We start from the raw sequence: 56,694 nt of genomic DNA on the forward strand, positions 1-56,694 counted from the left end.
GAGGAACTCCTTCAATACAAAAAAGGGGGTGCGTGGGCGTGCGGGATGCTGAAGGGCCTGGTGTCGACTCACAGAACTACGGGAATCTCCGTAGCCGGCGGCGTGTTGCGGCTGCGGCCGCAGCGCACCAGGCCGTCGATCATCACCATGCCGATGCCGGGGATGTCGCCCAGCTGCACGCTTTCGAGCAGCGTGGCGCCGGCCGTGTGCTGGGCGCGGTCCATGAACACGAAGTCCGCCGCGCGGCCGGGCTCGATCAGGCCGCAGTTGAGGTTGCGGATGCGCGCCGTGTTGCCCGTGGCAAAGCAGAACACCAGCTCGGCCGGGATGTTGGCGAAGCTTGCGATCAGCGCGATCATGCGCAGCATGCCCAGCGGCTGCACGCCCGAGCCGGCGGGCCCGTCTGTGCCCAGGATCACGCGGTGCGGGCACTTGAGTTCCATGGCCGCGCGTGCGGCCTCGATGGCGATCTTTTCGTTGCCGTTGTGCACCAACTCAATGGCGCGTGATGACTTCTCGCACAGCTCGCACACATGTTTCCAGGGCAGCGAGGTGTGGCCGCCGTTGATGTGGCCGATCACGTCGGCATCGGCCTCCAGCACCACGTCCTTGTCGATCAGGCCCGAGCCCGGGATCGAAGGGCCGCCCGTATGGATGGTGCTCTGGATGCCGTACTTGCGTGCCCAGGCCACCATCTGCTGGGCCTCGTAACCGGCCTTGACGGTGCCCAGGCCCACTTCGCCGAGCAGGGTCACGCCGGCATCGGCCATGTCCTTGAAGTCCTGCTCGACCATGCCCTTCTCGATGATGGGCGCGCCCGCGATCACCTTCACGCCGCCAGGGCGGAAGTTGTCGAACGCGCGCTGCGCGGTGATGGCCAGTGCCTTCAAGCCCACGATGTCCTTGGGCCGGCCGGGCAGGTGCACCTCGCCGGCCGAGACCATGGTGGTCACACCGCCGTTCATGGTCGAATCGATCCAACCGATCTGGTTCTGACGCGGGGTCCAGTCACCGAAGACCGGGTGCACGTGGCTGTCGATCAGGCCGGGGGCTACGCAGGTCTGGCGCGCGTCGATGGTGGTGCGCGCGTGCTCGGTGTCGCAGTCCTTCTCGCGGCCCACGGCCACGATGAGGCCGTCGTTCACGACGATGGTGTCGGCGTCGAGGATGGGGCGTTCCAGGTCGCCCGAGAGCAGCAGGCCGATGTTCTTGATGACGACTTTGCCGGAGGCCGCATTGGTGGAGATGTCTGCCATGGGAAGGTACCAGTCGGTTGGTGGAAGGGGAGGGGCAAACTGCGGCGATCGTGGGGCTGCAATTCGTGTAGTGAATACTACATAAGAGGCCAGCATCGTGCAAGATGGCAAGCACTGCAAAGTGTCTCGGGGCAGATCAGGCGCGGCTGTGAAGCGGGCAGGCTGCGCCCCTGCCGATCGCCAGGATCGGCAGGAGGCTCTTGCAAGATACAGGCCTTGGGCCCGGGGAGGGCGCTTTGCGCCTCAGGACGCCCGCACGGTCCGCAGCACGGTATCGATCATGAACTCGTCCCAGTGGACCACGGCCTCGGGCTGGTCGATGTCCTCGCCCAGGAAGGCCGAGAGCGTGTAACGGTTGGACTGGTAGAAGTAGCCCATGGAGGCGATCAGCAGGTACAGGTCGCGCGCGCGCAGGTCGGCACGAAACTCCTGGCTGGCCACGCCCGCGGCCAGCACCTGCTCGATCACCGAGACGGCGGGCGAGGAATACTCGCGTGCGCGCATCGACTTGGAGATGTGCTTGCCCTTGTGCAGGTTTTCGGTGTTGAGCAGGGTGACGAACTCGGGGTGCTTGCGGTAGTACTGGCTCACGAAGCGCACCACCGACTTGAGCGCTTCGACCGGGGTTTCGAGGCGGATGTCCAGCGCCGACTCGGCGTCGTTCATGCGCCGGTAGATCTCTTCGAGCACCTCGATGAACAGGCCTTCCTTGCTGCCGAAGTAGTAGTAGATCATCCGGTCGAAGGACTTGGCCGCCTTGGAGATCTTCTCCACGCTGCCGCCTTCGTAGCCGTAGCGTGCGAACACCTTGATCGCCGCCTTGAGGATGTTGTCGCGCGTGGTCTGGGCCGCCTGCTCGCGCACGCCGGTGCGGCGTGTCGAGGGGGCGCGGGTGGAAGCAGTCCGGGTCTTGGTGGGTGTGGCCGACATGGATGATCCGTTGGGTGGCAGGGCAGCCCCTGCCATGCAGGGACCGGGCCTGCCGGGGATATTACTGCTCCGCGAAGGCGCGTTCGATCACGAAGTCGCCGGGCTTCGTGGTGTTGCCTTCCTTGAAGCCGCGCACTTCCATCATGTGCTTGAGGTCGCGCAGCATCTCGGGGCTGCCGCAGATCATCACCCGGTCTTCCACCGGGTTCAGGGCCGGCAGGCCCAGGTCGCGGGCGAGCTGGCCGTTTTCGATCACGGTGGTCACGCGGCCCTGGTGCTTGAACTCCTCGCGCGTCACGGTGGGGTAGTACTTGAGCTGCTTGCTCACCATCTCGCCCAGGAACTCGTGCTTGGGCAACTCTTCGGTGATGTAGTCGTGGTAGGCCAGCTCCTTGACTTCGCGTACACCGTGCACCAGCACCACTTCCTCGAACTTCTCGTAGGTCTCGGGGTCGCGGATCAGGCTCAGGAAGGGTGCCAAGCCGGTACCCGTGGAGAGCATGTACAGGCGCTTGGCGGGCAGCAGGTAGTCGATCAGCAGGGTGCCGGTGGGCTTCTTGCCGACGACGATGGAGTCACCCACCTGGATGTTCTGCAGGCGCGAGGTCAGCGGGCCGTCGGGCACCTTGATCGACAGGAATTCGAGGTGCTCTTCGTAGTTGGCGCTGGCGATGCTGTAGGCACGCAGCAAGGGCTTGCCGTTCACGCGCAGGCCGATCATCGTGAAATGGCCGTTGGAGAACCGCAGCGCGGTATCGCGCGTGGTGGTGAAGGAAAAAAGGCGGTCCGTCAGGTGGTTGACGGTCAATACGCGTTCTTCAAGAAAGGCGCTCATGGTGATTTCGTCGGCTAAAAGTTGAGAAATGGGGCGAAAAAGCTGGCTGAAAGGCTGGGGCCGGCCGCGTCAGAGCGCGATATCCAGGCCGGAAAGCTTGTGGCTCACAACCCTCCATTGTTCCGCATCTGGCAAAGGCGGTTTTCTTTTGGTGATTGTGGGCAGGCCGGGGGCCAGCTTTTTGTTGAACCGGATGAAGATTTCCATACCTGCCGGCAGGTCGTCCTCGGCATAGATGGCATTGGCCGGGCATTCGGGGATGCAGACCGCGCAGTCGATGCATTCGTCGGGGTCGATCACCAGGTATTCCGGTCCCTCCTTGAAGCAATCGACCGGGCATACATCCACGCAATCGGTGTACTTGCACCGAATGCATGCGTCTGTGACTACGTGCGTCATTTTGGGGCTCCTTGTGCACCATTTCAGGGGGCGCGCAAACACTATTGCGGACTGCGAACGATTGCGCTACATTCGCCTCAAATGTAGTGATCACAACATTTAAGTTAAGTGAATGCTACACAAAACGCCATGAACGTACAAGCACAGAAAACGGTGCGAGGAATGGGTTGCCACGATGACTGAACACACCAAGACCGACGGCCTTCCAGGCATGGACGCACCCGAGCTGCCGCAGGTGCTCGAGCGCGCCCGGCCGCGCAATGAACGCATGAACACGGCCAAGGTGGAGTGCAACGCCTGCCCCGTGCTGTGCCAGATCTCCGAGGGCCGCAGCGGCGCCTGCGACCGCTACGCCAACCAGGCCGGCGTGCTGGTGCGGGTCGATCCCGTGGTGCTGCTGCGCAAGACCATGGCGGACGGCGAGGCGGTGCTGGTGCCCTTTGCAGGCCGCGCTGCCGATGCGGGTGCCGGAGGCCAGGACGCACCGGCTGAGCAGCCCGCCTGGAGCGGCGACCTGCTGCTGACCGAGGAGGTCTTCGTCACCGGTGTGGGCTCTTCCACCACCTATCCTGACTACAAGCCAGCGCCCTTCATCGTCGGCTCCAAGGTCGATGGGGTGGACATGGTCACCGTGGTCACCGAGGGCATCTTCAGCTACTGCAGCTTCAAGGTGAAGATCGACACCGACCGCTTTCTCGGCCCCGAGCAGGCCAACGTGCGCTGCAAGGGCGAGGTGGTCGGCCATGTCACCACGGCCGAGTACGGCTCGCAGATGCTGTCGCTGGGCGGCGTGCACCACCTCACGGGCGGCAGCAAGAAGGAAGGGCGCATCGCCAACGAGATGATGCAGATGCTGGGCAACAAGCAGGCGGTGGAGCTGACCATCGACGGCGGCTCGCAGCTCGTGATCCAGGCCGGGCACGCGCCCATCGTCAACGGCGTGGCCGAGCAGCGCATGCGCGTGGGCTGCGGCTCGGCTGCCATCGGCATTTTCGCGCGCCAGTTCTTCGGCCAGGCCGACGAGGTGGTGGTGGTGGACGACCACATCACCGGCGTGCTCACCGAGCACCAGGCCGGCCGCTGCCTGGACATGAAGTCCTCGGGCATCAAGATGCGCGGGCGCAAGTCCACGCCGGGCCGCTACTTCCAGGTGGCCAACCCCGGCACGGGCTGGGGCGGCACCGACATCGCCGACCCGCTGTCCATCATCGAGACCTGGGACGAAGCGGTGGCCTGGCCCGGTCTGCGCCTGTTGATGACCTCGACCACCGGCGAGCACGCCAGCTGGTATGTGCTCGACGAATCGCTGAATCCGGTCGAGGCCGAGATGCCCGCCGAGGTGCGCCGCATCGTGGACCGCATCGGCGAGAACTGCGAACCCTCGATGACTTCGGTGCTGTTCCTGGGCGGTGCGGGCGGCAGCCTGCGTGCGGGCGTCACCGAGAACCCGGTGCTGCTCACCCGCTCCATCAAGAATGCGCTGGTCAACGTGACCTGCGGCGGTGCGCCGGCCTATGTCTGGCCCGGTGGCGGCATCACGGTGATGGCCGACGTGCTGCGCATGCCCGACAACAGCTTTGGCACCGTGCCCACACCGGCCATCGTGGCACCCATTGAATTCAGCATGCGCCGCAGCGACTACGAGTTGCTCGGTGGCCATATGGACCAGGTGCGCAGCCTGCGCGAGGTGCTCGACCGCGGTGCCTGGCACAACGATGGTGCGCCGCAATCGGCCTCGTGGCTGACCCTCCCATCGGCCAACCCCTGGCCCCTGGGCCAGCCGCCGCTGCTGGGCTGAGATCGCACCACCATGCAAGCCACCCGACAACTGCTGTCCGCCGGCCGCTGGCACCTGCAGCACGGCCCCATGGACGTGATCGTGCAGGCCGAGGGCGATGCGCTCGCCGTGGCCGCGGCGCACGCGCGCGCCTGGGTGCGCTTTCAGGGCCTGCTGCAGGAGCTGGTGCGCGAGCTGCCCGCGCTGCGTGCGCCGGTGGGCGCTGGCGACTGCCCGCTGCAGGGCCCCGTGGCGCGCCGCATGTGGAGCGCCTGCCAGCCGTTTCGCCAGGACTTCATCACGCCCATGGCCGCAGTTGCCGGTTCGGTGGCGCAGGAGCTGCTGGCCTGCTACACAGTGGATGGCGTGCAGCGCGCCTGGGTGAACAATGGCGGCGACATCGCGCTGCACCTGGCGCCGGGCGAATCGGCCAGCGTCGGGGTGTATGCCGACATTGCCGGGCTAGACGCGGCGCAGCTGCAGGGCGGGTTGCTGCTCGATGGCGCCTTTCGCCTTGCGAGCACCATGCCGGTGCGCGGCGTGGCAACCAGTGGCTGGCGCGGGCGCAGCCATTCGCTGGGCATTGCCGACAGCGTCACCATCCTGGCGGCCACGGCAGCCCAGGCCGATGCCGCGGCCACGGTGGTGGCCAATGCCGTGAACCTGAAGGATGCACGCATTGCCCGCAGGCCCGCCTGCGAGGTCAAGGACGACAGCGACCTGGGCGCCATCCCCGTCACGGTGGACGTGCCAGCGCTGCCGACCGCCCTGGTGCGCCAGGCCCTGCAGGCTGGTCTTGAAAAAGCGCAAGAATTGCAGGTTGCCGGCCATCTGTGGTGCGCACTGCTTTCGTGCCAGGGGCAATGGATGGCCACGCCGTCTGCGCGCCAGGCGCTGGAAGGCGCCACCGAGGAGAAATCCGCTGCCGTGTTTGAAGTTGGTTCAGTATTTGCTTAATGAATTGCACAGGCCATCCCATGATCCAGATCCGACGCGTTTTCACCCACCTTGAGGAAATCCGGCACGAATTCGGGCCCGAAACCGGTGCACCGCTGTTGCGCGGTGCCATCGGCGCCGTGCTCACCAACCCCTATGCCGGCCGCTACGAGGCAGACATCCTGCCCATGATGGATGCGCTGCAGGAGGTGGGCCTCGATATGGCGCAGCGCCTGCTCAAGGCCATGAACGTGCCGGCCGAGCGCATAGCGACCTATGGCAAGGGCGCCATCATCGGTGCCGCCGGCGAGCTGGAGCACGGTGCCTTGTGGCATGTGCCGGGCGGCTACGCCATGCGCGAGCTGCTGGGCTGGAAGGGCGACCGCAACGCCTACGCCAAGGGCCAGGCCGAGGAGAAGACCGGTCAGCCCGGCAACGCGCTGTCCATCGTGCCCTCGACCAAGAAGGTGGGCGGCCCAGGTGCCGCGCTCGACGTGCCGCTCACGCACATCAATGCCAGCTATGTGCGCAGCCATTTCGATGCCATCGAGGTGCGCGTGCCCGGCGCGCCGCTGGCCGACGAGATCGTCTTCATCCTGGCGATGACCACCGGCGCGCGCATCCATGCGCGGGTGGGCGGGCTCAAGGCTGCCGACATCAGCCAGTGGAACGGCCTGCGCTGAACCACGCCAACCATAACGACTACGAGAGACCAAGGAGCACACACATGCCAGCCAAGATCCGGAAAATCATCGTCCAGACCGACGAAGTGCGCGTGGAAATGGGCCGCGAGGTGAATCCGCCCGCGCGCAAGGCCCTGGCCATGGCCGTCATCGAGAACCCGTATGCGGGCCGCTACGTGGAAAACCTCGACGAGCTGATCGCCATCGGCGAAGAGCTCGGCGGCCTGCTGGGCGAGCGCTGTGTGCAGGCCCTGGGCATTGCCCCCGGCCAGGCCGAAAGCTATGGCAAGGCCGCCATCGTGGGCGAAGGTGGCGAGCTCGAGCATGCCGCAGCCATCCTGCACCCCAAGCTGGGCGCCCCGCTGCGCCTGGCGGTGGAAAAGGGCGCAGCCCTGGTGCCATCGAGCAAGAAGATCGGCGGCCTGGGTGCTGCCATCGACGTGCCGCTGGGCCACAAGGACGCCGCCTACGTGCGCAGCCACTTCGATGCCATGGAGGCCCGTGTGGCCGATGCACCGCGCGCCAACGAGATCGTGGTGGCCGTGGTGGTCACGGCCGGTGGCCGCCCGCTGCCGCGCATCGGCGGGCTCACCACCGCAGAAATCCAGGGCAAGGACGGCCTGCGCTGAGCGCACTGCCACACCCGTGACCCGCTGTCTCCCCCATACTGTTTGCCACCGCTGTTTCTCTCCCATCCAATCCATCAGGAGTGTTTCCATGACGATGCTTAAGACCCTCATGCGTGCTACGGCCGCTGCCGCGCTGGCCGCCACCATCGCTCCCGCGATGGCCCAGGATGTCATCAAGATCGGTGAGATCAACAGCTACAAGGCCCAGCCCGCTTTCCTGGAACCCTACAAGAAGGGCATGGAGCTGGCAGTGGACGAGATCAACGCTGCGGGCGGCCTGCTGGGCAAGAAAGTCCAGCTCGTGATCCGCGACGACAACGGCAACCCCGGCGATGCCGTGCGCGCGGCCGAGGAACTGGTCTCGCGCGAGAAGGTGGACGTGCTCACCGGCTCCTTCCTCTCGCACGTGGGCCTGGCGCTGACCGACTTCGCCAAGCAAAAGAAATTCTTCTTCCTGGCCGGCGAACCGCTGACCGACAAGATCGTCTGGCAGAACGGCAACCGCTACACCTACCGCCTGCGTCCCTCCACCTACATGCAGGTGTCAATGATGGTGCCCGAGGCCGTGGCCCTCAAGAAGAAGCGCTGGGCGCTGGTCTACCCCAACTACGAGTACGGCCAGTCGGCCGTGGCCACCTTCAAGCAGCTGCTCAAGGCGGCCCAGCCGGACGTGGAATTCGTCGTCGAGCAGGCGCCCCCACTGGGCAAGGTCGACTCGGGCAGTGTGGTGCAGGCCCTGGCCGATGCCAAGCCCGACGCGATCTTCAACGTGCTGTTCGGTGCCGACCTGTCCAAGTTCGTGCGCGAAGGCAACACCCGTGGCCTGTTCAAGGACCGTGAAGTGGTCAGCCTGCTGACCGGCGAACCCGAGTACATGGACCCGCTCAAGGACGAGGCCCCCAACGGCTGGATCGTGACCGGCTACCCCTGGTACGGCCTGCAGACGCCCGAGCACAAGGCCTTCCAAACGGCTTACCAAGGCAAGTTCAACGACTACCCGCGCCTGGGCTCGGTCGTGGGCTACAGCGCCATCAAGTCGCTGGCCGAAGGCATCAAGAAGGCCGGCTCCACCGACACCGAAAAGCTCGTTGTCGCCTTCAAGGGCCTGCAGGTGCCCACGCCGTTCGGCCGCATCACCTACCGCCCCGAGGACAACCAGTCCACCATGGGCGGCTACGTGGGCCGCACCAAGAACGAGGGTGGCAAGGGCGTGATGGTCGACTACCGCTACGTGGACGGCGCCAAGGTGCAGCCTACGAACGACGAAGTCAAGAAGATGCGCCCGGCCGACTGAGCGCTGGTCCCCGGCTGACGGCGGTTCCGGCGGGCCCTTGCGCCCGCCGGCCGCTGCAGCCATATTGCAATCCCATAAGCACAAAACGGGCAGATGACATGCCCGAGGGACAACCTTTGCCGTGACCCCGAAGGATCTGGAATGAGTTTATCGAGTTTTATCGTTCAGCTGCTCAATGGACTGGCGGGGGCCTCCTCGCTGTTCCTCGTGGGCGCCGGGCTATCGCTGATCTTCGGCGTCACGCGCATCGTGAATTTCGCGCATGGCTCGTTCTTCATGGTGGGCATCTACGTCGCCTACTCCATGGTGGCCAAGCTGGGCACAGGCCTGGGCTTCTGGCCTGCGCTGCTGCTGTCGGCCGTGGTGGTCGGCGCGCTCGGTGCGCTGGTGGAGGTGGTGCTGCTGCGCCGCATCTACAAGGCACCCGAGCTGTTCCAGCTGCTGGCGACCTTTGCGTTGGTGCTGGTGATCAAGGACGCCGCGCTGTGGATCTGGGGTCCCGAGGAACTGCTCGGCCCGCGTGCGCCGGGCCTGTCGGGCTCGGTCAGCATCCTGGGGCGGCAATTCCCCTCGTACGACCTGTTCCTGATCGTCGTCGGCCCGGTGGTGCTGGGCCTGTTGTGGCTCTTGCTCACCCGCACCCGCTGGGGCACGCTGGTGCGTGCCGCAACGCAGGACCGCGAGATGGTCAGCGCCCTGGGCGTGAACCAGGCCTGGCTGTTCACGGCCGTGTTCGCCCTCGGCGCCCTGCTGGCGGGCCTGGGCGGTGCGCTGCAGCTACCGCGCGAACCGGCCACGCTGGAGATGGACCTGAACACCATCGGCGCCGCCTTCGTGGTGGTGGTGGTGGGCGGCATGGGCTCCATTCCGGGCGCCTATGTGGCCGCGCTGCTAATCGCCGAGATCAAGGCCATCTGCATCTGGCTCGGCGTGGTCGAGATCTTCGGCTACAGCGTCTCGTTCTCCAAGCTCACGCTGGTGGTCGAGTTCCTGGTGATGGCCGTCGTGCTCGTGGTGCGCCCCTGGGGTCTGATGGGCAAGCCCCAGGCCGCAAGCCGCAACACCGGTATTCCCGAAGCGCCGCTGCGCGCCTCGCCGCCCTGGTACAAGATCGGTGCGGCCGTTCTGGTCGCCGCTCTGGTGCTGCTGCCCTTCGTCACCACCGGTTCGCCCTATCTCACCGTGCTGATGATCGACCTGCTGATCGCGGCGCTGTTCGCGGCCAGCCTGCACTTCATCATGGGGCCGGCGGGCATGCATTCGTTCGGCCATGCGGCCTACTTCGGCCTCGGGGCCTATGCGGCTGCGCTGCTGGTGCGCTCGGCCGGCATCCCGATGGAAGCAGCCCTGTTGCTGGCACCCCTGGCCGCGGCGGCCGGTGCGCTGATCTACGGCTGGTTCTGCGTGCGCCTGTCGGGCGTGTACCTGGCCATGCTGACGCTGGCCTTTGCGCAGATCACCTGGGCCATCTGCTACCAGTGGGATGGCTTCACCGGCGGCAGCAACGGCCTTACGGGCGTGTGGCCGGCCGAGTGGCTGTCGGACAAGCGCAACTACTACTTCCTCACGCTGGCCCTGGTGGTGGGTGGCGTGCTGGCCTTGCGCCGGGTGTTGTTCTCGCCCTTTGGCTATGCGCTGCGCGCCGGGCGCGACTCGGTGCTGCGCGCCGATGCCATCGGCATCGACGTCAAGCGCATGCAGTGGACGGCCTTCGTCATCGCCGGCTTGTTCGCTGGCCTGGGCGGTGCGCTGTTCGCCTTCTCCAAGGGCAGCATCTCGCCCGAGGCGCTGCACGTGGGCAAGTCGGTCGACGGCCTGGTGATGGTGCTGCTGGGCGGTATCCAGACCCTGGCCGGCCCGGTGGTGGGTGCGGTCACCTTCACCTGGCTGCACGACACCGTGGCACGCAACACCGACTACTGGCGCGCCATGCTGGGCGCCATCATCCTGATCCTGGTGCTGCTGTTCCCTCAGGGCATCGCGGGGGCCATCAAGCAACTCTTCGATAACAAGCGCGAAGCCAAGGAGGCAGCATGAGCCTGCTCAAAGTCACCGGTCTGGGCAAGTCCTTCGGCGGGGTCAAGGCCGTCGACGGCATCCACTTCGAGCTGGCGGCCGGCGAGCTGCTGGCCCTGATCGGCCCCAACGGTGCCGGCAAGTCCACCACCTTCAACATGGTCAACGGCCAGTTGCCTGCCGACGTGGGCTCGATCCAGCTCAACGGCCAGGAGCTGGTGGGCCGCAAGCCGCGCGACATCTGGCGCATGGGCGTGGGCCGCACTTTCCAGATCGCCGAGACCTTCTCCTCGCTGACCGTGGTGGAAAACGTGCAGATGGCGCTGATCTCCAACGACAGCCGCCTGTTCTCGATGTTCCGCAAGGCCTCGGAGCACAAGCGTGATGAGGCCCTGGCCCTGCTTGAGCAGGTGGGCATGAAGGCCCAGGCCGACCGCCCCTGCAGCGTGCTGGCCTATGGCGACGTCAAGCGCGTGGAGCTGGCCATCGCCATGGCCAACGCGCCCAAGCTGCTGCTCATGGACGAACCCACGGCCGGCATGGCGCCCAAGGAGCGCAACGAGCTCATGGCGCTGACCAAGCAGCTGGTGATCGACCGCGGCATGGCCGTGCTGTTCACCGAGCACAGCATGGACGTGGTGTTCGCCTACGCCGACCGCATGATCGTGCTGGCGCGCGGGCGCCTGATCGCCGAGGGCAAGCCCCTGGAGCTGCGCGACCACCCCAAGGTGCAGGAGGTGTACTTCGGCACCGGCAAGACCTTCGAGAAAAAGACGGCCGGCGCAGCGATTGCTGCTGCGCCTGCGGAGACCGCATGATGACGACGACGATTGATTCCAAGGACGTGTTGCTGGAGGCCAAGGGCCTGCAGGCCTGGTACGGCGCTGCGCAGATCCTGTACGACGTGGACCTCACCGTGCGCCGCGGCGAGGTCGTGGCGCTGATGGGCCGCAACGGCGCGGGCAAGTCCACCACGCTCAAGACGCTGATGGGCATGCTCGCCAAGCGCAAGGGCCAGATCCGCTTCATGGGCAAGGACCTCTCCAAAAGCGACCCGCACGATGCGGCACGCCTGGGCCTGGGCTTCGTGCCCGAGGACCGCCGCGTGTTCACCGACCTCACGGTGATGGAGAACCTGGCCGTGGGCCGCCAGCCCGCGCGCCACTGGCCTGACGGCACGGCAGCGCCGCTGTGGACGCCCGAGGCCCTGTTCAAGCTGTTCCCTAATCTGGGCGAGATGCCCCAGCGCCCCGGCGGCCGCATGAGCGGCGGCGAGCAGCAGATGCTGACCGTGGCGCGAACGCTGATGGGCAACCCCTACCTGGTGCTGCTCGACGAACCTTCCGAAGGCGTGGCCCCGGTCATCGTCGAGCAGATGGCGCAGATGATCCTGGAGCTCAAGGCCCAGGGCGTGAGCATTCTGCTGTCTGAACAGAACATGCACTTCGCCGAGCTCGTGTCCGACCGTGCCTACGTGCTCGAAAAGGGCCAGATCCGCTACCAGGCCTCCATGGCCGAGCTGGCCGCCAACGATGAGGTGCGCAGGTCCTACCTGAGCGTGTGAAGGATTTCCCCGGCGCGGGCCCGGTGGGCCCGTACCGATCTGCCAGTGCGTTTCCAACCGGAGTGTCCGCCATGATGATCCCCGCCCAGCGCCGTTTCTTCCTCCAATCCGCTGCCGCCTTCACGCTTGCGGGGGCCGGCATGCCGCTGGCATTTGCCGCGGGCAAGATCAAGCCCGGCGAGCGAGCGGCGCTGATCGTCGTCGACGTGCAGAACTGCTTCGTGCCCGGCGGCACGCTGCCGGTGGCCAAGGGCGACGAGGTGGTGCCGGTCATCAACCGCATCGCCACCGCATTCGAGAACGTGGTCGTCACGCAGGACTGGCATACGCCGGGCCATGCCTCCTTCGCCAGCACGCATGCCGGCAAGAAGCCCTTCGAGACCACCAAGCTCAGCTACGGCCAGCAGGTGCTGTGGCCCGACCACTGCGTGCGCGGCACCGACGACGCTGCGCTGCACAAGGATTTGAAACTTCCCCAGGCCCAGGTGATCCTGCGCAAGGGCTTCCACGAGCATGTGGACAGCTACTCGGCCTTCGAGGAGGCCGACCGCAAGACCTCCACGGGCCTGGCGGGCTACCTGAAGCAGCGCGGCATCAAGACGGTGTTCGTGACCGGCCTGGCCACCGACTTCTGTGTGGCCTGGACGGCGCTCGACGCCAAGCGCCTGGGCTTCGAGACCTATGTGGTGGAGGACGCCTGCCGGGCCATCGACCTCAACGGCTCGCTGGAGGCGGCCTGGAAGCAGATGAAGGCCAAAGGCGTCAAGCGCATCCAGTCGAGCGACCTGGACATCGCCTGAGCCATGGGCACGGGACTTGCAAACCATCGGTGGCTGCCGCCTCGCCGGCAGCGCGGGAAGCCGTCTTTGACGGTTTCGCAACACCCCCTGTAAATGGTTGCACAGTCCCTCGTGTTGCGGGGAAACTGCCACCTTTGATGTAAGGAGCGTTTCATGAAGTACCGTGGGATGAGGGATGGGCGCACCGACCGCAGGGCCGTGCTGATGGCCATGGCGGCGACGGCCCTGGGCAGTTCGGCGACGACGGCCACGGCGGCCGAGACCGGGGTGACGGACAAGAGCATCAAGGTGGGGCAGTCCGCTGTCTTCACCGGGCCCGCCAAGGACTTCGGCGTGGACTACAAGGCCGGCATCTCCCTGTACTTCGACCGCACCAACAAGGCCGGCGGGGTGTTCGAGCGCAAGCTCGAGCTCGTCTCGCTCGACGACGCCTACGAGCCCAAGAAGACCGCCGAGAACACGGCGCGCCTGATCGACGAGGAAAAGGTTTTCGCCCTGATCGGCTACGTGGCCACGGGCAACCTGATCGCCGCCATGCCGCTGGCCGAGAAGGCCGGCGTGCCCATGTTCGCGCCGCTGGTAGGCACTACCTCGTTCCGCACCACGCACAACCGCTACCTGTTCCACGTGCGCGCCAGCTACGAGACCGAGCTGCGCAAGATCGTGGGCCACCTGGCCACGCTGGGCATCACCAACATCGCGGTTGCCTACCAGAACAGCGCGTTCGGCAAGTCCAACCTCGAGACCTGCCTGCAGATCGCCCAGGGCCTGAAGGTCAAGGTGGTCGAGTCGGTGCCTCTGGAGATTGCCGCCACCGACGCCAAGGCCCAGGTGGCCCAGCTCACCAAGGCCCAGCCCGGCGCGGTGGTGATGATCATGGCCGGCAAGATGGTCGAGGTGTTCCTGCGCGACTACCGTGCCGGTGGCGGCGCCGCGCCGCTGTACACCATCTCGGTGGGCATCACCGATGCGCCGGGCTCGGCCCAGCGCCTCAATGGCGGCATCGAGGGCCTGGTCACGGCCAGCATCGTGCCCTCGCCGCAGGCCAGCCGCCTGCCCATCGTGGTCGACTACCGCAAGGACCGCACCGATGCCGGTGCCAAGATCGACAGCTACACCATGCTCGAAGGCTATATCGCCGCGCGCGTGTTCGTCGAAGGCCTCAGGCGCACGGGGCGCAACCTCACGCGCGAGGCCTTCATCAAGGCCATGGAAGACATGGGTACCACCAAGTTCGGCGATTTCCCGGTGCAGTACGGTCCGAACAACCACAATGGGTCCAACTTCGTGGACCTGGAGATGTACACCCGCACCGGCAGCCTGCGCCGCTGACGTTTCATTCAGGATCCATGCAGACCCCAGCCACCGTTCTCACCCTTTCCGTCAATGGCCAGCCATGTGAGCTGCCAGCAGGTACCCCGGGCGCGGGCGCCACGCTGCTGCATGTGCTGCGCAACGACCTCTCGCTCAACGGTCCCAAGTACGGCTGCGGCCTGGGCCAGTGCGGCGCCTGCACGGTGCTGGTGGACGGGGTGGCGGCACGCGCCTGCGTGATCCCTGCGCGCGGCGTGGCGGGGCGGGAGGTGACGACGCTGGAGGGCCTGCCCGCGCGCTGCCATGGTGCAAGCTGTGAAGGAGGGCTGCACCCGGTCCAGCAGGCCTTTGTGGACGAGCAGGCGGCCCAGTGCGGCTACTGCCTGAGCGGCATGGTGATGATGGCCGTGGCCTTGCTCGAACGCAACCCCGACCCCGACGAGGCCGCCATCCGCCGCGAGCTTTCGGGCAACCTGTGCCGCTGCGGCACGCATGTGGAGATCATCCGCGCCGTGCAGCGCGCGGCGGTGCTGGTGCGCGGAGTGGCCGCATGAGCGCGTCCCCTGTACCGCTGCGCGCGCACAGCCCGCTCACGCGTGCCGACTTCCATGCCGCACAGGGGGTGCTGCTGCTCGTGCGCAACCCGCCGCCCGCACCCCCACCCGTGAAGGGCCAGCCCGCGCTGGTGGCCGGCAACCCGGCCGAGGGCGTCGAGATCCTGCTGGCCGTGTGGGACGATGGCAGCGTGACCGCGCTCAATGGCCACGTCGACCTGGGCACCGGCATCCGCACGGCGCTGGGCCAGATCGTGGCCGAGGAGCTCGACGTTCCCCTTGAGCGCGTGAACATGGTGCTGGGCGATACCACGCGCGCGCCCAACCAGGGCGCGACCATTGCCAGCGCCTCGATCCAGATACACGCCAAGCCCCTGCGCACCGCCGCAGCGCAGGCGCGCCACTGGCTGGTGGCTCGGGCGGCCGAGCGCCTGGGCGTGGCGACCGATGCGCTGCAGGTGCAGGCCGGCGTGGTGCAGGTGGCGGCCGACCCGGCCCGCCAGGTGGCCTATGGCGAACTGCTGGCTGGCGCGCACACCGCGCTGGAGCTCGCCGAGGCCACGCCCACCAAGCCCACGGCCGACTACACCGTGGTCGGCCAGTCGGTGCCGCGCGTGGACATACCGGCCAAGGTCAGCGGCGAGCTGGTCTTCGTGCACGACATGCGCGTGCCCGGCATGCTGCACGGCCGCGTGGTGCGCCCGCCGTATGCCGGGGCCGACCATGGCGACTTCATCGGCAACACGCTCGAATCGGTGGACCAGTCGTCCATCGCCCACATCCCGGGCATCCGGGCCGTGGTGGTGGTGCGCGACTTCGTGGGCATCGTCGCCGAGCGCGAGGAACAGGCCGAAGAGGCGATGCGCGCGCTGCGCGTGCACTGGAAGCCCTGGCCGGGATTTCCCCGGCAGGATAGCCCCGAGGCCTTGGCCCAGGCCATCCGTGCCAACCCCTCCACGCAGCGCCGCCTGGTGGACGAGGGCGACGTGGACGCTGCGCTGGCCGTTGCCGCGCAGTCCCTGCCGCGCACCTATGTCTGGCCGTACCAGCTGCACGGCTCCATCGGGCCCTCGTGTGCGGTGGCCGAGTGGCGCCAGGACGAGGCCTCGGGCCGTGCCCGCATGGCCGTCTGGGCCGGTACGCAGAACCCCCATGTGCTGCGCGCCGACCTGGCCCGGCTGATGGACATGGCCGATGTGGACATCGACCTGGTGCGCATGGAGGCCGCGGGCTGCTATGGCCGCAACGGTGCCGATGACGTGGCGGCCGATGCCGCGCTGCTGTCGCGCGCCGTGGGGGCGCCCGTGCGCGTGCAGCTCACACGCGAGCAGGAGCACCTGTGGGAGCCCAAGGGCACGGCCCAGCTCATGCAGGTGCGCGGCGGGCTCAATGCCGATGGCTCGGTGGCCGCCTACGATTTCGAGACGTCCTACCCCTCCAACGGCGCGCCCACGCTGGCCCTGCTGCTCACCCGCACCATCGAGCCCGTGGCCCAGGCCTACGAGATGGGCGACCGCACCGCGCGCCCGCCCTACGATTACGACAACCTGCGCGTGGCCGTGAACGACATGGCGCCCATCGTGCGCGCCTCCTGGCTGCGCGGCGTCTCGGCCTTGCCCAACTCGTTCGCGCACGAATCCTACGTGGACGAACTGGCCACCGCTGCCGGGGTGGACCCGGTCGAGTTTCGCCTGCAGCTGCTGAGCGACCCGCGCGCGGCCGAATTGATCCAGGCCACGGCCGAGAAGGCCGGCTGGTTGCCCCACACCGGGCCGCGCGTGCCCGGCCCCGGCGAACTGCAGGGTGTCGATGGCGACTGGGTCCAGGGCCAGGGCTTTGCCTACGCCCGCTACATCCATAGCAAGTGGCCCGGCTTCGGCGCCGCCTGGGCCGCCTGGGTGGCCGACGTGGACGTGAACCGAAAGACCGGCGAGGTGCATGTGCGCCGCGTGGTCGTGGGCCACGATGCGGGCATGATGGTCAACCCCGCGGGGGTGCAGCACCAGGTGCATGGCAACGTGGTGCAGACCACCAGCCGGGCCCTCAAGGAGCAGGTGCGCTTCGACACCGTCACGCAGGCGGTGGACACGCGCGAATGGGGCAGCTACCCCATCCTGAGTTTCCGCGAGGTGCCGGTCATCGAGGTGATGCACATGCCCCGGCAGGACGAGGCACCGCTGGGCTCGGGGGAGTCTTCGTCGGTGCCTGGCACGGCGGCCATTGCCAATGCGATCTTCGATGCCACAGGCGTGCGTTTTCGCGCACCGCCGTTCACCCCCGAGGTGGTGCGCGCGGGCCTCAACCCTTTGGCCGGTGCATCGGGGCAGGGGGGCGATGACACCGCAGGGTCGCTGGCAGAGCCGGCCGATGTACTGCCCACGCTGGAGCTGTCGGCTCCGGCGGTGCCTGCCAGCGCCGCCTGGCCGCGCCGGCGCAGCCCCTGGGGCCGCGCACTGGCCCTGGCTGCGGGCGGCCTGGCCATGGGCGCGGCGCTGCTGGGCTGGCGCCCGGCCATTGCACCAGTCGCACAGACGGCAGGCGCTTCGGTCTACAACGCCGCCACCATCGAGCGCGGGCGGCTGGTCGCCGCGGCGGGCGACTGCGTGGTCTGCCACACCGCGCCGGGCGGAATGCCGAATGCCGGTGGGCGCGCCATGGACACGCCCTTCGGCACCGTCTACACCACCAACCTCACGCCCGATGCGCAGACGGGCCTGGGCCAATGGTCCTTCAGCGCCTTCCAGCGCGCCATGCGCGAAGGCATCTCGCGCGATGGCAAGCACCTGTACCCAGCCTTCCCCTACACCTCGTTCGCGAAGATGGACGACGACGACCTGACCGCGCTCTACGCCTGGCTCATGGCCCAGCCGCCGGTGCGCTCCGAGGTCCCGGCCACGCAACTGGCGTTTCCGTTCAGCGTGCGCCCACTCATGGCCGGCTGGAACGCGCTGTTCCACGACGCCACGCCCTGGAAGAGCGACCCCGCGCGCCCGCCCGAATGGAACCGCGGTGCCTACCTGGTGCAGGGCGCTGGCCACTGCGGCGCCTGCCACACGCCGCGCAATGCGCTGGGGGCGGAGATGGGCGGTGCGGCCTTCCTGTCGGGTGCGCTGGTCGATGGCTGGGAGGCGCCCGCACTCACCGGCCTGTCGAAGGCGCCCGTGCCCTGGAGCGCCGACGCGCTGTACAGCTACCTGCGCAAGGGCCACAGCCCGGAGCACGGCAGTGCCTCCGGCCCCATGGCGCCCGTGGTGCAGGAACTGGCGAAGCTGCCCGACGAGGACATCCGCGCCATGGCTACCTACCTGGCCTCGTTCAGCGCGGCCCTGGAGCCAGTCGCGGAAGCATTGACGAAGGCGCAGGCCGCCGTGGCCCGGGCGGGCGCACTGGCGCCCCAGCCCGGCCAGGCCCAGCGCCTGTTCGATGGGGCCTGCGCTGCCTGCCACCACGATGGCAATGGCCCCAAGCTCCTGGGGGCGAACGTGCCACTCGCGCTCAACAGCAACCTGCACAGCGACCGGCCCGACAACCTGCTGCAGGTCATCGTCCACGGCATCAGCGAGCCGGCTTCGCGCGAACTGGGCTTCATGCCCGGCTTTGGCGACGCGCTCAGCGATGCGCAGATCGCCGAACTCGCGGGCTACATGCGCCAGCGCTATGCGCCGGGGCGCCCCGCATGGAACGATGTGCAGGCCGCGCTGGCACGTGTGCGCGCCGGCCCAGTCCATCCATAGCCTTCAGAAATGCAATGAATCCGCGTCGGCGCCCATGGCATCGGCAATCAGCCGCATGTCATGGTCGCTGATGGCGAAGAGCCCGAAACGGAACGCATAGCCCCAGCGTGCGCGGTCCTGCACAAACTCGAAGTGGTCGAGCAGCGGTGCGATGGCCGCCTCTTGGGCCGGCACATAGTCCACGTCCTTGCGGAACGGAACGAACCCGCCGCCCATGTCGAAGGCATAGGGCTCGCCGGGCTTCACCAATCCCAGCGAAACGAAGGCCTGCAACTTGTCGCTGCCACCCATGGTGACCGTGGGCGCGTAGTACGCGACCCTGTCGCCGGGCTTCACGCGCCGCAGCGGTGCGACCTTGCCGTGGCACACCTGCATGTAGCCCGCGCCCGGCTCGGCGCAGCCACGCCGCGCATGGGTTGCGCTGGCCACCGCAATCCAGTTGCCTTGGGGGGGGCGTTGGTGGCCGTGGGTGGGGCCGCTTCGGCCCACAGGTGCGACTGCACCGGGTCAGGCCAGTGCGTGCAGGCCGACACGGTTGCCATCCAGGTCATGGATGTGCGCGAAGAAGCCCAGGCCCGGCGGCAGCGCCTGGCGCGGCAGGGCCACTTGGCCGCCCTGGTCCAGCACGCGGGCGAGCGCCGCGTCGAGCGAGGGTGATGCATCCAGGTAGACCAGCGTTCCGGCACCGGGTGCCGCTTGCGGCGCCGTCGGCCCCATCAGCAGTGCGCCACCCGTGCCATCGGCCTCGGGGTCGTAGGCGAACACGGCGCCTTCGCTCGGCCCCATGGCCTCGCGGCGCATGGCCTGGCCCAGCACGGCTTCGTAGAAGGCCTGGGCGCGGTCCAGCTGGGTGGTGGGGATCTCGAACCAGGTGATGGCGTTTTTCATGGGGGCTCCTTGTGTGCAAATGAAGAAGCCACGATGGTGATGGCCTGCTGCTGACAGCGGTTTGTCAGCATGGTTGCAGCAGCCCGTCAGAACTTGATCTTGACCGATGGCGCGCTGCTCTCGGCCTTGCCGTGGAACACGGCCTCGATGTTGTTGCCATCGGGGTCGAGCACGAAGGCGGCGTAGTAGCCCGGGTGGTAGGGGCGTTCGCCGGGCGCGCCGTTGTCCTTGCCGCCATGGGCCAGAGCCGCCTTATAGAAGGCCTGCACCATGGCCTCGTCCTGTGCCTGGAAGGCCAGGTGGTGCCGGCCGGTGAGGTGGCCCTGCGCCGCAGCACTTTGGCAAGTGGAGACGAAGAGCTCGTCGGCCCAGAAGTAGTTTTCGCCGGTGCCGCCCAGCGGCACCTGGAGCACCTCGAAGATGGCGGTATAGAAAGCATGGCTGGTGGCCAGATCGCGCACCACCAGCTGGATATGGTCGATCAGGCGCCCCCTGTGCAGCTCCTGTGTTTCCATGGCGCAGTCACTTGAAGTGACAACACTGGCACGGTGTGCCAGCGCCAGGGGGCGGGCACCATTGCTCTCGCCCCCTGTTACAGCTGCTACCGGCAACTGAAGCTGCTGGCGCTCTCTACGTCACCCGTGCCGTTGTAGCGCGCCACCTTGGGGTAGACACACAGCGGGCGCGTGCGGTTGGCCGACCAACCGGCAGGCAGTTCGGTGTTGACCACGTTGGCTCCTGCGCCGCGGGCCTGGGCCAGCACGGTGTCGGGCGCCTTGCCCTGTTCCACCCACTGCACCAGCGGCGCCAGCATGTCGAACTGGTCGGTGGCGGGGCCGCCCGAGCAGTGGTTCATGCCGGGCACCATGTACAGGCGCGCAAAGCTGGCTGCATCGCCCTTGTGGTTGGCCTGCAGCCGGTCCATCCAGTTGGCGGTGTCCACGGGGGAGAACACGCCGTCGGCCACGCCGTGGTAGACCATCATCTTGGCGCCCCGGTCTTTGAGGGTGGCGAGCTCGGCCTCATTGGGCGGCGTCATGAAGGACCAGGGCGACTCGGGGTAGAGCGCGCTGGTGGCGAACATCTTCGGGTAGTCTGTCTCCATGCTGAAGTTCAGCGCGTACTGCAGGCCCGTGGTGGCGCCGAAGGCCGCCACGGAGGAGGGCGGCGAAGTGAAGATGAAGGCCACGGCCCCGGCATCGCGCGTGGCGGGCGAGCCCAGGTGCCACTGTGCGAAGTTGACGCCGCCCACGCCCGGGTCGAACCAGGTGCCGGTGTACAGCGCCTCGCCCTTGCTGTTCTTGGGGCCGGCGAAGATGTCGGCCAGCACATTCTTCTGGGCTGGCGTCAGGCAGGTTCCGTCACGCGCGGCACCGGCGCTGCAGCTGGGCACGTCGGTCTGCAGGTTGAAGGCGGCCTGGCAGGCCGCCACGTCGTTCACCTGCCCGTCGGTGACACCGTCCAGCGCATCGCACTTGGCGAGGATGCGGTTGCCCAGCAGCTTGTATTCGGCCGCTGTCACGGACGTGTTCAGGTCGGGCTGGCCGCTGGCATCCGGGGTGGACACCTTGGCGTACTGCTGGGCCTTCCACAGTTGCGTGGTGGCGGCCTTGGGCAGGTGAAAGCCCGGGTTCCCGGCCAGGATGCCGTCGTACTGGTCGGCAAAGCGCGAGGCGGCCACCATGGCGTGGCGCCCGCCGTTGGAGCAGCCCGCGAAGTACGAGCGGTCGGGTGCCTTGCCGTAGGCGCTCTTGATGAGGTCCTTGGCCATGGGCGTGAGGCTGCCCACGGCCTGGTAGCCATAGTCCAGCCGGGCCTGTGGGTCCACGCCGAAGAAGGGCGTGGGCGCGCTGTGGCCCGCGTCCGAGCTGAGCACCGCGAAGCCCTGGCTCAGTGCCGGCGCGACGGGTGCCGCGCCGCTGGTCGCGCCCAGGGCCGTGACCACGCTGCCATCGAGCCCGCCGTTGGCCTGGTAGAGGAAGCGGCCGTTCCAGGCCACGGGCATGCGCATCTCGAAGCCGATGGCATAGCTGTTGCCATCGACCGCGCTGGTGCGCTGGTTCATGGCCCCCTTGACCAGGCAGTGCGCCGGGATGGGCGTGTTCACACCGGTGGCCTTGAGCTCGCCCTCGGCCACGGGCACGGCGGAGGCGATGCGCGTATTGGGCAGGGCCAGCGTGGTGGCCAGGTTGGCGCAGGACTGCAGCGTGCCTGGCGACGCCGCCGAGAGCTGCCGCAGCCCCCCGTCGGATCCGCCGCAGCCGGCCAGCAGCAGCGATACCGCGGCGGGCATGGCGGCCAGTGCCAGGGGGCGGCTCAGTCCACGGTGCATTCTCCAGATACCCTCGTTCGTCTTCATGGTGTTGTCTCCTCGTGTGTTGTCTCATGGCGCAGGCAGGCAGACCCGCAGCGCGGCCTCGAAGCGCTGTGGGATGGGGGAAAGCGGAGAGAGAAAAGGCGTGGACCGTCAGGCGGCAGCCATGGCGGGCGCGGTACGTCGGTGAACGTCGGCAGCAGCGGTGGACAGGCGCTGGCGAATGATGGCCAGGCGCATGTCGAATTCGGGCAGCACCCAGGTCTTGCATGCCTGGGCCGGTTCGGTCCAGCGCGGCCCATGGCTGGCGGGTGCCGCTGCGACACGCGCCCAGGCCCACTCCAGCAGCACCAGGGCCACGGCCCGCAGGTAGTCGTCGGCCACCCAGTAGGGCAGCTCGGGGTCGGTGGCGGCTGCGGCGGCCAGCGCGCGCGTGGTGTCGGCCAGGGCATTGCGCCGGGTGTTGGCGGCTTCGTCGGGGGGCAGGCCGGCACGCAGGGACGCTAGCAGTGCACACAGGCCCTGGCCGCCATCGGCCAGCACCTTGCGCACCAGCAGGTCGATGGCCTGGATCTCGTTCGTGCCCTCGTAGATCATGGCCACGCGCGCATCGCGCACGATCTGCTCGATGCCCCATTCGCGCACATAGCCGTGGCCGCCGAAGACCTGCAGGCAGGCGCTGGCGCCGTGGAAGGCCTGGTCGGTCAACGCGGCCTTGAGCACGGGCGTGACCAGCGCGCACCAGCGCTGGGCCACGGCGCGCTCGGTCGCGTCGGGGTGGTGGCGCGCCACGTCGAGCTGCAGGGCCGTGTGGTAGGCCAGCACGCGCCCGCCGTCGATCCAGGCGCGCTGCGTCTGCAGGATGCGGCGCATGGCCGGGTGTTCGGAGATCGGGTCGGGGCCGGGCGATGCCGCCATGCCCAGGGCCTTGGGCGCGCGCATCTGGCGGCGCTCGCCCGCATAGGCGTCGGCCTTCTGCCAAGCGGCTTCGAGCAGGCCCAGGCCCTGCAGGCTCACATGCAGCCGCGCAGCATTCATCATCACGAACATGGCGGCCAGGCCCTTGTGGGGCTCACCCACCAGCCAGCCCGTGGCGTCGTCGAAGCGCATCACGCAGGTGGGGCTGCCGTGCAGGCCCATTTTCTCCTCGATGCGTTCGCACACCACGGCATTGCGCTCGCCGCCCGGCAGCCGCTTGGGCACGAGGAACAGCGACAGCCCCTTGGGGCCCGCCGGCGCATCGGGCAGGCGCGCCAGCACCAGGTGCACGATGTTGTCGGTCAGGTCGTGCTCGCCGCCCGAGATGAAGATCTTGCTGCCGTTGACGCGCACGCTGCCATCAGGCTGGGGCACGCCGCGCGTACGCACCAGGCCCAGGTCGCTGCCCGCATGGGCCTCGGTCAGGCACATGGTGGCCAGCCACTCGCCGCTGGCGATTCTGGGCAGGTACTGCGCTTTCAGCGCGTCGCTGCCATGGTGGCGCAGGCATTCGTAGGCGCCGTGCAGCAGGCCGGGCGCCATGGTCCAGCCATGGTTGGCACCAGCCAGCCATTCGAACAGCACGCATTCGAGCACCGCAGGCAGGCCCTGGCCGCCGTCTTCGGGCGCGCAGGCCAGCGAGGGCCAGCCGGCCTGCCAGAAGGCCTGGTAGGCCGCGCGAAAGCCGGCGGGCGTGGTGACGCTGCCGGCCTCGAAGTGACAGCCCTCTTCGTCGCCCGTGCGCTGCAGCGGGGCAATGGCGCTGTCGACGAACTTGGCGGCCTCCTCCAGCACCTGCGCCGCCAGCCCGCCATCGGTGTCGGCAAACGGCGCCAACGCCTGCCACTGCGAAGGCGCCTGGAGCACTTCGGTCAGCAGGTGCTGGATGTCGGCCAGAGTCTGGTGTGCTTGCATGTTTATTGCGCCGAGGCGTTTTTTCCCAGGGTCTTGGCAACTGGCGCGGCTCAAAGCCAGCGCCACCGTGGAATCGGCTTCGCCGGGCCACCGGAGGCGTCCCCCTTAGGGGGAAAGGCGCGCAGCGCCTCAGGGGGGAGTCAAGACTCTGAAGTGAACCCGATCTGTTTGACCAGCGGGCCCCAGCGCTCGAACTCGGCCTTCTGGTCGGCCAGCATCTCCTGCTGCGTGCTGCCGTGGGCCACCAGGCCAACGATGCCCAGCGCGTCGATCACGGTCTTGTCCTTGAGCGCGCCGGTGATGGCCGCATTGGCACTGGCCAGTGTGGCGGCGGGCGTCTTGGCCGGGGCGTAGAAGCCGAACCATTCCTCGGACGTCACGTCGGGGTAGCCCAGTTCGATGAAGGTGGGCACATCGGGCAGGTAGGGCGAGCGCTTCTTGCCCGAGGTGGCCAGCACGCGCACGCGGCCGGTCTTCATGTACTGCAGGTAGTCGCCGCTGGGGTTCATGGCGGCAGCGATCTGGCCGCCCACCAGGTCGGTGATGCTGGGCACGGTGCCACGGTAGGGCACGTGCTTGAGATCCACGGCCGCACGGATGCCCAGCAGCGCGCCCAGCAGGTGGGGCATGGAGCCCGCGCCGGGCGAGCCGTAGCTGGCCTTGTCCGGGTTCGCCTTGGCCCAGGCCAGGAAGTCCTTGAGCGTCTTCACCTCGGCCGGCACGGCCGGGCCCACGGCCAGGCCGTGGTGCATGATCGCGCCGATGGAGACGGGCACCACGTCTTCCGGCCTGTAGCTGAGCTTGGGGTAGATGTGCGGATACACCGACAGGGCCGAGACCGGTGCCAGGGTGAGCACCGAGCCATCGGCGGGGGAGTTCTTCAGCGTTTCCACCGCAATGCGGCCACCGGCGCCCGGCTTGTTCTCGACGAAGCCCGGGTTCTTGCTGTAGGCCGTGCCGCCCAGCTTTTCAGCCACGCGGCGGGCCACGCTATCACCCGCGCTGCCGGCCGGAAAGCCGTACATGATCTTGACCTGGTCCAGCGCCTGCGCGAAGGAAGACAGGGGATAAAGCGCTCCGAGAGCGGCGGCGCTGCCCAGGGTGTGAACAAAGTGGCGTCGTGTCGTCGTCATGGTTGTCTCCGGTATAGGTATGGTGGGTTGACGGGGCAGGAAACGGGGCTATCGGGGCGCCATGCGCAGGGCACCATCGAGCCGGATCACCTCCCCGTTGAGGTGTCCGTTGGTCACGATGTGGGCCGCCAGCTCGGCAAACTCCTCGGGCTTGCCCAGGCGCGGCGGGAAGGGGATGCTCGCGGCCAGCGACTGCTGCACGGCCTCGGGCAGCTCCTTCATGAGCGGCGTCGCGAACAGGCCGGGTGCCACCGTGCACACGCGGATGCCATGCTGCGCCAGGTCGCGCGCCATGGGCAGCGTCATGCCCACCAGCCCGCCCTTGGAGGCGCTGTAGGCCTGCTGACCCACCTGGCCGTCGAAGGCCGCCACCGAAGCGGTGAACATCATCACGCCGCGTTCGCCGTTGTCGAGCGGCGCCAGCTTGGCGCAGGCCGCTGCGAAGAGTCGGCTGATGTTGTAGCTGCCGATGAGGTTGATGCCCACCACCCGCGCGAAGTCTTCCAGCGGCGCAGCGCTGCCGTCGCGCTGCACCACGCGCTTGGCGCTGCCGATGCCGGCCACGTTCATGAGGATGCGGGCCGGGCCCAGGGCCGCCTCGGCCTGGGCCAGGGCGGCGGCCACGCTCTCGGTCTGGGTGATGTCGCAGGTGCAGGCCACAGCCGTGCCGGCGCCATGCTGGCTGTTGATGCTCTCGGCCACCTGGGTAGCGAGGGCGGTGTTCACGTCGAGCACGGCGACTTTGGCGCCCAGGCGGGCCAACTCGCGTGCGGTGGCTTCGCCCAGGCCCGATGCGGCGCCGGTCACGAGGGCGGTCTGTCCTTGGATCTGCATGGATGGCTCCTTGGGTAGTGCGTTTCAGGCCGCGGGCACGATGGTGCCGGGGGCGTTGCCGTCGTGCAGGGCCTGCACCAGGGCGTCGCGGTGCTTGAGCACGGCGCGCTGGTTGATGGAGCCCTTGTCGGTGATCTCGCCCTTGTCGAGCGAGGGCGGCTCGGCCATCAGCAGTGCGCGCGCCACGCGGCTGGCGCTGCCCGTGGATTCGCGCGCCAGGTGGTCGATGACAGCCTGGATGCGCTGGCGCACCCCAGTGCTGGCGATGACCTCGGCCCAGGGGGCGTCGGCATCCAGCCCGCTCACCTCACGGCAGGCGGGCGAGAGGAACAGCAGAGCGCCCACTTCCTTGCGGTTCAGGCCGGTGAGCACGGCGTCCTGGATGTAGGGGGCACCGGCCACGACGATCTTCGCGCGCATGGGGCCCACGCTCACGAAGGTGCCGGTGGAGAGCTTGAAGTCTTCGGCGATGCGGCCATCGAAGCGCAGGCCGCGGTGGATGTCGTTGTCGTCGATCCACAGCACCGCGTCGCCGGTGCACAGGTAGCCCTCGTCGTCGAAGGCCTCGCGCGTGGCGGCGTCCGAGCGCCAGTAGCCGGGTGTCACGTTGGGGCCGCGGTAGCGCACCTCGGTCTTGCCGTCCACGTCCACCAGCTTGAGCGTCATGCCGGGCACGGGCGCGCCGATGTGGCCCGAGCGCACGTCGGGGCTGTTGCAGAACATGGCCGAGGGGGCCGACTCGGTCATCCCCAGGCCCGTGGACATGACGATGCGCTCGCCCAGCTCGGCCTCCTGCGTGGCGTGCAGGCTGTCCCAGATGGGCTGGGCCAGGCCCGCTCCCGAGTAGAAGAACATGCGCACCCGCGACAGCAGCGTGCGGCGCAGCACGGCGTCGGTCTTCATCGCCTCGGCGATCATCTCGAAGCCGGTGGGCACGTTGAAGTACACCGTGGGCGCGATCTCGCGCAGATTGCGCAGCGTCTCGCCGATCAGCGCCGCGGTGGGCTTGCCGTCGTCGATGTAGAGCGTGCCGCCGTGCTGCAGCGTGAGCCCGAAGTTGTGGTTGCTGCCGAAGGTGTGGTTCCACGGCAGCCAGTCCACCAGAATGGGCGGGGCCTCGGCCAGCACCGGCAGCGACAGGGTGATCTGCTGCAGGTTGGCGCACCACATGCGCTGGGTGTTGATCACCGGCTTGGGCATCTTGGTGGAGCCGCTGGTGAACAAAAACTTCACGATGGTGCCGGGGCCCGTGGCATGCATGGCCGCGTCCACGGCAGGCGTGGCCACGGTGTTGCGCAGGCTCTGGAAAGTGTTGGCCTTGCGGCCTTCGATGGCACCCTGGGCCAGCACCACTTCCACGTCCGCCGCCACGGTGGCCTCGATGGCCCGGCCAAAGCGCGTGCCATCTGCTGCAAACACCAGGCCCGGCGTCAGCGTGTCGATCACGTGGCGCAGCTTGTCGTAGTCCTGGCTCACGGTGGCGTAGGCGGGTGATACCGGGCAGTAGGGCACGCCCGCATAGATGCAGCCCAGTGCCATCAGCGCATGCTCGAGGCTGTTCTCGCTGAGCACGACCACCGGACGCTCGGCGTTCAGCCCCCGGTCCAGCAGCGCCTGGCCTATGCTGCGCGCGGCGTCGAGCGCCTGGGCATAGGTGACGTGCTGCCAATCGCCGGTATTGCCCGTGTTGCCGTCGGCCTGCTGCACCCGGCGCGCGAGAAAGCTGCGCTCGGGCTCCGCCTCGGCCCAGTGCACCAGGTAGTCCGTCACCCGGCGCGCATAGGCCCCGAGGGGCAGATCGGCCTGCAGGTAGCGCACGCCGGGTGCGCCGTCGCGCAGGTTGACGCGGGTGACGCCAAAGGGGACCGGGCGGTAGCGCGGCGGGGCCAGGGGGGTGGAGAGATCGCTCATGGGTGGAGGTCCGGCGGTGTGGAAATGCGGGGCTCAGTCTTTGCGTACTTTGGCGGCGCGGCCTTCCAGGAAGTCCGCCAGGCGCGACTTGGCCTCGGGTGCGCTCTGGGCAATTGCGGCCATCATGGCTTCGGTGAAGAAGCCCTGGTCGGCGGGCTGCTCGGCAATGCGCGGCAGGGCGTGCATCAGCGCGTAGTTGGTCAGCGGCGCGTTCTGCGCCACGCGCTTGGCCAGTTCCAGTGCCTTGTCGAAGGCCTGGCCCTCGGGTACCAGGTATTGGGCAAAGCCGACCTTCTCGCCGTCCTGCGCGTTGTAGACGCGGCCGGTGAGCATCATGTCCGTCATGCGCGCCGCGCCGATCAGTTTGGGGATGCGCACTGCGCCACCGCCGCCAACGAAGATGCCGCGCGAGCCTTCGGGCAGCGCATAGAAGGTGGATTCGTCGGCCACGCGGATGTGGCAGGCGCTGGCCAGCTCCAGCCCGCCGCCCACCACGGCACCGTGCAGCGCAGCAATCACGGGCACGGGACCGTACTGCACGCGCTCCAGGGCGGCATGCCACATGCGCGAGTGGTACAGCCCCTGGCCTGCGTCGCGCTCCTTGAGCTCGGACAGGTCGAGACCGGCGCAGAAGTGCGGGCCTTCGCCGTCGATCACGGCGGCACGCACGCCGGCGGGCATTTTCTCGAACAGGTCGCGCAGGGCCAGGATCAGGCCGTCGTTCAGCGCATTGCGCTTGGCGCTGCGCGTGAGGCGGATCACGGCAACTTCCTGCTCGTCGCCGGAGAGCTCGAAATGGATGTCTGGATGGGTCATGGTGGCTTTCTTGATAGGTGAATTGTGGTTATAGTTCATAACCAATTCAAGCAAGCCAGACCAGTTTTTCATCAGTAGTTACCCTTGATCTGCGTCACGTGCCGTGGTGCATGCTGACAGGGACACCATGAAACACCGGCCACCATAGGAGACAGATATGGACCACGAGAACCTGATTGCCATCGACATCCACACGCACGCCGAGGTGAGCTGCTGGAACCCGTTCGACAACTACGGCGAGGAATACGACCGCGCCGCCGACAAATACTTCAAGAACGGCCGGCGGCCCACCATCGCCGAGACAGTGGCCTACTACCGCGAGCAGAAGATCGGGTTGGTGATGTTCACCGTGGACGCCGAGTCCAAGATGGGCCGCCGGCGCATCCCGAACGAAGAGATCGCCGAGGCCGCCAAGGCCAACAGCGACATGATGATGGCCTTTGCCAGCATCGACCCGCACAAGGGCAAGATGGGTGCGCGTGAGGCGCGCCGGCTGATCGAGGAGTATGGTGTCAAGGGCTTCAAGTTCCACCCCACCGTGCAGGGCTACCACCCCTACGACCAGATGGCCTGGCCCATTTACGAAGTGATCGCCGAGTACGGCATGCCGGCCATCTTCCACACCGGCCACAGCGGCATTGGCAGCGGCATGCGCTGCGGCGGCGGCCTTCGCCTGGAGTACAGCAACCCCATGCACCTGGACGATGTGGCCATCGACTTCCCCGACATGCAGATCGTCATGGCGCACCCGAGCTTCCCCTGGCAGGATGAGGCGCTCTCGGTCGCCACGCACAAGCCCAACGTCTGGATCGACCTCTCGGGCTGGAGCCCCAAGTACTTTCCCAAGCAACTGGTGCAGTACGCCAACACCCTGCTCAAGGACCGCATCCTGTTCGGCAGCGATTACCCGCTGATCACGCCCGAGCGCTGGATGAAGGATTTCCAGGAAGCGGGCTTCAAGCCCGAGGTGATGCCCGGCATCCTCAAGGGCAATGCGGTGCGGCTACTGGGGCTGGACAAGGCGGCCAAGGCCACGCCAGAGGCAGCCTGATCCAGGCGGGCCGGCGCCGGCCCGTCAGTCGTAGACTTTCTGCAGCAGCCGGATCAGCGTCTTGCGCTCGGTGGCGGTCAGGCGCGCGGTGGCGTCGATCTCCAGCGTGGCCGCAGTCTGCTCGGCCTGCGCGCACAGGTCCTCGCCGGCGTGCGTCAGGTGCAGGCCCATGGCGCGCCCGTCGCTCGGGTGCGGGCGGCGCTCGATCAGGCCACGCCGGTCCAGCGCCGCGATTAGGCCCACCAGGTTGGGCGGCAGCACGCCCAGCGTGGCGCACAGCTGGCGCGAGGTGATGCCCGGGTTGTGCGCCACCAGCGAGAGCACCGAGAAATCCACCACCTTGAGCCCATAGACCGCCATGCGCTCCATGAACACCTCGATGATGGACAGCGAGGCCCGGCGCGCGTTGTAGCCCACCAGCGTGCGCAGGTAGCCGTTGTCGACCACGTCGGTGGCGGTGGGGTTGATGGTTGGGAGTGAAGCGCTGGCCATGGAGTGATGCTGCTGGATTTGGCGAGACTATAGCGATGGGCGGTGGCTCAGGCCGGACTGCGCAGCACGCGGCGGTATTGGACGGCCTCGGCCACATGGCCCACGGCAGTGGTCTGCGAACCCGCCAGGTCGGCGATGGTGCGCGCCACCTTGAGCGCGCGGTGCGTGCTGCGCGCCGACCAGCCCAAGCGCGCGCCTGCCGTGTTGAGGAACTTGGCGGCTGCATCGTCGAGGTGCAGGTGTTCGTCGATCTCCTGGCCCTGCAGTGCCTGGTTGGTCTTGCCCTGGCGTGCCAGCGCCCGGGCCCGGGCCTGCACCACGCGCTGGCGGATGGCGGCGCTGGATTCGCCGGGCGGTGTCTTGAGCAACTGCTCCGAGGGCACGGCAGGCACCTCGACATGCAGGTCGATGCGGTCGAGCAGCGGCCCGCTGAGCTTGCCCTGGTAGCGCGAGACCTGGTCGGGCGTGCAGCGGCAGGCGCGCTGGGTGGAGCCGAGAAAGCCGCAGGGGCAGGGGTTCATCGCCGCGATCATCTGGAACCGTGCCGGAAATTCCGCACGCTGCGCCGCCCGCGAGATGGTGATTTGGCCGGTCTCCAGGGGTTCGCGCAGCGCCTCCAGCGCGGCCCTCGTGAATTCGGGCAGTTCGTCGAGAAAGAGAACCCCATGGTGCGCCAGCGAGATCTCGCCGGGCCGTGGCGGTGAGCCCCTGTGACGTATTTCCATTGCTGAGACACCCTCCTATGTGTTTCAATGACTTAAGGCAGTTCCGCTGCAAATTGGTGCGACAAACTTCTTTAATTAAGTGAGATGGTAGCTCTAAATTCTTCAAATAAATGCGACTCCGCTAAAATTGATCGACCTACTCGTTCGGTTCGCAAGATCCCAACCAACCGTAGGCACGTCACTGGCTACGTGAGCTGGAGGAAAACTGACTCCATTCCGTTCGAATCTCCTCTGGAGCGCGACTTCGTTCACCGACAGGAATTCGCCATATGCGTGTCCTCGGTGCTCGCACAGCCATGTTCGATCCCCTTTGTGACCCATTCGGGGCGCAACGAGACCTACACCCCCGACTATTTGGTGACCTATGCGGTCGCGGATATAGCGGCGGGTTGGGAACCCTCGCCCCTGCTGGTGGAAGTTAAGTCCAAAGAGGACTGGAAACTCAACTGGCGCGAGTGGTCCCCCAAGTGGAAGGCTGCCCGCCGCTACGCGGCTGAGCAAGGTTGGCGCTTCAAGGTGATGGACGAGACTCGTATACGCACGATGTCCTTGGACAACATTCATTTCCTCATGGAATACCGCGATCGGGATGTTCCTCGTGAGGAGAGCGACGTGATCGTTGATGATGTACGCAGCCTTGGCATCGCCAAGATCGACTACGTGCTGGCGAAGCATTTCCCAGGGCTCTATCGGGCGGAGGGTGTCGCGCATCTCTGGCACTTGATAGCCACCCGGAGACTTGACTGCGATATCGGCGAACTCTTGGGCGACGCGACGGAAGTGTGGGTGCCAAATGGCCGCTAACGTTGAAGCGAACTCGCTGGAAGCACAGAGCTTTCCCATTTCTCGCCGACGCATAGAAGTGCGCAGCGGCGCGCTGGTCAAACACTCGGAAGGCGTTTTCCGGATCGATGAGGTCCTTGACTTCGATACCGTTACCGCGACGAGCGTGGAAACGGGTCGCGCCCGCGTGCTGCGCATCGGCGAACTCGATGACATGGACCAAGCGCCGCAGCCGTTGTCCGATGTCGACATCGATGCGATTACGGAGGACGACTGGCGCATTGCGCAAAGTCGCTACGCCGCCATCAAGCCATTGATTGACGCGGGGATGCAATCCCGCGCAGCCGTCGAAGCGAGGGCCACGGAGTTGGGCATCAGTCCCGCAACGGTGTACCGCTGGCTTACGCGGTACCGTTCTCTCGACGCGGTATCGGGCCTCATCCCACTTCAGAGAGGATGGAGAAAAGGCAATGGCCGACTCTCCAGCTCGGCCGAGAAGCTCATCAAAGACGTTATCGAGGACTTTCACCTGACAAAGGAGAGGCCCACCGCGCAGAAGACGGTGCGAGAGGTCCAGCGGCTCAGCCAGGAGCAAGGAATTGCTGAGCCGAGTGCTTCCGCCATCCGGGCCCGTATCGAAAGCATTCCAGACTATCAGCGGATGCTTCGGCGCGGACAGCGGGAGCAGGCCAAGAACAAGTACCTTCCTGTGCCCGGCCAGACGCCTGGAGGTTCGTACCCGCTCGAGCACATTCAGATTGATCACACACCCATCGACGTGATCGTTGTTGACGATGTCCATAGACTCCCGATCGACCGACCATGGCTGACCGTCGCCATTGACGAATACAGCCGGATGACGGTCGGCTACTACTTATCGTTCGATGCGCCATCGATGACGTCGGTCGGGATGTGTCTCTCGCATTCGATTCTCCCGAAGGACGAATGGCTGATGCTGCACGGTATCGAGGCGCCTTGGCCGGTGTGGGGCCGGCCCAAGGTCGTGCGTTGCGACAACGGCCCAGACTTCCGCTCGAACAGCTTCCGCAAGTCGTGCGCCCAGCATGGGATCGACGTGGAATTCCGGCCCGTGAAGGTGCCTCGCTATGGAGGCTATATCGAGCGCCTGCAGGGAACATTCTTGCGCGAGCTCCACGATCTGCCGGGATCCACTTTCTCTTCGGTGAAGCACCGAGGTGAATACGATTCTGAAGGTCGTGCCGTCATGACAAAGTCGGAGCTTGAGAAGCAGCTCTTGATGCTGATCTGCAACGAGTACCACCGCAGAAAGCACTCGGCCCTTGGCATGCCGCCTCTTCGCAAGTGGGAGCTGGGGGTTTTTGGGGGAGCTGGTGTCCGCGGGCGCGGCATGGCTGCTCGTCCTGCGGATCGAATGACCGTGTTCCTCGATTTTCTTCCGATTATTGAGCGGACCGTACAGGCCGATGGAGTCACGATTGACAACGTGCGCTACTACGCCGACGTCCTGCGGCTATGGATCGGTGCGGTTGATCCTCAGACCAACAAAGCCCGAATGCACATTTTCCGACGGGACCCACGAGACATCAGCTGCCTCTGGTTCTACGACCCGGACGTCAAGCAGTACTCGAAAATTCCCACGGCTGACTTGGACGTCCCACCGAGCAGCATCTGGGAGTTCCGCAAAGGTCAGGAAGAAGTTCGCAGGTCTGGGTTCGATCCAAGCGACGCAAAGGAAGTCTTCAAGTCCATCGGAGTGCGCCGAGCCATGGTTGCCGATAGCGCGCTCAAAACCAAGCGCGCGCGGAGGGAGGCTCAGCGCACCTCGGAACATCAGAAGGCAACCAATCCCGCCAGACCACTGGAATCGCAGAGCCGTCCCGCCAAGGATGCGCCCCCCCGGGCACCCCTGGCCAAGCTCACGGCGCCGCCAGGCTTGGCGCGATCGGTCGCAGCAAGGGATGACATCGCATGACAACAACGCAAAGCACAATAGCGCAAGACTCCTGGAAGCATGTTCACGAGCAGTTTAGGCACGTGTGCGGATACTCGGACGCACAGCGGCTATCCTTCCTGGACGAACCTCGGTGGATCGGCTACCCGAAGGCGCAATTCATACTGGACACGTTGATCGGCTTGATGAACAAGCCTAAGCGTCCCCGGATGCCCAACCTGCTGCTCGTTGGCGATTCGAACAACGGGAAGACAACCATAATCAGCCGGTTCGAGCAGCTGTGCGGTAGCGGGTTCATTGACGAAGAGTCCGAAGCCGTGCGCCCGATCGTCGTGGCGGAGTCCCCGCCGAATGCCGACGAGAAGGGATTGTATGTGTCGATTCTGAGCCAGTTCTGGACGCCGTTCAGGGCAAGCGATACAGTCACTTCGCTGCGCCACACCGCCATCACCAAGCTGCGAGCGTGCAAGGCAAAGGTCCTAGTGATCGACGAGTTGCATTCGCTGCTCAGTGGGCCGCCCGCAAAGCAGAGGCAAGTGATGAACAGCATCAAGATGCTCTGCAACGAGCTGCGCATCCCTGTCGTTGGGGTTGGAACGCGGGATGCGGTGAGGGTGCTGCACACCGATCCTCAACATGCAAGCCGCTTCGATGTGGTTTCGCTTTCCAAATGGGAGCTGAACGAGGACTTCCAGCGCCTGTTGGCGGGCTTTGAGCTGGTGCTTCCTTTAAAACTCAAGTCGGATCTAGCGGAGCCCGAGCTCGCGACGGCGATGCACAGCATCTGCGACGGCAACCTGGGTGACCTCAACCGACTCCTCGTTGAGTGCGCCAAAAAGGCGATCTCCACCGGAACGGAAAAGATAACGATGGAGATCGTTCAATCCAAACAGTGGGTGCGGCCCACGAAGGGCCTGAGGGAACTTCAGGAGTGAGCTCAGGCCAGAAACCAGGCCCGCTTGACCGTGAACTCCTGACGTCATGGCTCGCGAGGGTCGCGATTCATGACGGGTGCGATCCACTTGTCCTGACGTCTGCGATCTGGCCAAAGTGGCGAGTGTGGACAGTAGACGCGGATCGCAGCCTCGCTGATGAACACGTCCGCAGGGTTGCCTCTTGGTTTGGGCTGCCGCCGGAAAAGGTGACCAGTGCAACGCTGATGGGCATTGGTCAACGACTGCATGGGAGTTTGAAACCAAATCTACCTTTATGGCCCTGGATCGTTTCCCTCGGGAATCGCAATCGGCTGCGGCGAGCTGGCATGCCCTTCTGTCCAGAGTGCTTGGCTTCAGATACCCAACCTTACTATCGCCTTGATTGGCGCCTGGCGTGGATTGTGGGATGCGAGCTGCATGGTGCTCGCCTCGTGGATCGTTGCGAGCGCTGTGGGGCGGTCGCCGAGCCTCACCGGAGTGTTGCTGCCACTGGCGACCTCGCGCACTGTGTTGCTTGCGGCTTCGACCTTCGGTGTACGCAACGTAGCCCAGTGGACATCCAGGCACTCGGATTTCAGCTGCTTGCGACGCGTGTGTTCAACTCTGGTGCCGGGGATTGGGGCAACGCGTCCATCTCCGCATCGGAATGGTTTCGCCGGATGCGTAGCCTGGCGATCAAGGACTTGTGCAAGGTGGACAAGCGCGGAGCCGCGGCGCTGGGCAACCGCCAGATCGGCCTTTGGTTCGAGCTGCAAGGTCCGATAGAGCGCGAGGCACGGATGAGAGTTCTCTCACGCCTCGTGAGTGAGGTCGATGGACCCCCGCCACGGGCCGTGGGGTACGCGGCAGTGCGCTGTCAAGGCAAGCGCCCAAGGGCGGCAACAAAGAGCGTTCCGAAAAAGATAAAGATGGTACCCATCGCCAAGGCGAGGGTGCAAGAGGACTGGGCACGATGGCTTCGAAGGAATCGACTGTGGTAGCGGCATCGGATTGGGAGAGCTCGGCGTGCTGCGAATGCGGGAGGCTGAAGCCCGCGAAGCGCGTCGAGGCTGGAAAGAGGTACTGCGACACGTGTTACGCGCGTTGTTTCAAGCGCCTCATGTGCTCCGGCTGCGGCATGTTCAAGACCATGCTGGCTTCAAACCCTCTGTCCAAATGCCGCCAGTGCGTGGCCGCAGCGCCTTGCATCCGATGCGCGAGGTCAGGCAGGCCGCTGGGTATGCTGAGGGAGGAGGGCCCCGTCTGCAATTCTTGCTACCCATACTTCAAGAAAAAAGCGCCCTGTGAATTGTGCGGCGAGGCAGCAAACCGAGGCTCGTACATTGAGAGCGAGTCAGGCAGGAAGCTTGTATGCCATCGATGTGAGCGTGCTGATCACAGAACCTGCGCGCTGTGCAAGCGTCATCGCAGATGCAACGCGAGAGAGGACGGGACCTGGGCTTGCAAGAAATGCCTGGAGGTTGGCGTCATCCCCTGCTCCAACTGCGCTACCCCCATGCCCGCTGGCTACGGTGTGAGATGCATGGCCTGCTATCGACGTGCAAGATGCGAGGCTGAAGCGCTCCAGCTCGGTGAGCTTCTGTCCACCCAGCGTGCACGCGCCGCGTTCGCGGAATTCTCAGCCTGGGCTGTGGCAGAGACCGAACATGTTCGACTGGTCAAGGCGCTTGCCCTGCATGTTGAGTTCTTCCTTGCACTCGAGGCGCATGGTGATGAGCCTTGGAGCGAAGGCCTGCTCCTTCGCACGTTCAACGCATCCGGACTAAGCTTGTACAAACTTCCGGTGCGATGGTTGCGTGAAAGCGGACTAGCCGAGATCTCGCTAGAGGCCAAAATAGACAATGCGGAACGTGGCCGCTCAATCGCTTTGGTCGAATTGACAGCTCCCAACACCTTGGCTCGCCAGCTGATGCAAGCGTTCTTCGATGAGCTTGATGTCAAGGTGAAAGCGGGCTTACTGAAGCGGAGGTCAGTGCGCATGGCGCTGCGCCCAGCACTGACGCTCCTGCAGACGGCTGATCCGCATGGACAGCTGATGCCGGAACAGGACTCACTCGACAAGCTGCTTGAACACGCGCCGGGCCAGCGGAACGCCGTATCTACATTCTTGGGATTCTTGAAGGCCAAACACGGGGTGAAGCTGTCGACGAAAGAGTCATCGGCAAAGCCAAACACCGTTCGGCGCAGGCTCCTCGGTGAACAGCTGGCGGCTCTTGCGAAGGAGCCACTGCGGTCCGCGGAATTCGATCAGCGCTGGAAGGTTCTTGCGATGGCGTATTTTCAGAAAATGACTCAAGCACGCGCGAAATTCCTGCTGAAAAATGGCGAGCTCGAACCCCAGGATGGAGGGTATGAATTGAGAGCGGAGACGGACGTTTTCTGGATTCCAGCGCCTCCAGCGATTCGGTCTGATGCGATAGATCTTCCGCGCGATTCTGCATCGCCGTATGAGCCGCCGCGGCGCCCGCCGCAACCGGTGCTTAGGCGGTAGCCAAGGAAATTTGCGGCGGATTCTCCCAGTGACAGGTTAAGTGCATTGCCAACCCTAGAAGATCGGGAATGCGATGGGGGGCCTCCCGTTACACGCAACAAGCATTCGCCGCGACTAGGTCAATGGGGTGCATTCACGAGCGGTGTACTGACCGGAAACTCCATCCCAAGTTTTTCTAGGGCATTCATCGCGGTCGATTGGCCAATCACGACATCCGAAGCCGAGAAGGAACGTCGATACTCTCGTGCATCCAGCCAAGGGATTGAGGATGCGACTCTCTTCATCTTTCCCTCGTTCTGGGCTATCCAAAACAGTACTCGCGGCATCCAGTCTTGTAGCCTCACGTTTCGCGGGCACCTGACCGCGAGCCCGCAGTACTCTTCCTCCCTCATCTCGCCCAGGAGATTCGGCCCTCTGACTGCGCGTTCGACCTCGAAGAGGTAGCCAGTGCTGCCATTGGAGTTCACCTCCACGATCAGCACGCCGCGAGGTCGTTTCGGCTGATTGGCATCCAGGAAAAGCCATTTCTTGGCGGAGGCGGTCAACGAGTGGCCAGTCCCGGGCTCCGCATTCGGTGAGAGGCTCGCGAGCCGTGGTTGCTCGTTTAGATCCGCAGACAGGGTGTCGCTCGCGGTGAGCGAAGCGAGCCTGGTGATGACGCCTGGGTGCAAAGTCTTGAGGTACTTAAGGCCCCGCCATAGATCCAGAATGGCGCCTTCTTGCTCTAGCTCGGCCTTGGAGTGGTGTTCGGCGCGGCCAATACCTTTGCCAGACCCGCGCGCATTCCCTGGGGCGCTAATCTTGCTCTCCAGCGGCATCGGCCCGGGCGTGTTTCGCTCTACCTCGCCTTTACGAGAGCGTACAGAAACGGGTGCCGGTTGGCCAAGGAACCTGATCGAGGGGTCAGGTACCAGGACAATCTCGGCGCTGTTGTCAGGTGCCTGATCGTCTGCGACTGGCGTGACCTCGTCTTGATCCAACCTCCGAAAGCGCTGAATTGGATATGGTCGCGTGGAGTACTCCTCGGTGCCCTCAATGGGGAACTCGCTGCGCAACGTGACGATAGCGGGTTCGGCGGGTACGGTGTACCCCACTATGCGCAGGCCCAGAAAGTCGCCAGAGCCGGTTTCGACGCCCTCGACCTCTATCTCGGCTAGTCCCCGAAACCATGGTCCTATCGTCGGGAACGCCAGGGCCTTGATGTCTTTTGGTGAGCCCAGCTGTAGATCGATCTCCGATTTAATCCTGGGCACCCATTGCCTGGCGAAGTCGAAATACCTGAGGTGAGCCAAGAGGTGGGCTTCGTCCCTGCCAAGCCGAGCAGGCAAGTCGATAACCGCAGCACCAGATTGCGGTTCCACAGGGACGTCGAGATGCAGGCTTTCCACCACCTGATTCCATTCGTACAGCGTGAGGATCCGGTTGATGTTTTGCTCTCGACCGTAGCAACGCAAGAATTCCAAACAGGGGATCAAGAGTCTGCCTTTTGCGTGTTCGAGCAAAAGCAGCTTGCTACGATCGCCAGCGCGGTAGAAAAGCGGGTGAGCCTCCTCCGGTATCAAATCCGGGCCTTCGGCCGAACGGTACTCTGCACAGCTGCTTGAGCCGGTCCAAGTGTCTGCGGAGAACGTCACCTTGAAACGTCTGCGGGCGAATTTCACCTGTTCCTTGGAGATGCCGTTTTTCCAGACCGATCCGATGCGAAGTTGACCAAGGCTGGTCAGCGCGGCGTCCCGCGTGCAAAATTCACCGAGGGTGCCGTCCTCGCGCAAGTGCCTGAACCAGACAACCACGCGACGGACCCAGTTCTCCGACAGGTTGTTCTTGATGGCGCCGTACCACCACACAACGAAGCTGTCACCGGGAGGCAGGCCCAGCGAGGTCAGTTCGGCCGGCTTTCGAGAAGGCTCGAGTTTGATTTGAGGAAGATGCATTGGTTGGATGTTCACTTCAGTCGCCGGGAGGTTATCAGCGAGAGCGAGGAATGACGAGCAAAAAATTTGCGAATTCCTGAGACTGCGTTTGGCCCGGATTCCGCGCCACATAAGGCTTGCGCAGCAGTAGGTGACAATCCTGAGTGGGGTCGAGCATGCTCAGATGCAAAACTTGCATCAATCCCCGATGGGCTCGAACCAGGTACCAACCTCGGCGCGTTCCAGTGCGCATCGACCGATGGTCTTGGTCATCGGACATCTTTTCGCAGGGCTGAACATGGCATCGAAAGAGAAAGAGAAACGAGTTCCAATCACCGAAGACTTGGCTTCGCTGGTGATGTTTGAATCCGACCGGACTTGCTGCGTGTGTCGCATCCAAGGCAGGAAGGTAGAGATCCACCATCTCGACGCGAACCCTGCCAACAACAGCAGGGACAACCTCGCGGTGTTGTGCAAGGACTGCCACAGTGATGCCCACACGACCCAGGCCTTCGCCCGCAATCTCACCCCTGGCATCGTGCGCAAGTACAACGAGTCTTGGCTTGCTGTGGTGGCTCTTCGAGTGCTGCCCGGGGGGAAGGCCGGCGACGAGTTGGAGTACGCGGCGCAAATCCTGCTCGATATCCATCTAGCGCCATATGCCTGGCGGAACGCCTACATCGATCTTTATCCCGGAGGCTTCGAGACGCAGGATCACCGCGTCCATACCGAGCCCTGGGGCTACTTGCTCGATGAGGCACGCCACGATTTCAGTGCGGAGGAGTGGCAACGCTACCTCCCGCTGTTCAAGGTTCGTACCCCCAAAGTGATCGAAGAAATGGAAAACACCGTTCGTACTTATGGCGACGCGTTGTCAGCGAGGATGAAGCTGCAGGTCGCGCGCTGTTGCCGCAGCATCAACATGGAGGCAATAGGATATCTGTACATTCCGCAGCTCCTGAGGGAGGATCCGTCCCATGCGGACAACTTCATGTACCGCAGATTCGTTGACACGCTTTCCGCCCTCAAAGCGGTTAGCGAGCTGGCGGATGTGGAGTTGAAGGCCATTCGACCAAAGCCGTCTGGCGTTATCGTTTTGGACTTGCTTTCAAACGACATGGGCCAGTGCATTTAAGCCGCCGAGGCCCATCGATGATCGACCGCCGCATTCGGCGCACGCCCCTATTCATGAAATCGTGAGCCCGGCCTTCTGTTGCCCGGGTCCACATCACCAATGCGCCATCTACTTTTCAAATGGGTCCTTCTTGGGGATCGCTATGAGTTCACTGGCCGAGCCGCAACGCCGCGCGCGATCTAGGAGGAGCTGAACACGGAAATCGTCGCCATATGGGCCTGGGTTCAACGCCAGAAACTGCGTCCAGGGGAATTTGATTGACAAGCCAGTCGTCGAACCACTTCTGGCAAGGAAGAGGAGCTGACAGTCGTCCGAGGAGCCGTGCAAGCGGATGGCGCAACGGTGCTTCATCCGCAAGAAACGCGGCTTGTGGTGAGCCTCCCGGAAATGGTAGCGGTGCAGTTCCGCTTTGAATTCAATGTAGTGGACGACAGGAGATAGCGGTGACGAAAGACGGTCCTAAGCGTCACCGTATAGCTCAACCACGAACCCGGCAAGATTGCTTTCGAGAGCCTCAAGCCACAGCTTCAGCTCGACGACGTCTAGGCGCCGAACGCCAGTCTCGCATTTGCTCACCTCCGCCTGCGTCCAGTCCAGGCGCTTGGCGAGTTCCGCCTGACTGACATGTGAGAGCAAGCGCTTCTCGCGCAACAGCTTCAGCATGTCTTGATATTCGCGGGTGTAGAGGGTCTTCTGCATGGGCTCGGAGCCCACGAGCTTCCATGCGATCTTGGAATATGCGAAAATCGCATTATTTGATGCTTGACCTGTGGTCGAATGTGCCAAGTACCCGCGTTGTGCGACAGGCAACTGTCAGGCGTTTTGAAAGCGGATGAGGGACCACCAAAGGAAGCATCCCCTATCCCATGAAAGGTGTTCAATGGCTGGTGTCAGCTACTCACCATCGGAGTCCTTGTGAACCACTTGCACGGAATGTTTGACCAAGCGGCAAGGTTTGCTGGCCCTATTGTCTTTAGCGCGAGCAACCCGCGATTTGTCGCCAACTTCCCTGATGACCATGCGCAGGTTTGGTCCGCAGACATCACGGCGGGTCGAACCGGCGGTGACAGCCAAGTTTTCGAGTCGATCTTCTTCGTCGAGGACGAGGCTACCATCAGCATCTATGGTGTCGAGTATGAGGACGGCCGCCCTCCATATCTGCGCGACGACCTAGCTGCCAAGCAACAGCATTTCATCGCCTTCCTGCGGGAGGAAACCGCTACGGACAACAGAACCCTGGGGCCTATCCGCAAGATCTTCACCGGTCACCAGTACTCCAGTGAGCTCAAAGCGACAGGTGCCTATGTGGCGTCGCGGGATTCGAAGCTGGATATCGGTGTCGGGTTCCGCGATGAGGAAGGCGGGTACACCCTGCTGGCAGTGCCTTCAGCCGACTACTGAATCACTTTAACCGGACGTGCTCTCCTCGCCCGGGGGCAGGGATGCTATCCACCGATCGAAATCGGCGACATAGGCGTAGCGATTTCGACCATCCCCTATAGGACATGCAGAGCCAATCAGGAAGTTGGCGAAGCCATCCTGGTACGGTTGAGGCAACGAGTCCACCACCACATAGACCGCGTCTGTGTAGCGGTAGGACTTCACTATGTCTTTCAGCTCGCTCGGTGTCATCTCGTCAGGATTCTTGCTTAGAAGGGAACGTGAAAGTCATGCAACCTCAAAATTCACTGGCGAACAGCACAGCCCACACGCCGAGCGGCGACGAGATGAGCCCAGTTGCTTGTCCACGCTGCGAGTGGCTTGGCACCAAGGATCAAGCGGCTGAAGCTCTGACTTGCCCGAACTGCCACACCAGAGTGAGCCCGCTGCGCCAAAAGGGTCTGGACAATCTGCGCATCCACTATCGGCTCTTGTCCAAGATTGGGCGTAACTTCGCGCTCACTGTGGAGGCTAGAGACAAGGAGCGACATCGCCTGGAGAAGTTCTTCCAACGCATGGGAGCGCCTCTATGAGCCTCGCCGATCTCGAATCTAAATATCCGCTCATCTTCACCTCGGGAAAGCCTCGTGGTGGGCCTGGGTGGGTTCCGATGCTTGACGTGTTGTGCGCGCGAATTCAAGCGCGTGCTGACGAAGTCGGCATTCAACCCAACGCAATGATTGCTCGCGAAAAGTGGGGGTTCTTGAATCTCCGCTTTAACCGGCTCGACCCTGCTGACGCATCAATGGTCGCCTATGTCGAGGAGCTGTCCAGAAGGGTCTGTGAAGTCTGCGGCGGCTCAGGCCAGCATATCAGGGAGAACTACCATCGGACGCGGTGCGATGAGCACAGGGACGTGCTGCCGACGTGGCCGACGTCTGCACGCTAGTACATGGGCGATAGAGACCCGGCGATGTCGGGTGCCACGGCTTGTCGGCGGGACGACAAGCCGGATGCCCACACCGTCGGCAAAAAACTTGGAGAAGCGCCCGGTACGGGCAGTATATGCAGGGTGTTTCTAGTGATCAGCGTTGCAAGATCTCTCGGCACAGGGAGAGAAACATGCACTCATTGATAGAGAAACTGGAAGGTATTCGGAGGAGGGTTGTAAAGCCCCTGGGCGTTCAGCGGATGCTGGAGGCATATCCAGGAGCGATGGTGACTTTGCACGACCGCCCGCCCTCGATCAACGCGGAGAGCGTCAGCAGGTGGCACGAGCTGGTCGCAGTGGGCAGGCCATACAAGCCTGGCACGCTGACCGGCTGGAAAGCCACTGGTGACGGAGGTTATGAGGCGTTCCGCCTCGCCCGCGATGAATACTCGCGGATGGTGCAATGTGAGATCACAGAAAACTGGACATGTGACGTCCAGGCGATCCACGGGTTCTCGTCGTCGAAGGCAGACTTGTCCGCCTACATTGACACAGACGCCATGGCGGAGGATAGGGCTGGTTTCCTCATTCACGATGTGTCGCCCGAAGGCCTGGCCAAGTGTCTGGCCCATCGCGAGATTCGCATCATTCACTCGGCAGGTGGAGGGGGAGATTTCTTTGCTCGCTTCAACTGGGACGGTCCATTGTGGCTAATGAACGGCGGCGGATCGCATCACCTGGCAGGTGCTAAATATGTCGCGGCTAGGCTGAGATTGCCCGTGCCATTGAATGGCATGCTGAGAACATATGCGTTCAATTTGGAGGCGATCGACTCTCTGCGGCTGGAATTCGAGATCTTCGCAATTCGGGATGAGGCGCGAATCACCAATGCGTTCTCCGATGCAATGCGGGACGCGCGGGCTACCTGGCTTTGGCACAAGCTGCCGAGGCCCTACACAAACGCGCGGGCGATACTGCTGCCAAGGAGTGAAGGGAACTCGATGCGCGTGGCGCATTCGCTTTGCGAGGCTGGCATGCTGGACCTGGGCACGCACTGGTCAGCCCTCGCGCTGCGGTCTCTCGGCCAGTGAGCTGCACCTTCCCCAAAACGCCGTGTGGAGCTGGCGCTGCACGGTGTGTGTGTTCGCCAAGGACTGCACCTGCAAGACGCGCTGTTGAAATGACTGGATTCCACTCAGCCAGACGTATCATCCGCTCTTGCATATCGAAGGAAAATAATGTCCAGCTACAAAGAACTACTTGCCCAACGTCAGAACCTGGAAGCCCAAATCGAAGCCGCACGGAAGACCGAGTTGCACGACGCAGTGGCATCCGTTCGCCAGTTGATTTCTGAGTTTGGATTGACCCAGGACGATGTGTTTCCTGCTGGGCGAGGGAAGAATTCCAACAAGGGCAGCACAGTCGCTCCCAAGTACAGAGATCCAGAAACAGGTTCGACATGGACCGGCCGCGGCAAGCCACCACTCTGGATTGCAGGCAAGGACAGGTCGCACTTCGACATCAAGTAATCACGCTCCCTCGACCATGGCGTCTAGAAAGCGGCCTGCCGAGCCACACCTCTCTTCGGAGGCGAAGGCGCTCCGGCGCAAGCTATCCGAACAGTTTGATCGCGCGGCGCACACCCCCGAGGAGTCGCTCGAACATGCGCGAGCGTTGCAGGATGAATTGAAGCGTCAAGGTCGGTGGCTCCCAACTGGCGTGCGTTGACTCGAGCACACCACGCCAACCAATTTGCATCGAGGATCCATGACACAGGGACAGCAAGCGTTGGAGCCACATCGCACCGCCGAGGCATACACCTGCATCAAACCCAACATATGCGAGATCGCCCGTGGGTCTTCTGCCGCCCTCAGGGGCGATAATGACGAGTGAAAGCGTTCTAAGGCACTGCCCGTATGACAACCCCACCGGATATGGACATGGAAACACTGGCCTGTTTGTTGGCAGAGTTGCGCGATACTCTAGTAGAGACGGCACAAACTTTGCGAGACTATCAATTTACACTTGAATCCGACGCGGGGTGCCAAGCACGGTCCCAGGCAGATCAATGGATTGAGTGGGTACAGCGCGGTGCAGGTCGAACTCAAAGCGGTCTGCTACGTCATCGGCCGTTTGATTGACCCCAGACGCAAGCTGTTGCCCTCCGCCGCCATCTAACCCGGCACTGCACCATGGCAGCGTATGCGGCAGGATAGGGCTGCCCATGAATGGCTCCAAGGCGCGCGAGTACACGGCGTGAATGCATTGCTGCTCATGACGGCGCAGGCCGAGGGGTATAGCGACAACAGTCTGGAGCGACGACGTGCTCATTGAAGAGCGCACCGTCGATGTCCACGTGAAGCGACTGCGCGAGGCTCTGGGAGAGGCAGGTGCCATGATCGAGACAGTGCGGGGCGCAGGTGTAAGCACACGGCAATCCCATGTTGACCGCAGCCGGCCTGCCGGCTATCGATCAGTCGCTCGCAGCTTGCCAACGATGCGGCAGCAATTCTTGCACCCGGCTGGCCTTGTGTGTGGGCAGCCGCGTCAGCACATCCTTGAGGTAGGCATAGGGGTCATGCCCGTTCATGCGGGCCGACTGCACCAGGCTCATCACCGCCGCCGCCCGCTGACCCGCGCGCAAGCTGCCGGCGAACAGCCAGTTGCTCCTGCCAATGGCGATCGGCCGGATCTGGTTCTCGATCCAGTTGTTGTCCACGGGCAATTGCCCGTCATCGACGAAGCGTCAGCGCAGTCCAGCGCCGCAGGCTGTAGTCCAGCGCCCTGGCTGTCGCTGAGCTGTCCGGCAGCATTTACCGTTGCAGCGCCATCCATTCGTGCAGCGCATCAAGCACCGGCTTGGTGTGCTGCTGGCGGATGCCCTGGCGCTGATCGACGTTGAGGTCTTTGACCTCGCGCTCTATGTCGTAGACCTTGGCGAACTGCTCCAGTGCGAAGCCTGCGATCTGGCTTTTGTTCGCCGCATGCAGGTCAAAGAATTTGCGCCGCGCGTGCGCCAGGCGAACGACTTCCGTGATGCCCTGCGCAAAGCCCGCTTTGTACCCAGCAAAGTCGTCGCAGATCAGCGCGCCCCGCCACTCGCCCAGGAAGTTGCGCGCATGTAGGCTGCGCTGCTCGGCATTGAAGCGCTCGGACTATGCGGCGTGGGCGAGCTTGGCGTTGAGTGCTTGGCTGTGGCGCAGCTCAGAAGCACTCCAATTGGAGCGAGTGACGCAGCGCGCTCTAAGGAAGCCGCCCTCGGGCGGCTTTTTCGTTTTGCCAGATGCAACCTTGACGGTTGAGGTCACTGGTTGAGTTGGCGGCAAAATACTGCCAAAAAAATGCCCGCGATAGCGGGCATGGAAGGGCTACTGGAGGAGATCCCAGTGCGTAAATCGTAGCCGTATTCTCTTCTTGGTGCCACCGCAACTTCATGACAGCCGTGGGCAGAGCTTCGAATTTAACGGGTAACCAAGTCTAAAAATGGGGATGTCCGGGCGGCTACCATCACCCATGAAGAATGTGATCGTCTTTGTCTGCTGCATTGCTGCGGGGCTGTGCGTGATAGCCACACACCGTGCATTCCTGGTCTACCAGCTTCGCCAGCCGGTCTTGCGGGCTCTGAACGATCCAGCAGACGTAAAGTTCAGAAATGAGATCTATTTAGGGGACTGGACTACTTCGGGCGGAACGCTTTGCGGCGAAGTGAGCGCTCGTGCGAACGCTAGTACCTTGCAGGGCTATCAGTTGTTCTCGGTCTCGCGCGGGGTCTTCATCGAGAATGACGATCTGCGCCGGCAGTTTGATCAAGCCGGGATTTCCCGGTGCAAACGCACGGGCAAACCTGCAGGGACGCCTTGGTGGTGGCTGTATTGGTAATGCGTGATGCGTAGGGACACGAGGCTGTCCTGCAAGGCTTAAGCGGCGGGTTCAGAGCAAAGCGATCTGCTTGGAAGCCACTCCGTGGCTGGCGCACAATTCGAAAAGGTCATGCCTTGATGCCTCCAAATCTTCCGATGTGCAAGTCAGCTCAGCGGTAAAAACATTGGTGGCGGGATCGTGGCGAACCGTGAAGCTTCTGTCACCCTCCAATGCTCTCCAGACAGTGAGGGCACTCATCGCATCTACTGCTACGGTGCCATGGCTAAAGGCGGCATGCGGGTCACGAGTGAAGCTGAATGTCTGAGATATACGGCGCATTGCTGAACTTGATCGAAGCGACAGAATGCTAGCACTGCGCTCGTTCCGCACAGCTTGTCGTGATAGTGGCCACGCGGCGAAGCTGGTTTATACATAGCTTCGTAACATATAGAACTATCTGGACCAGTGGATAGCGAGCGCAGCATCGTTGGTTCGAAATGGGCCAAATGCAAAGCCAAAAAGTGCTTGGAACTCCGCGACGCGCTGACGGTGCTGGCCCAGCTGCCAGCGGCCTTCGAACACTTCAACGGGCTGCACCCGCACTCATCGCTAAAAATGCGTTCGCCTCGGGAGTTCATACGGCAACAGACTGCTGGAAACACCCAGGCAAGGGTGAGTGGATCCCTCGTACTTTGCGTCATTGCGCGCACTGTCGGCACCGAATCAATTTGCATCCAGTTGAAACGGTGTGAGCTCCTGATGCGAAATTTTCCGCTTTTCTAAAGTCCGCAGCTTAGAGCCAGCTGCGGCAATTCCAACCAATTAGAGGGATTCAACCATGCTAACGAGATCGACAACGTATGCGATAACCTGGGGTACAGTGCTGGCCCTGGCCGGCTGTGGCGGAGGCGATGTTACGGAGACGAGCGGCAGTGGCCAGTTCACCAGCCAGTCGCTGGCCGTCGCGGCGCCGCAGGCCGCCAACCTGGTGGTGCGGGCTCGGGCAAGCCTGGGGGGCGATGTTGGCGCGCAGATGCAGCTTCGTGTCAATGGCGTGCTGGTGGCCGATTTGGAGGTGCGCGAGACCGCCTACCAAGACTACGGTTTCACCGTCCCGTCCATCGTAGGCGGGGACAAGGTGGACGTGGTGTTCACCAACGACGGCACGATCAATGGTCAGGACCGCAACCTGTATGTAGAGTCGATTTCGCTCAACGGCGCCACGATGGCAGCCACCGCACCAGGCGTGACGCTGGACCGGGGCGTGGGGCCCCAGGCCTTCGACGGACTCGACGTGCTGCCGGGACAACGCTCGCTGCTCTGGGATGGCGCGCTGCGCTTCGTGGCCGGTGGTGGGGCCAGCCTCAGTGCCGCCTGCGAAAGGTTCTACGCCGCTGTCCCCGGCTTCGCCTTAAATTCAGACAGGGCCGTGGTGTCCGCGCCTTCCGCGGCCAAGCCCGCCAAGGGCATAGCATTCGCAGACCCCCACTACAAGACGTGCGTGACAAGGGTGACCGACCATGCCGCCGATGGTTTGCGCACCTTCGCACGCACCGAGTACTCGCGGCGGCAGATGTACAACGCAGACAACACCCTGCAGCTGGTCCTCGACCGGGAGGGCTTCTTCTACCTCTACGATGCCAACACGCACGCGGTAGTGAAAAGGCTCCCCGGTTTTGGAGAGGACCCGGAGTTTCAATGGCACCCCACGGACCCGAAACTGGTCTACCTGATGCCCTCCCGAGGGTCAGAGATGCAGCAGAAGGTGATGAACGTGACCACAGGCGAGATTCGCGTGATAGGCGACTTTCGCGATCGCCTCAAAGCCTTGTTTCCCAACGCGACACCAACGCACGTGAACACCCGGGCAGAAGGATCTCCATCCAAGGACGGACGGTACTGGTGCTACATGGTGCGCGACTCGGCACACCCGGTGAAAGATAGTTGGGGTTCTGTCGGCGTATTCACATGGGACCGTGATACCGACACCATCGTGGGCTCCATGAAACTCAACGGGGAATTGCCAGACCATGTCAGCATGAGTCCCTCGGGCCAGCACTGCGTCGTGTCCAGCGACGGCTCCATCGGCACCACGGCGTTCTCGCGAGATTTGAGTCAGAAGAGAAAGCTGTATACCAAATCCGTTCATTCCGACATGGCCATCGATGCCAACGGCGACGACGTGATTGTGTACGTCGACTCCACCAACTACGGTGACGTGTACATGATGAAGCTGGGCAACGGCGAGCGCACGCCGCTGCTTGCAGGCATCCGAAGCGCCGCGCACTTCTCGGGCAAGGCCTTCAACAAGCCGGGTTGGGTCGTCCTGACCACCCAGGCCCCCTGGAACGACAGCGCGGGACGGCAGTGGATGCAGAATAAGGTAATGGCTGTCGAGCTCAAGGCGTCTCCGACGGTGTACAACCTCGCGTTCCACAACACCTTCTACGATGGGGACAACACCGCTCCAACGGCAAGTGTAAACCGCGACTTCACGCGCATCGCGTTCAACTCCAACTGGCAAGTCAAAAGCCAGACAGATGTCGACACCTACACGATCGAAATTCCGGCCCATGCACTGAAGGCAGGGGTTGCGCCAACGCCAACGCCAACGCCAACGCCAACGCCGACGCTCCTCAACGTGACGACAGGCGCCGTTCAGCGCGACGGGTACCGTGTCGTTTTGCAGGCGACGACCAATGTGCCGGGAAAATGCGGAACGTCCTGGACGCAGGGGCAGCCATTTGCATACCTCTACGACTTTTTGGCACCCGCTCCTGGAGGCCTGACGCACAAGGCCACGGTTTATCTAGATACCGCGACCGCCTCAAAAACCTTTTACCTCGTGTGCAAGGCCGACGGTGCAGGGGATGAAGAGGAGTTGGTCTTGAACGTTAAATAGTCATTTGGCGACCCCGAAGGCGCGATCCTTCGGGTGCCCACGATCAAACTTCAGCATTGTGCATGGCACCGCCTTGCCCGGCCTTCATTACGCGCCGCGGCGGGCGGTCTTGCCGGCGCGGATTTCTATTCCATGTCTTCGAGTTTCGGTGCCGCGGGGGAGATCGCTTTTTTTCGGATGGCGCGGTCCGGGCCTTACACGTAAAACGAGATGAACAGAACATCCACAAAACCCATTCTCTTACTGTGCCGCTCTTTGTTGGCAGCTTCCATATTCTGGTTTGCCAGCTCGCAAGTATTCGCCGAAGGCATTGTATTCGGCCAGATTGGGCCGTTCACCAAGTTGCCGGTACCCGACGCATCCGAGGTCAATCAGGGGATAAAGGCTTACATGTTGCAGGCCAACAAGGTCGGCATCAAAGGCCAAAAGATCACGCTGTTCGATGCCGATGACCAGTACAGCGCCGAGGGATTTCTCGAACAGTTTCCCAAGGCAATTGCAAAGAAGCCGCTGGCGCTGATTTCGCCCATCGGCTCAGCTGCCATTAAGCGCATGCTAGACGATAAGCTTTTGGACACTGCGCCGGTGGTGGTGATGAACGCAGTACCCGGAGCCGAGAGCTTGCGCACGCCCGGCCACGCCAAGCTATTCCACATTCGCGCTGGCGACAAGCAGCAGATCGAGAAGATCGTGAACCACACCCGTACCTTGGGCATGACGCGTCTTTCGGCGTTGTATCAGGATCTGCCCATCGGCACCTCAGGTATGGCCATGGCTCAGGAGGCAGCCAAGGCCAAGGAGGGACTTGCTCTGCAGGGCACGAAGTCGGCGGCCAACGCAGCTGCGCTGGACGCCGCCGCCCAGCTGGTGGCCAAGCAGGACGCCCAGGGGGTGCTGGTGTTAGGCGCGCCTCGCTTCATGGCTGAGGGCATCGCCGCGCTGCGCAAAGCGGGCCTCAAGCAGTCGATATTCGTACTGTCGTACGTGCCAGCCGGCCTCATCGTCAAGTTGGCGGGGGTAGAGGGCGCGCGCGGCGTGGGCATTGCACAGACTTACCCCAACCCTAACGGCAAAACGCTGCCCCTGCACCGCGAGTTCCAGTCAGCAATGAAGGAGGCGTTCCCAGCCGTTCGGGATTACACCTCATTTCACTTGGAAGGATATCTATCTGCCCGCACGGTGGGCGAGGCTATCAAACGCGGTAAGGAGGCACATCCCAGCGCTGCCAGTCTTGCCGCAACCCTCACGTCCATGGGTGAGATAGATTTCGGCGGCTTCCGTGTGGATTTCTCCAAGGGCAATGTAGGAAGCCGCTTTGTTGATATCGCCGTGATCGGCAGCGACGGGCGCTTGCTCTATTGAACCGCGGCGTAACACCAGGCGATATCTAACGATGGCTGACATACCAAACTTCGCAACGGACTAGCCGGCACCATACGCTCAAGTCACCTCATTTTTGAGCGTGTTGACGCCGACTGGAAACTGAGCCACTTCCACTTCGGCGCGATAGAGCGATCTGCGGCCTGCCAACCCATTCGTCCGCTACGAACACAAGGCTCCCGGTAATCTGCTGCACATCGACACCGAGAAGCTCGGGAGCATCGTGCGGCCAGGCCATCGGGTCACCGGCAATCGCCGGGATTCGGGCAACGGCGCGGGCTGAGAGGCGCTGTTCGTTGCCATCGATGACCATGCACGCATAGCCTTCACCGCCATGCATCCCGACGAGAAGAAGAATGAAGCGATGAAGTTGTTGCGCAGTGCTGTGGCCTACTACGGCGCTCTGGGCAGCACCATCAAACGGCTGCTGACGCACAACGGTTCAGCCTTTCGATCACGTCAATCTGCCATTGCCCGCACAGCCCTTGGTATTCGGCACAGGTTCACCCGCGCTTACCGGCCCCAGACCAATGTGCGCGCCAACAGCATCGATTGCGCTCAAGGTGCCCGCTTGATGGCGGAGAAGCGCGACGTGGTGGAGCCGCAAATTGTGAGCCTACGAAAAGTGAGCAAGGTGCTGGTGCGTGAGCAGCAGGGTCTGGAAGAGCGTGCTGCTCGGCGAAATATTCCCGGGTCATATGGCCCAGGCCGCACGCGGTAGATACATTCCGATTGCCTCGCTGGACTGCGAAATTGGCGTGGTGCACAAGTGAGCCGGATGACCCTTTTTGCCGCTGACCATCGCAGCCGCGGATTTCTTTGCGTCGGTCGTCTAAGCACTTAAGCAGCCGAGAAATCCGAATTGCTCTATCGAAGGTTGTCCAATGTTGACGAGAACCCGCCAGCTAAGTGGCTGCGAAATTCTCCACCGCAAAATCGATGAAGCTGCGCAGCTTGGGTGTCACCCGGCGATCCGGCGCGTACACCAGATGCAGGGGGCGCGAGGGCACTGCATAGTCCGGCAGCACCGGTATCAGCCGGCCATCGCGCAAGGCGTGCTGCACGGCGTCCAGCGGCTGCAGGATGATGCCAAGCCCGGCCACGGCGGCGTGTATCAGGGGCTCGCCATGGTCGGCAACGAGTCGGCTATGCACGGGCACGACAACGCGGCCCGCAGGGCCATCGAAGCCCCAGTGTGTGCGCAGTTCGGTATGGGCGAAGCCCAGGCATTCGTGCTGCTGCAAGTCCCACGGCGTGACCAGGGGCGCCCGATGCGCCTGAAGGTAACCTGGTGAGGCACATGCCACGAGGCGGTATGGAGCCAATGTCCGTGCGATGAGGCCGCTGTCCTGCAACACACCCACGCGGAAAACGGCGTCATAGCCATCTTCGACCAAGTCCACCGCACGGTTGGAGGTCGTGAGTTCCACCTCCACTTGCGAGTGGGTCTTCATGTAGTTCGGCAGCAGCGGCGCCAAGCTGTGGATGCCGAAACTCACCGGCGCATTGATGCGCAGCCGCCCGGTGGGCACGGAGCGCGCATGTGCGGCCAGTTGCTCGGCCTGTTCCAGCTCCGCCAGGATGAGCTGGGCACGCTCCACGTACTCGCGGCCGAAATCCGTGAGGCTCTGCCGCCGGGTTGTGCGGTGCAGCAGCTGCATGCCAAGGTGCTGCTCCAGCGCCTGCACATGCTTGCCCACGAACTGCGATGACATGTGCAGTGCGTCGCCAGCGGCACGGAATGAGCCCAGCTCCACAGCCTTGACGAACACCGCCATGCTCGTGAACCGATCCATTGCAATCCAATCGTTTTGAATATCGAGTCATTTTAGGCATTTATCTGAATTGGCTTTGAATTGACACTGAAGTCCTTGTTTCAACCAAGCAATGGACAAAGGAAAAGTCATGACGACAACCAAGATTGCAGTGATCGGCGCGGGCAACATGGGCAGTGGCCTGGCCCAGGCGCTGTCAGCGGCCGGCGTGGAGGTAGTGCTGGGCATCCGCGACGCGGGCAAGGCGGCTGCGCTCGCCGATGGCTCGGGCAGCGTGCCGGTACTGGACGTTGCAGGTGCGGTGGCAGCAGCCGATATGGTGGTGTTGGCGCTGCCCTACAGCGCAAGCGTGCAGGTGCTCCAGGGCCTGCCCGCCGCCGCGCTGCAGGGCAAGGTGCTGGTGGACATCAGCAACCCGGTAACGGCGGACTTCCAGGGCCTGCAGTTGGGTACCACCACCTCGGCCGCCGAGGCGATCCAGGCCGCTGCGCCCGGGGCGCTGGTGGTCAAGGCGTTCAACACCATCTTCTCCCAACTTCTACCGACCCCTCCACGACAGGGCAAGGCTCCGGTACAGGTGTTCGTTGCAAGCGATCACGTGGATGCAAAAGGCCGGGTGCAGGAACTTGTGCGCGTGCTGGGCTTCGAGCCCGTGGATGCAGGGGCGCTGCGCAACAGCCGTTTCCTGGAGCCCGTGGGCGGCATGAACATCCAGTTCGGCTTTTTCCTGGGCTGGGGGCCAGCGGCTGCACCTGCCTGGGTACGCCTCTGACCACAGCTTCCGAGATTTCCCATTTTCTAATCAGTCGAGACCTAAGCTATGACAAATTACACATCACGCCGGGGCGCTGCAGTCGTGGCGGTTGCATCCATCGCGGCCTTTTTGAGCTTGCCGTCCGTTGTCGCGCATGCTGGACCCGCATCGGATACCTCCGCCATTCGCCAGACTCTGCAGCGCTACGAGGAAGCTCTCAACCGCGCTGATACTGCCGCCATAGTGCAGCTGTACACCGACGACGGAGTGCAGATGGCGCCCGATGCGCCTGCTGCCGTGGGGCGTGAGGCGCTGAGAGGCGCCTACGCAGGTACCTTCCAGGCAATTGCTCTAAAGCTGGCCTTCACAGTCGACGAGATCCAACTGCTGGGCAAGGATGCAGCACTGCTGCGCAGCCACTCGGCGGGCACGCTCAAGGTGCAGGGCAATGACAAGCCGGCAGGCGCCGCCGCTTTCAAGGAACTGTTCGTGCTGCGCAAGCAGGGTGATGGGCAATGGAAGTTCACGCACTACAGCTTCTCTGCAGCACCGGCACGACCCTGAACGCGCTTGGCATGGCATGCGCCTTCACCTGTAGCGGGCGGTTTGTTTCTTTGTGTTCGAGTCAGAAAGTCCGTCCGCGGTGGAGCAAGGTGCCGTTCAACTGCTTTACTGGGCTAAGAGCGTTGTAGCTCGTGGTTCACGATGAAGTCCTGCGGAACGTCCGGTCCCCAGACATAAAGCGAATCCTCGGGAGGGTGGTCCGCTGCAGGCCACTGGGCCCGGGCCGCAATGTAGTCGATGTCGAAGGAATACTCGGCAAAACTACCCCAGGGGTCGCGCACGTAGCGAAAGTAGTTGGAGCCCAGCACATGCCGCCCCAGCCCCCAGCCGTCGGGGTAGCCGGCGGCGGCCATCTGCTGCGAGCCGATGCCCACAGCGTCCAGCGAGGGCACGCACCAGCTGCTGTGGTGCAGCCCTCCGGCGTGCGACTTGGCAAAAGCAATCAGGTGGTGATCGCTGCCGTGCGGCGTGTGCAGAAAGGCGATGATGCCGGCCGACTGGTCAGACACCTTCAGGCCGAGCACGCCGGTGTAGAAATCGAGCGCCTGCGCCACGTCGGCCGTGAAGAGCAGGATGTGCGAGAGGTACAGCGGGCGCGTGGCCTGCGCCGTGCTGCGGCTGGGCGCGCGGCCGGCGTTGGCAGGCGCGGGGGCCAACTCGCGCGGGCCGGGCGCATCGGGGGAGACCTTGGCGGCCACGCGCAGCTGCAGGGGCAGGGCGTCGGGCCCTTGCAGCCAGAGCCCACCGGTATCGGCGCCTGCGGGCGGGGCGATGGAGGGTACCCCCTGGGCTTTCAGCAGCGCACCGAAACGTTCCAGGTCCTGTGCATGGATGCCCAAGCTGACCCATTCGAGCCGCTTGGGGCCGCCCTGTCCCTGCAGCACACGCGCCCAGCGGTGCGGGTGGCCATGGGTGTACAGCGCCAGAGCGTCGCCTTCGTCGCGCACGTTCAGGCCGAAGCTGGTGTAGAAGTGGCGCGCCTTTTCCAGGTCGGGCACGCTCACCACGAATTCGTCGACGGAGTGGATGGCGGGGCGGTTTGGGGACGGTGGATTTGTCACGGTCTTTCTCCTGTCGTTCTCCGCATGCTCATTCTGCTGTCACGCCGATGTCCTTGGCCAGCCCCTGGTACAGCTGGGTTTCCGCAGCATAGAACTTGTCCAGTTCGCGCAGCGTATTGCCCGTGGCCAGCTCCATGCCGCTCGACGCCACATAGGCCTGGAAGTCGCTGTCCTTCATCGCCGTGGTCAGCGCCTTGTTCAGCCGCTCCACCACATCGGCCGGTGTCTTAGTGGGCACCAGCAGTGCGATCCAGGTGCCGTAGACGAAATCTGCGAGCGACTTGTCCGATGCCGCGATGGTCGGCAGGCGCGGCAGCTGCGGGTGGGCTGTGGCGGCCGAGCTGGCGATGGCCTTGACCTTGCCGGACTGGATCATCGACAGGGTGGCCCCACCCAGCGGCAGAAAGCTCAGATCGATCTGGTCGCCCATGAGGTCCTGCGTCACGGGCGGCACGCCGCGGTAGGAGATCTGGTTGAGCTTTACGCCGCTCTTGCGTGCCCATTGCTCACCGAGCAGGTGGATCATTGAGCCGGGGCCGATATTGCCAAAGCTCAATGGGGTTGCCGATTTCTTCGCCAGGGCCGCCAGTTCCACAGGGCTGCCTGCTGCGAGGCCCGGCCGGGCCACCAGGATGTAGGGCAGGCGCGCCACCAGCGCGATGGCTCGGAAGTCCTCGGGCTTGTAGCGAGCGCCCTTGATGGTGAAGGGCGTGAGGATGGGCTCGGTCTGCGAGGCGATCAGCACCGACACGGTATTGGCTTGGCCGCTGAGCACCTTCTGCGCGCCGATGGAGCCGCCCGCCCCGGGCGTGTTCTCCACGATCACGGTCAGGTCTAGCTCCTTTTGCAGCAGCGGCTGCAGCTTGCGCGCCACGCCGTCGGTGGGGTTGCCGGCGGGCTGCGGCACGATGATGCTGACGGTGCGGCCAGCCAGCTGGGCATGAGCGGTCGCGGCGGCCAGCAGCGCTGCGGCGGCGATCGTGAGGGGGGCAATCAAACGGTTCATGGCGGTTGTCTCCTGTCTTTCTGGTGGTTCTTCGCTTGTTTGCTCAGGCGGCCACGGCGCCGATCAGCACCTCGTCGGCGATGGGGTTGCGCAACGTGCCGATGCGCTCGATGGACACCTCGCACACGTCGCCATCGCGCATCAGCAGGCGGGGCGTGCGCGCCCAGCCGATGCCGGCCGGGGTGCCGGCCACGATCACGTCGCCCGGGCTCAGGGTGATCGCCTCGCTGATCACGTGCACCAGGGTGGCCACGTCGAACACCATGTCGCTGGTGTTGGCGAACTGCACGGTCTGGCCGTTCAGGCGCGTTTCCAGCTTCAGGCCACGGGCGCCGGGCGGCAGCGCGTCGGCGGTGACCACGGCGGGGCCGAAGCCGCCCGTGGCGTCGAAGGTCTTGCCCACCGTCCACTGCGGGGTTTTGAACTGGTATTCGCGCACCGAACCATCGTTGAACACCGAGTAGCCGAACACGTGGTCCAAAGCCTTGTCGAGGGGAATGTGGCGACCGCCGGTTCCGATCACCACGGCCAGCTCGCCCTCGTAGTCCAGGCTGTCGCTGCAGGCGGGACGCACGATGGGTGCGTCGTGCGCGCACAGGCTGGTGGTCAGCCGCAGGAACAGCGTGGGGTAGTCGGGCTGGGCGTAGGCGCTCTCCTTGGTGTGGTCGTGGTAGTTCAGGCCCACGCAGATGATCTTGTCGGGTGCCACCACGGGCGGCAGGAACTGCACCTCGGCCACCGGCACGGCCGCGTTTGCGTTGGCTACCAGCTCGTCGCGGCTGGCGCCGGCGGCCAGCTGGCGCACGAAATCGCCGACGTCGCGCGCCACGTCGACGGGCAAGGGGCGCACGTGGTCGCCGTCGAGCAGGCCGAGACGGCGGGAACCTTGGTGGGTGAACGTGCAAAGCTTCATGGGGAGGGTCCGGTTGCGTAAATGGGTGAAATATATATATTTCATTGAAAAGTATATGTTAGTGCAAACCCTATAATTTCCCCAAAGGACCGCACTTGCCCCCTTCCATGCCCGCGCCAGCCCCATGACCACTGCCACCGAACCGCTTCCGACCGCGTCCATCACCCGCACCTCCTCTCTGGTTACGCAGGTGCGCACG

General features: G+C 64.3%; 49 protein-coding genes and 4 pseudogenes (1 of these 53 only partly in view). 31 read left to right on the top strand and 22 right to left on the bottom strand.

All coding sequences use genetic code 11. The annotated features are described in order from the left end of the window. Positions 1–68: 68 nt before the first annotated feature. From QYL93_RS29105 to fdxA, 4 genes are all read right to left on the bottom strand, one after another. Positions 69–1,256, bottom strand: a complete 1,188-nt coding sequence (locus QYL93_RS29105) for an amidohydrolase family protein (protein WP_305746947.1) — start codon at positions 1,254–1,256, stop codon at positions 69–71. A gap of 243 nt (positions 1,257–1,499) precedes the next feature. Then, positions 1,500–2,186 (bottom strand): TetR family transcriptional regulator, encoded by a 687-nt coding sequence (locus QYL93_RS29110; RefSeq protein ID WP_305746948.1) that lies wholly within the window; start codon positions 2,184–2,186, stop codon positions 1,500–1,502. Positions 2,187–2,247: 61 nt separating this feature from the next. Then, positions 2,248–3,021 (bottom strand): ferredoxin--NADP reductase, encoded by a 774-nt coding sequence (locus QYL93_RS29115; RefSeq protein ID WP_305746949.1) that lies wholly within the window; start codon positions 3,019–3,021, stop codon positions 2,248–2,250. Positions 3,022–3,090: 69 nt separating this feature from the next. Beyond that, on the bottom strand, positions 3,091–3,420 hold the full coding sequence (fdxA, locus tag QYL93_RS29120; protein ID WP_305746950.1) for a ferredoxin FdxA: 330 nt from the start codon (positions 3,418–3,420) through the stop codon (positions 3,091–3,093). A gap of 175 nt (positions 3,421–3,595) precedes the next feature. Here fdxA and QYL93_RS29125 point away from each other — a divergent pair, with 175 nt between their 5' ends. The 12 genes from QYL93_RS29125 (at position 3,596) to QYL93_RS29180 (ending at position 18,721) form a co-directional block, all read left to right on the top strand. Then, positions 3,596–5,218, top strand: coding sequence for a 6-hydroxynicotinate reductase (locus tag QYL93_RS29125; protein ID WP_305746951.1), 1,623 nt, complete (start codon positions 3,596–3,598; stop codon positions 5,216–5,218). Between the two features lie 12 nt (positions 5,219–5,230). Beyond that, positions 5,231–6,154: a UPF0280 family protein gene (locus QYL93_RS29130; RefSeq protein WP_305746952.1), complete on the top strand. Its 924-nt coding sequence runs from the start codon at positions 5,231–5,233 to the stop codon at positions 6,152–6,154. 20 nt (positions 6,155–6,174) lie between these two features. Next, positions 6,175–6,816, top strand: coding sequence for an amino acid synthesis family protein (locus QYL93_RS29135; protein ID WP_305746953.1), 642 nt, complete (start codon positions 6,175–6,177; stop codon positions 6,814–6,816). A gap of 44 nt (positions 6,817–6,860) precedes the next feature. Further along, positions 6,861–7,445 carry an amino acid synthesis family protein gene (locus QYL93_RS29140; RefSeq protein WP_305746954.1) on the top strand — a complete coding sequence of 195 codons (585 nt, stop codon included), beginning with the start codon at positions 6,861–6,863 and terminating at the stop codon, positions 7,443–7,445. Positions 7,446–7,539: 94 nt separating this feature from the next. After that, positions 7,540–8,739 carry an ABC transporter substrate-binding protein gene (locus QYL93_RS29145; protein WP_235514503.1) on the top strand — a complete coding sequence of 400 codons (1,200 nt, stop codon included), beginning with the start codon at positions 7,540–7,542 and terminating at the stop codon, positions 8,737–8,739. Between the two features lie 141 nt (positions 8,740–8,880). Next, a complete protein-coding gene (locus QYL93_RS29150; RefSeq protein ID WP_057266729.1) occupies positions 8,881–10,776 on the top strand; it encodes an ABC transporter permease in 1,896 nt (631 codons plus the stop codon). Then, on the top strand, positions 10,773–11,573 hold the full coding sequence (locus QYL93_RS29155) for an ABC transporter ATP-binding protein (RefSeq protein ID WP_057202710.1): 801 nt from the start codon (positions 10,773–10,775) through the stop codon (positions 11,571–11,573). The genes QYL93_RS29150 and QYL93_RS29155 overlap by 4 nt, the downstream gene beginning before the upstream one ends. Continuing rightward, positions 11,573–12,319 (top strand): ABC transporter ATP-binding protein, encoded by a 747-nt coding sequence (locus QYL93_RS29160; protein ID WP_370877068.1) that lies wholly within the window; start codon positions 11,573–11,575, stop codon positions 12,317–12,319. Before QYL93_RS29155 ends, QYL93_RS29160 begins: the two co-directional genes overlap by 1 nt. 74 nt (positions 12,320–12,393) lie before the next feature. Then, on the top strand, positions 12,394–13,119 hold the full coding sequence (pncA, locus tag QYL93_RS29165) for a bifunctional nicotinamidase/pyrazinamidase (protein WP_305746999.1): 726 nt from the start codon (positions 12,394–12,396) through the stop codon (positions 13,117–13,119). Between the two features lie 153 nt (positions 13,120–13,272). Beyond that, positions 13,273–14,451 (top strand): ABC transporter substrate-binding protein, encoded by a 1,179-nt coding sequence (locus QYL93_RS29170; RefSeq protein WP_305746956.1) that lies wholly within the window; start codon positions 13,273–13,275, stop codon positions 14,449–14,451. A 17-nt stretch (positions 14,452–14,468) separates the two neighbouring features. Next, entirely contained in the window at positions 14,469–14,987 is a 519-nt protein-coding gene (locus QYL93_RS29175; protein WP_305746957.1) for a (2Fe-2S)-binding protein, read from the top strand. Further along, positions 14,984–18,721 carry a molybdopterin cofactor-binding domain-containing protein gene (locus QYL93_RS29180; protein ID WP_305746958.1) on the top strand — a complete coding sequence of 1,246 codons (3,738 nt, stop codon included), beginning with the start codon at positions 14,984–14,986 and terminating at the stop codon, positions 18,719–18,721. The genes QYL93_RS29175 and QYL93_RS29180 overlap by 4 nt, the downstream gene beginning before the upstream one ends. Positions 18,722–18,724: 3 nt before the next feature. On the opposite strand, the gene QYL93_RS29185 is transcribed toward QYL93_RS29180, so the two are convergent. The 9 genes from QYL93_RS29185 to QYL93_RS29225 form a co-directional block, all read right to left on the bottom strand. Next, complete coding sequence (locus QYL93_RS29185; RefSeq protein WP_305746959.1) at positions 18,725–19,150, bottom strand: EVE domain-containing protein; 426 nt, start codon at positions 19,148–19,150, stop codon at positions 18,725–18,727. Between the two features lie 78 nt (positions 19,151–19,228). Beyond that, on the bottom strand, positions 19,229–19,609 hold the full coding sequence (locus QYL93_RS29190) for a VOC family protein (protein ID WP_305746960.1): 381 nt from the start codon (positions 19,607–19,609) through the stop codon (positions 19,229–19,231). A gap of 86 nt (positions 19,610–19,695) precedes the next feature. After that, positions 19,696–20,124, bottom strand: coding sequence for a VOC family protein (locus QYL93_RS29195; protein ID WP_305746961.1), 429 nt, complete (start codon positions 20,122–20,124; stop codon positions 19,696–19,698). Positions 20,125–20,210: 86 nt separating this feature from the next. After that, positions 20,211–21,968, bottom strand: coding sequence for a tannase/feruloyl esterase family alpha/beta hydrolase (locus QYL93_RS29200; RefSeq protein ID WP_305746962.1), 1,758 nt, complete (start codon positions 21,966–21,968; stop codon positions 20,211–20,213). 108 nt (positions 21,969–22,076) lie between these two features. Further along, positions 22,077–23,816 carry an acyl-CoA dehydrogenase family protein gene (locus QYL93_RS29205; RefSeq protein ID WP_305746963.1) on the bottom strand — a complete coding sequence of 580 codons (1,740 nt, stop codon included), beginning with the start codon at positions 23,814–23,816 and terminating at the stop codon, positions 22,077–22,079. A 140-nt stretch (positions 23,817–23,956) separates the two neighbouring features. Then, positions 23,957–24,949 carry a Bug family tripartite tricarboxylate transporter substrate binding protein gene (locus QYL93_RS29210; protein ID WP_305746964.1) on the bottom strand — a complete coding sequence of 331 codons (993 nt, stop codon included), beginning with the start codon at positions 24,947–24,949 and terminating at the stop codon, positions 23,957–23,959. A gap of 48 nt (positions 24,950–24,997) precedes the next feature. Further along, entirely contained in the window at positions 24,998–25,783 is a 786-nt protein-coding gene (locus QYL93_RS29215) for an SDR family NAD(P)-dependent oxidoreductase (protein ID WP_305746965.1), read from the bottom strand. Positions 25,784–25,807: 24 nt separating this feature from the next. Further along, entirely contained in the window at positions 25,808–27,694 is a 1,887-nt protein-coding gene (locus QYL93_RS29220; RefSeq protein ID WP_305746966.1) for a feruloyl-CoA synthase, read from the bottom strand. A 33-nt stretch (positions 27,695–27,727) separates the two neighbouring features. Then, positions 27,728–28,510 carry a crotonase/enoyl-CoA hydratase family protein gene (locus QYL93_RS29225; RefSeq protein ID WP_305746967.1) on the bottom strand — a complete coding sequence of 261 codons (783 nt, stop codon included), beginning with the start codon at positions 28,508–28,510 and terminating at the stop codon, positions 27,728–27,730. Between the two features lie 157 nt (positions 28,511–28,667). On the opposite strand from QYL93_RS29225, the gene QYL93_RS29230 reads away from it, so the two are divergent. After that, a complete protein-coding gene (locus QYL93_RS29230) occupies positions 28,668–29,561 on the top strand; it encodes an amidohydrolase family protein (protein WP_305746968.1) in 894 nt (297 codons plus the stop codon). A 24-nt stretch (positions 29,562–29,585) separates the two neighbouring features. Here the strand turns inward: QYL93_RS29230 and QYL93_RS29235 are convergent, their stop codons facing one another. Both QYL93_RS29235 and QYL93_RS29240 read right to left on the bottom strand, forming a co-directional pair. After that, a complete protein-coding gene (locus tag QYL93_RS29235) occupies positions 29,586–30,053 on the bottom strand; it encodes a MarR family winged helix-turn-helix transcriptional regulator (protein WP_305746969.1) in 468 nt (155 codons plus the stop codon). A 47-nt stretch (positions 30,054–30,100) separates the two neighbouring features. Next, positions 30,101–30,763: pseudogene (locus tag QYL93_RS29240) on the bottom strand (ATP-binding protein); the annotation flags it as partial. Between the two features lie 288 nt (positions 30,764–31,051). Between QYL93_RS29240 and QYL93_RS29245 the strand changes: the two are divergent. The 5 genes from QYL93_RS29245 to QYL93_RS29260 all read left to right on the top strand — a co-directional run bounded on the left by QYL93_RS29245 (position 31,052) and on the right by QYL93_RS29260 (position 36,920). Then, positions 31,052–31,582, top strand: a complete 531-nt coding sequence (locus tag QYL93_RS29245; protein ID WP_305746970.1) for a TnsA endonuclease N-terminal domain-containing protein — start codon at positions 31,052–31,054, stop codon at positions 31,580–31,582. After that, a complete protein-coding gene (locus tag QYL93_RS29250; protein ID WP_305746971.1) occupies positions 31,572–33,515 on the top strand; it encodes a DDE-type integrase/transposase/recombinase in 1,944 nt (647 codons plus the stop codon). The genes QYL93_RS29245 and QYL93_RS29250 overlap by 11 nt, the downstream gene beginning before the upstream one ends. Next, complete coding sequence (locus tag QYL93_RS29255; RefSeq protein WP_305746972.1) at positions 33,512–34,429, top strand: TniB family NTP-binding protein; 918 nt, start codon at positions 33,512–33,514, stop codon at positions 34,427–34,429. The genes QYL93_RS29250 and QYL93_RS29255 overlap by 4 nt, the downstream gene beginning before the upstream one ends. Further along, positions 34,426–35,409, top strand: a complete 984-nt coding sequence (locus QYL93_RS32030; protein WP_370877069.1) for a TniQ family protein — start codon at positions 34,426–34,428, stop codon at positions 35,407–35,409. Before QYL93_RS29255 ends, QYL93_RS32030 begins: the two co-directional genes overlap by 4 nt. Before the next feature lie 542 nt (positions 35,410–35,951). Continuing rightward, on the top strand, positions 35,952–36,920 hold the full coding sequence (locus QYL93_RS29260) for a hypothetical protein (protein ID WP_305746973.1): 969 nt from the start codon (positions 35,952–35,954) through the stop codon (positions 36,918–36,920). A 119-nt stretch (positions 36,921–37,039) separates the two neighbouring features. Here QYL93_RS29260 and QYL93_RS29265 read toward each other — a convergent pair whose 3' ends face one another. Then, a complete protein-coding gene (locus QYL93_RS29265; RefSeq protein ID WP_305746974.1) occupies positions 37,040–38,854 on the bottom strand; it encodes a hypothetical protein in 1,815 nt (604 codons plus the stop codon). Positions 38,855–39,131: 277 nt separating this feature from the next. Here QYL93_RS29265 and QYL93_RS29270 point away from each other — a divergent pair, with 277 nt between their 5' ends. After that, positions 39,132–39,968, top strand: a complete 837-nt coding sequence (locus tag QYL93_RS29270) for an HNH endonuclease signature motif containing protein (protein ID WP_305746975.1) — start codon at positions 39,132–39,134, stop codon at positions 39,966–39,968. A gap of 459 nt (positions 39,969–40,427) precedes the next feature. On the opposite strand, the gene QYL93_RS29275 is transcribed toward QYL93_RS29270, so the two are convergent. Further along, complete coding sequence (locus QYL93_RS29275; protein WP_305746976.1) at positions 40,428–40,667, bottom strand: helix-turn-helix transcriptional regulator; 240 nt, start codon at positions 40,665–40,667, stop codon at positions 40,428–40,430. A 216-nt stretch (positions 40,668–40,883) separates the two neighbouring features. On the opposite strand from QYL93_RS29275, the gene QYL93_RS29280 reads away from it, so the two are divergent. The 5 genes and pseudogenes from QYL93_RS29280 to QYL93_RS29300 form a co-directional block, all read left to right on the top strand. Continuing rightward, a complete protein-coding gene (locus tag QYL93_RS29280) occupies positions 40,884–41,369 on the top strand; it encodes a hypothetical protein (RefSeq protein ID WP_305746977.1) in 486 nt (161 codons plus the stop codon). Positions 41,370–41,937: 568 nt separating this feature from the next. Then, positions 41,938–42,297 carry a hypothetical protein gene (locus tag QYL93_RS29285; protein WP_305746978.1) on the top strand — a complete coding sequence of 120 codons (360 nt, stop codon included), beginning with the start codon at positions 41,938–41,940 and terminating at the stop codon, positions 42,295–42,297. A 173-nt stretch (positions 42,298–42,470) separates the two neighbouring features. After that, positions 42,471–43,370: a DUF6685 family protein gene (locus tag QYL93_RS29290; protein WP_305746979.1), complete on the top strand. Its 900-nt coding sequence runs from the start codon at positions 42,471–42,473 to the stop codon at positions 43,368–43,370. Between the two features lie 147 nt (positions 43,371–43,517). Next, positions 43,518–43,808, top strand: a complete 291-nt coding sequence (locus QYL93_RS29295; protein WP_305746980.1) for an H-NS histone family protein — start codon at positions 43,518–43,520, stop codon at positions 43,806–43,808. Between the two features lie 779 nt (positions 43,809–44,587). Next, positions 44,588–44,701 (top strand): annotated as a pseudogene (locus tag QYL93_RS29300) (winged helix-turn-helix domain-containing protein); the annotation flags it as partial. Positions 44,702–44,752: 51 nt separating this feature from the next. Here the strand turns inward: QYL93_RS29300 and QYL93_RS29305 are convergent. After that, positions 44,753–45,425, bottom strand: a pseudogene (locus QYL93_RS29305) (IS66 family transposase); the annotation flags it as partial. A 367-nt stretch (positions 45,426–45,792) separates the two neighbouring features. Here QYL93_RS29305 and QYL93_RS29310 point away from each other — a divergent pair. The 4 genes and pseudogenes from QYL93_RS29310 to QYL93_RS29330 all read left to right on the top strand — a co-directional run. Then, positions 45,793–46,158 (top strand): hypothetical protein, encoded by a 366-nt coding sequence (locus tag QYL93_RS29310; RefSeq protein ID WP_305746981.1) that lies wholly within the window; start codon positions 45,793–45,795, stop codon positions 46,156–46,158. 820 nt (positions 46,159–46,978) lie between these two features. Continuing rightward, positions 46,979–49,042, top strand: coding sequence for a carbohydrate-binding domain-containing protein (locus QYL93_RS29320; RefSeq protein ID WP_305746982.1), 2,064 nt, complete (start codon positions 46,979–46,981; stop codon positions 49,040–49,042). A gap of 210 nt (positions 49,043–49,252) precedes the next feature. Then, a complete protein-coding gene (locus QYL93_RS29325; protein ID WP_305746983.1) occupies positions 49,253–50,404 on the top strand; it encodes an ABC transporter substrate-binding protein in 1,152 nt (383 codons plus the stop codon). A gap of 148 nt (positions 50,405–50,552) precedes the next feature. Next, positions 50,553–50,963, top strand: a pseudogene (locus QYL93_RS29330) (DDE-type integrase/transposase/recombinase); the annotation flags it as partial. A gap of 364 nt (positions 50,964–51,327) precedes the next feature. Here the strand turns inward: QYL93_RS29330 and QYL93_RS29335 are convergent. Next, positions 51,328–52,218, bottom strand: a complete 891-nt coding sequence (locus QYL93_RS29335; RefSeq protein ID WP_305746984.1) for a LysR family transcriptional regulator — start codon at positions 52,216–52,218, stop codon at positions 51,328–51,330. Positions 52,219–52,327: 109 nt separating this feature from the next. On the opposite strand from QYL93_RS29335, the gene QYL93_RS29340 reads away from it, so the two are divergent. Continuing rightward, positions 52,328–52,969 carry an NADPH-dependent F420 reductase gene (locus tag QYL93_RS29340; RefSeq protein WP_305746985.1) on the top strand — a complete coding sequence of 214 codons (642 nt, stop codon included), beginning with the start codon at positions 52,328–52,330 and terminating at the stop codon, positions 52,967–52,969. A gap of 48 nt (positions 52,970–53,017) precedes the next feature. Further along, on the top strand, positions 53,018–53,515 hold the full coding sequence (locus tag QYL93_RS29345) for an SgcJ/EcaC family oxidoreductase (RefSeq protein ID WP_305746986.1): 498 nt from the start codon (positions 53,018–53,020) through the stop codon (positions 53,513–53,515). Between the two features lie 113 nt (positions 53,516–53,628). On the opposite strand, the gene QYL93_RS29350 is transcribed toward QYL93_RS29345, so the two are convergent. From QYL93_RS29350 to QYL93_RS29360, 3 genes are read right to left on the bottom strand one after another with little or no spacing between them, the layout of a single operon-like run. Further along, positions 53,629–54,576 carry a VOC family protein gene (locus QYL93_RS29350; RefSeq protein WP_305746987.1) on the bottom strand — a complete coding sequence of 316 codons (948 nt, stop codon included), beginning with the start codon at positions 54,574–54,576 and terminating at the stop codon, positions 53,629–53,631. A 28-nt stretch (positions 54,577–54,604) separates the two neighbouring features. Next, entirely contained in the window at positions 54,605–55,582 is a 978-nt protein-coding gene (locus QYL93_RS29355) for a tripartite tricarboxylate transporter substrate binding protein (RefSeq protein WP_305746988.1), read from the bottom strand. Positions 55,583–55,625: 43 nt separating this feature from the next. Next, positions 55,626–56,495, bottom strand: coding sequence for a fumarylacetoacetate hydrolase family protein (locus QYL93_RS29360; protein ID WP_305746989.1), 870 nt, complete (start codon positions 56,493–56,495; stop codon positions 55,626–55,628). A gap of 124 nt (positions 56,496–56,619) precedes the next feature. Between QYL93_RS29360 and QYL93_RS29365 the strand changes: the two genes are divergently transcribed. Next, positions 56,620–56,694, top strand: partial view of a GntR family transcriptional regulator gene (locus QYL93_RS29365; protein WP_305746990.1) — the start only. 708 nt of this gene lie beyond the right edge of the window; 75 of the gene's 783 nt are visible here — the first part of the coding sequence; the start codon lies at positions 56,620–56,622; its stop codon lies beyond the right edge, outside the window.

This window comes from Acidovorax sp. A1169 (assembly GCF_030704685.1).
Taxonomy (GTDB): Bacteria; Pseudomonadota; Gammaproteobacteria; order Burkholderiales; family Burkholderiaceae_C; genus Acidovorax.

Excerpts from the sequence above, each read along its gene's own strand:
- QYL93_RS29105 (WP_305746947.1), bottom strand. The coding sequence starts at position 1,256 with ATGGCAGACATCTCCACCAATGCGGCCTCCGGCAAAGTCGTCATCAAG.
- QYL93_RS29110 (WP_305746948.1), bottom strand. The coding sequence starts at position 2,186 with ATGTCGGCCACACCCACCAAGACCCGGACTGCTTCCACCCGCGCCCCC.
- QYL93_RS29115 (WP_305746949.1), bottom strand. The coding sequence starts at position 3,021 with ATGAGCGCCTTTCTTGAAGAACGCGTATTGACCGTCAACCACCTGACG.
- fdxA (WP_305746950.1), bottom strand. The coding sequence starts at position 3,420 with ATGACGCACGTAGTCACAGACGCATGCATTCGGTGCAAGTACACCGAT.
- QYL93_RS29125 (WP_305746951.1), top strand. The coding sequence starts at position 3,596 with ATGACTGAACACACCAAGACCGACGGCCTTCCAGGCATGGACGCACCC.
- QYL93_RS29130 (WP_305746952.1), top strand. The coding sequence starts at position 5,231 with ATGCAAGCCACCCGACAACTGCTGTCCGCCGGCCGCTGGCACCTGCAG.
- QYL93_RS29135 (WP_305746953.1), top strand. The coding sequence starts at position 6,175 with ATGATCCAGATCCGACGCGTTTTCACCCACCTTGAGGAAATCCGGCAC.
- QYL93_RS29140 (WP_305746954.1), top strand. The coding sequence starts at position 6,861 with ATGCCAGCCAAGATCCGGAAAATCATCGTCCAGACCGACGAAGTGCGC.
- QYL93_RS29145 (WP_235514503.1), top strand. The coding sequence starts at position 7,540 with ATGCTTAAGACCCTCATGCGTGCTACGGCCGCTGCCGCGCTGGCCGCC.
- QYL93_RS29150 (WP_057266729.1), top strand. The coding sequence starts at position 8,881 with ATGAGTTTATCGAGTTTTATCGTTCAGCTGCTCAATGGACTGGCGGGG.
- QYL93_RS29155 (WP_057202710.1), top strand. The coding sequence starts at position 10,773 with ATGAGCCTGCTCAAAGTCACCGGTCTGGGCAAGTCCTTCGGCGGGGTC.
- QYL93_RS29160 (WP_370877068.1), top strand. The coding sequence starts at position 11,573 with ATGACGACGACGATTGATTCCAAGGACGTGTTGCTGGAGGCCAAGGGC.
- pncA (WP_305746999.1), top strand. The coding sequence starts at position 12,394 with ATGATCCCCGCCCAGCGCCGTTTCTTCCTCCAATCCGCTGCCGCCTTC.
- QYL93_RS29170 (WP_305746956.1), top strand. The coding sequence starts at position 13,273 with ATGAAGTACCGTGGGATGAGGGATGGGCGCACCGACCGCAGGGCCGTG.
- QYL93_RS29175 (WP_305746957.1), top strand. The coding sequence starts at position 14,469 with ATGCAGACCCCAGCCACCGTTCTCACCCTTTCCGTCAATGGCCAGCCA.
- QYL93_RS29180 (WP_305746958.1), top strand. The coding sequence starts at position 14,984 with ATGAGCGCGTCCCCTGTACCGCTGCGCGCGCACAGCCCGCTCACGCGT.
- QYL93_RS29190 (WP_305746960.1), bottom strand. The coding sequence starts at position 19,609 with ATGAAAAACGCCATCACCTGGTTCGAGATCCCCACCACCCAGCTGGAC.
- QYL93_RS29195 (WP_305746961.1), bottom strand. The coding sequence starts at position 20,124 with ATGGAAACACAGGAGCTGCACAGGGGGCGCCTGATCGACCATATCCAG.
- QYL93_RS29200 (WP_305746962.1), bottom strand. The coding sequence starts at position 21,968 with ATGAAGACGAACGAGGGTATCTGGAGAATGCACCGTGGACTGAGCCGC.
- QYL93_RS29205 (WP_305746963.1), bottom strand. The coding sequence starts at position 23,816 with ATGCAAGCACACCAGACTCTGGCCGACATCCAGCACCTGCTGACCGAA.
- QYL93_RS29210 (WP_305746964.1), bottom strand. The coding sequence starts at position 24,949 with ATGACGACGACACGACGCCACTTTGTTCACACCCTGGGCAGCGCCGCC.
- QYL93_RS29215 (WP_305746965.1), bottom strand. The coding sequence starts at position 25,783 with ATGCAGATCCAAGGACAGACCGCCCTCGTGACCGGCGCCGCATCGGGC.
- QYL93_RS29220 (WP_305746966.1), bottom strand. The coding sequence starts at position 27,694 with ATGAGCGATCTCTCCACCCCCCTGGCCCCGCCGCGCTACCGCCCGGTC.
- QYL93_RS29225 (WP_305746967.1), bottom strand. The coding sequence starts at position 28,510 with ATGACCCATCCAGACATCCATTTCGAGCTCTCCGGCGACGAGCAGGAA.
- QYL93_RS29230 (WP_305746968.1), top strand. The coding sequence starts at position 28,668 with ATGGACCACGAGAACCTGATTGCCATCGACATCCACACGCACGCCGAG.
- QYL93_RS29235 (WP_305746969.1), bottom strand. The coding sequence starts at position 30,053 with ATGGCCAGCGCTTCACTCCCAACCATCAACCCCACCGCCACCGACGTG.
- QYL93_RS29250 (WP_305746971.1), top strand. The coding sequence starts at position 31,572 with ATGGCCGCTAACGTTGAAGCGAACTCGCTGGAAGCACAGAGCTTTCCC.
- QYL93_RS29255 (WP_305746972.1), top strand. The coding sequence starts at position 33,512 with ATGACAACAACGCAAAGCACAATAGCGCAAGACTCCTGGAAGCATGTT.
- QYL93_RS29260 (WP_305746973.1), top strand. The coding sequence starts at position 35,952 with ATGGCCTGCTATCGACGTGCAAGATGCGAGGCTGAAGCGCTCCAGCTC.
- QYL93_RS29265 (WP_305746974.1), bottom strand. The coding sequence starts at position 38,854 with ATGCATCTTCCTCAAATCAAACTCGAGCCTTCTCGAAAGCCGGCCGAA.
- QYL93_RS29270 (WP_305746975.1), top strand. The coding sequence starts at position 39,132 with ATGGCATCGAAAGAGAAAGAGAAACGAGTTCCAATCACCGAAGACTTG.
- QYL93_RS29275 (WP_305746976.1), bottom strand. The coding sequence starts at position 40,667 with ATGCAGAAGACCCTCTACACCCGCGAATATCAAGACATGCTGAAGCTG.
- QYL93_RS29285 (WP_305746978.1), top strand. The coding sequence starts at position 41,938 with ATGAGCCTCGCCGATCTCGAATCTAAATATCCGCTCATCTTCACCTCG.
- QYL93_RS29290 (WP_305746979.1), top strand. The coding sequence starts at position 42,471 with ATGCACTCATTGATAGAGAAACTGGAAGGTATTCGGAGGAGGGTTGTA.
- QYL93_RS29295 (WP_305746980.1), top strand. The coding sequence starts at position 43,518 with ATGTCCAGCTACAAAGAACTACTTGCCCAACGTCAGAACCTGGAAGCC.
- QYL93_RS29310 (WP_305746981.1), top strand. The coding sequence starts at position 45,793 with ATGAAGAATGTGATCGTCTTTGTCTGCTGCATTGCTGCGGGGCTGTGC.
- QYL93_RS29320 (WP_305746982.1), top strand. The coding sequence starts at position 46,979 with ATGCTAACGAGATCGACAACGTATGCGATAACCTGGGGTACAGTGCTG.
- QYL93_RS29325 (WP_305746983.1), top strand. The coding sequence starts at position 49,253 with ATGAACAGAACATCCACAAAACCCATTCTCTTACTGTGCCGCTCTTTG.
- QYL93_RS29335 (WP_305746984.1), bottom strand. The coding sequence starts at position 52,218 with ATGGATCGGTTCACGAGCATGGCGGTGTTCGTCAAGGCTGTGGAGCTG.
- QYL93_RS29340 (WP_305746985.1), top strand. The coding sequence starts at position 52,328 with ATGACGACAACCAAGATTGCAGTGATCGGCGCGGGCAACATGGGCAGT.
- QYL93_RS29345 (WP_305746986.1), top strand. The coding sequence starts at position 53,018 with ATGACAAATTACACATCACGCCGGGGCGCTGCAGTCGTGGCGGTTGCA.
- QYL93_RS29355 (WP_305746988.1), bottom strand. The coding sequence starts at position 55,582 with ATGAACCGTTTGATTGCCCCCCTCACGATCGCCGCCGCAGCGCTGCTG.
- QYL93_RS29360 (WP_305746989.1), bottom strand. The coding sequence starts at position 56,495 with ATGAAGCTTTGCACGTTCACCCACCAAGGTTCCCGCCGTCTCGGCCTG.